General features: G+C 29.4%; 55 protein-coding genes and 1 pseudogene (2 of these 56 running past the window's edge). 19 read left to right on the top strand and 37 right to left on the bottom strand.

Translation table 11 applies throughout. From position 1 onward, the window contains the following. A protein-coding gene (locus ELQ09_RS00855) for an RND family transporter (RefSeq protein WP_134224870.1) crosses the window boundary here: on the top strand, nt 1–2,114 show its 3' portion. The gene continues 361 nt to the left of window position 1, outside the view; 2,114 of the gene's 2,475 nt are visible here — the last part of the coding sequence; its start codon lies off the left edge, out of view; the stop codon is at nt 2,112–2,114. A gap of 30 nt (nt 2,115–2,144) precedes the next feature. On the opposite strand, the gene rdgB is transcribed toward ELQ09_RS00855, so the two are convergent. Next, on the bottom strand, nt 2,145–2,747 hold the full coding sequence (rdgB, locus tag ELQ09_RS00850) for an RdgB/HAM1 family non-canonical purine NTP pyrophosphatase (RefSeq protein WP_002893956.1): 603 nt from the start codon (nt 2,745–2,747) through the stop codon (nt 2,145–2,147). Between the two features lie 165 nt (nt 2,748–2,912). Between rdgB and ELQ09_RS00845 the strand changes: the two genes are divergently transcribed. Continuing rightward, the gene (locus tag ELQ09_RS00845; RefSeq protein WP_134263698.1) at nt 2,913–4,214 is read left to right on the top strand and encodes an MFS transporter; all 1,302 of its coding nucleotides are present in this window, start codon (nt 2,913–2,915) and stop codon (nt 4,212–4,214) included. Between the two features lie 2 nt (nt 4,215–4,216). Here ELQ09_RS00845 and ELQ09_RS00840 read toward each other — a convergent pair whose 3' ends face one another. Then, nucleotides 4,217–5,890: a 4Fe-4S dicluster domain-containing protein gene (locus ELQ09_RS00840; RefSeq protein WP_070316845.1), complete on the bottom strand. Its 1,674-nt coding sequence runs from the start codon at nt 5,888–5,890 to the stop codon at nt 4,217–4,219. A gap of 77 nt (nt 5,891–5,967) precedes the next feature. Between ELQ09_RS00840 and selA the strand changes: the two genes are divergently transcribed. Genes selA through ELQ09_RS00820 form a run of 4 tightly spaced genes read left to right on the top strand, consistent with a single transcriptional unit; the run spans nt 5,968 to nt 10,387 of the window. Further along, nucleotides 5,968–7,290, top strand: coding sequence for an L-seryl-tRNA(Sec) selenium transferase (gene selA, locus ELQ09_RS00835; protein ID WP_070316844.1), 1,323 nt, complete (start codon nt 5,968–5,970; stop codon nt 7,288–7,290). Next, nucleotides 7,287–9,092 carry a selenocysteine-specific translation elongation factor gene (gene selB, locus ELQ09_RS00830; RefSeq protein ID WP_070316843.1) on the top strand — a complete coding sequence of 602 codons (1,806 nt, stop codon included), beginning with the start codon at nt 7,287–7,289 and terminating at the stop codon, nt 9,090–9,092. Before selA ends, selB begins: the two co-directional genes overlap by 4 nt. A gap of 48 nt (nt 9,093–9,140) precedes the next feature. Next, the gene (locus tag ELQ09_RS00825; protein ID WP_070316842.1) at nt 9,141–9,851 is read left to right on the top strand and encodes a DsbA family protein; all 711 of its coding nucleotides are present in this window, start codon (nt 9,141–9,143) and stop codon (nt 9,849–9,851) included. 5 nt (nt 9,852–9,856) lie between these two features. Then, on the top strand, nt 9,857–10,387 hold the full coding sequence (locus ELQ09_RS00820) for a hypothetical protein (RefSeq protein WP_070316841.1): 531 nt from the start codon (nt 9,857–9,859) through the stop codon (nt 10,385–10,387). Between the two features lie 44 nt (nt 10,388–10,431). Here the strand turns inward: ELQ09_RS00820 and fldA are convergent, their stop codons facing one another. From fldA to ELQ09_RS00805, 3 genes are read right to left on the bottom strand one after another with little or no spacing between them, the layout of a single operon-like run. Beyond that, nucleotides 10,432–10,923: a flavodoxin FldA gene (gene fldA / locus ELQ09_RS00815; RefSeq protein ID WP_002855629.1), complete on the bottom strand. Its 492-nt coding sequence runs from the start codon at nt 10,921–10,923 to the stop codon at nt 10,432–10,434. After that, nucleotides 10,923–11,618: a hypothetical protein gene (locus ELQ09_RS00810; RefSeq protein ID WP_070316840.1), complete on the bottom strand. Its 696-nt coding sequence runs from the start codon at nt 11,616–11,618 to the stop codon at nt 10,923–10,925. Before ELQ09_RS00810 ends, fldA begins: the two co-directional genes overlap by 1 nt. A 2-nt stretch (nt 11,619–11,620) precedes the next feature. After that, entirely contained in the window at nt 11,621–11,935 is a 315-nt protein-coding gene (locus tag ELQ09_RS00805; RefSeq protein WP_002855637.1) for a DUF2325 domain-containing protein, read from the bottom strand. 170 nt (nt 11,936–12,105) lie between these two features. On the opposite strand from ELQ09_RS00805, the gene ELQ09_RS00800 reads away from it, so the two are divergent. Then, nucleotides 12,106–13,530, top strand: coding sequence for a catalase (locus tag ELQ09_RS00800; RefSeq protein ID WP_002936345.1), 1,425 nt, complete (start codon nt 12,106–12,108; stop codon nt 13,528–13,530). 56 nt (nt 13,531–13,586) lie between these two features. Next, nucleotides 13,587–14,057 (top strand): Cj1386 family hemin-binding protein, encoded by a 471-nt coding sequence (locus ELQ09_RS00795; protein ID WP_002855628.1) that lies wholly within the window; start codon nt 13,587–13,589, stop codon nt 14,055–14,057. On the opposite strand, the gene ELQ09_RS00790 is transcribed toward ELQ09_RS00795, so the two are convergent. Beyond that, complete coding sequence (locus ELQ09_RS00790; RefSeq protein WP_052777901.1) at nt 14,058–14,714, bottom strand: transcriptional regulator; 657 nt, start codon at nt 14,712–14,714, stop codon at nt 14,058–14,060. A 167-nt stretch (nt 14,715–14,881) separates the two neighbouring features. On the opposite strand from ELQ09_RS00790, the gene ELQ09_RS00785 reads away from it, so the two are divergent. The 7 genes from ELQ09_RS00785 to feoB all read left to right on the top strand — a co-directional run bounded on the left by ELQ09_RS00785 (nt 14,882) and on the right by feoB (nt 22,733). Continuing rightward, a complete protein-coding gene (locus tag ELQ09_RS00785) occupies nt 14,882–15,244 on the top strand; it encodes a RidA family protein (RefSeq protein ID WP_002852401.1) in 363 nt (120 codons plus the stop codon). A 3-nt stretch (nt 15,245–15,247) separates the two neighbouring features. Continuing rightward, nucleotides 15,248–16,687, top strand: a complete 1,440-nt coding sequence (gene dcuC / locus ELQ09_RS00780; protein ID WP_002855464.1) for a C4-dicarboxylate transporter DcuC — start codon at nt 15,248–15,250, stop codon at nt 16,685–16,687. Between the two features lie 12 nt (nt 16,688–16,699). Then, nucleotides 16,700–17,863, top strand: coding sequence for a PLP-dependent aspartate aminotransferase family protein (locus tag ELQ09_RS00775; protein ID WP_052777902.1), 1,164 nt, complete (start codon nt 16,700–16,702; stop codon nt 17,861–17,863). A 9-nt stretch (nt 17,864–17,872) separates the two neighbouring features. Continuing rightward, a complete protein-coding gene (purB, locus tag ELQ09_RS00770; protein ID WP_134263697.1) occupies nt 17,873–19,240 on the top strand; it encodes an adenylosuccinate lyase in 1,368 nt (455 codons plus the stop codon). An 8-nt stretch (nt 19,241–19,248) separates the two neighbouring features. Next, nucleotides 19,249–20,589, top strand: coding sequence for an MmgE/PrpD family protein (locus ELQ09_RS00765; protein ID WP_038817384.1), 1,341 nt, complete (start codon nt 19,249–19,251; stop codon nt 20,587–20,589). A gap of 81 nt (nt 20,590–20,670) precedes the next feature. Further along, nucleotides 20,671–20,895: a ferrous iron transport protein A gene (locus ELQ09_RS00760; protein ID WP_002779147.1), complete on the top strand. Its 225-nt coding sequence runs from the start codon at nt 20,671–20,673 to the stop codon at nt 20,893–20,895. Then, complete coding sequence (feoB, locus tag ELQ09_RS00755) at nt 20,892–22,733, top strand: ferrous iron transport protein B (protein ID WP_038817383.1); 1,842 nt, start codon at nt 20,892–20,894, stop codon at nt 22,731–22,733. Before ELQ09_RS00760 ends, feoB begins: the two co-directional genes overlap by 4 nt. Here feoB and ELQ09_RS00750 read toward each other — a convergent pair. From ELQ09_RS00750 to gap, 5 genes are read right to left on the bottom strand one after another with little or no spacing between them, the layout of a single operon-like run. Then, nucleotides 22,730–24,223, bottom strand: coding sequence for a hydrogenase small subunit (locus ELQ09_RS00750; protein WP_038817382.1), 1,494 nt, complete (start codon nt 24,221–24,223; stop codon nt 22,730–22,732). The two genes, feoB and ELQ09_RS00750, sit on opposite strands and share 4 nt — an antisense overlap. Nucleotides 24,224–24,226: 3 nt before the next feature. Next, on the bottom strand, nt 24,227–25,051 hold the full coding sequence (gene fabI, locus ELQ09_RS00745; protein ID WP_134224867.1) for an enoyl-ACP reductase FabI: 825 nt from the start codon (nt 25,049–25,051) through the stop codon (nt 24,227–24,229). Nucleotides 25,052–25,054: 3 nt separating this feature from the next. Next, nucleotides 25,055–25,726: a triose-phosphate isomerase gene (locus ELQ09_RS00740; protein ID WP_038817381.1), complete on the bottom strand. Its 672-nt coding sequence runs from the start codon at nt 25,724–25,726 to the stop codon at nt 25,055–25,057. Then, entirely contained in the window at nt 25,723–26,925 is a 1,203-nt protein-coding gene (locus ELQ09_RS00735) for a phosphoglycerate kinase (RefSeq protein ID WP_002783833.1), read from the bottom strand. The genes ELQ09_RS00740 and ELQ09_RS00735 overlap by 4 nt, the downstream gene beginning before the upstream one ends. Before the next feature lie 2 nt (nt 26,926–26,927). Beyond that, nucleotides 26,928–27,926, bottom strand: a complete 999-nt coding sequence (gap, locus tag ELQ09_RS00730) for a type I glyceraldehyde-3-phosphate dehydrogenase (protein ID WP_002868484.1) — start codon at nt 27,924–27,926, stop codon at nt 26,928–26,930. A gap of 59 nt (nt 27,927–27,985) precedes the next feature. Here gap and nadD point away from each other — a divergent pair, with 59 nt between their 5' ends. Together nadD and rsfS are read left to right on the top strand one after the other, a co-directional pair. After that, entirely contained in the window at nt 27,986–28,531 is a 546-nt protein-coding gene (gene nadD / locus ELQ09_RS08285) for a nicotinate (nicotinamide) nucleotide adenylyltransferase (RefSeq protein WP_002862071.1), read from the top strand. Between the two features lie 27 nt (nt 28,532–28,558). Further along, entirely contained in the window at nt 28,559–28,885 is a 327-nt protein-coding gene (gene rsfS, locus ELQ09_RS08280; RefSeq protein ID WP_002855339.1) for a ribosome silencing factor, read from the top strand. 31 nt (nt 28,886–28,916) lie between these two features. Here rsfS and ELQ09_RS00720 read toward each other — a convergent pair whose 3' ends face one another. After that, nucleotides 28,917–29,294, bottom strand: a complete 378-nt coding sequence (locus tag ELQ09_RS00720) for a DUF1090 family protein (RefSeq protein WP_134224866.1) — start codon at nt 29,292–29,294, stop codon at nt 28,917–28,919. A gap of 47 nt (nt 29,295–29,341) precedes the next feature. Next, a pseudogene (gene pgmL / locus ELQ09_RS00715) lies at nt 29,342–30,731 on the bottom strand (phosphoglucosamine mutase PgmL). A 102-nt stretch (nt 30,732–30,833) separates the two neighbouring features. Between pgmL and fliL the strand changes: the two are divergent. After that, the gene (gene fliL, locus ELQ09_RS00710; protein WP_002855429.1) at nt 30,834–31,370 is read left to right on the top strand and encodes a flagellar basal body-associated protein FliL; all 537 of its coding nucleotides are present in this window, start codon (nt 30,834–30,836) and stop codon (nt 31,368–31,370) included. Next, the gene (gene acpS / locus ELQ09_RS00705; RefSeq protein ID WP_002825806.1) at nt 31,370–31,717 is read left to right on the top strand and encodes a holo-ACP synthase; all 348 of its coding nucleotides are present in this window, start codon (nt 31,370–31,372) and stop codon (nt 31,715–31,717) included. Before fliL ends, acpS begins: the two co-directional genes overlap by 1 nt. Here acpS and ELQ09_RS00700 read toward each other — a convergent pair whose 3' ends face one another. The 24 genes from ELQ09_RS00700 to ELQ09_RS00585 all read right to left on the bottom strand — a co-directional run. Continuing rightward, the gene (locus ELQ09_RS00700) at nt 31,718–32,137 is read right to left on the bottom strand and encodes a hypothetical protein (RefSeq protein ID WP_002862076.1); all 420 of its coding nucleotides are present in this window, start codon (nt 32,135–32,137) and stop codon (nt 31,718–31,720) included. It abuts the gene before it with no gap. Then, nucleotides 32,134–33,495: a cytochrome P450 gene (locus ELQ09_RS00695; protein ID WP_002887974.1), complete on the bottom strand. Its 1,362-nt coding sequence runs from the start codon at nt 33,493–33,495 to the stop codon at nt 32,134–32,136. The genes ELQ09_RS00700 and ELQ09_RS00695 overlap by 4 nt, the downstream gene beginning before the upstream one ends. Next, complete coding sequence (locus tag ELQ09_RS00690) at nt 33,492–34,613, bottom strand: DUF829 domain-containing protein (protein WP_096702845.1); 1,122 nt, start codon at nt 34,611–34,613, stop codon at nt 33,492–33,494. Before ELQ09_RS00690 ends, ELQ09_RS00695 begins: the two co-directional genes overlap by 4 nt. A 71-nt stretch (nt 34,614–34,684) precedes the next feature. After that, nucleotides 34,685–35,869: a capsule polysaccharide modification protein KpsS gene (gene kpsS / locus ELQ09_RS00685; protein WP_052777906.1), complete on the bottom strand. Its 1,185-nt coding sequence runs from the start codon at nt 35,867–35,869 to the stop codon at nt 34,685–34,687. Then, nucleotides 35,866–37,935: a capsular polysaccharide biosynthesis protein gene (locus tag ELQ09_RS00680; RefSeq protein WP_134263696.1), complete on the bottom strand. Its 2,070-nt coding sequence runs from the start codon at nt 37,933–37,935 to the stop codon at nt 35,866–35,868. Before ELQ09_RS00680 ends, kpsS begins: the two co-directional genes overlap by 4 nt. A 77-nt stretch (nt 37,936–38,012) precedes the next feature. Next, nucleotides 38,013–39,266, bottom strand: coding sequence for a cation:proton antiporter (locus ELQ09_RS00675; protein ID WP_134224864.1), 1,254 nt, complete (start codon nt 39,264–39,266; stop codon nt 38,013–38,015). Between the two features lie 9 nt (nt 39,267–39,275). After that, nucleotides 39,276–40,235 (bottom strand): pyruvate kinase, encoded by a 960-nt coding sequence (locus ELQ09_RS00670; protein WP_134224863.1) that lies wholly within the window; start codon nt 40,233–40,235, stop codon nt 39,276–39,278. A 10-nt stretch (nt 40,236–40,245) separates the two neighbouring features. Next, entirely contained in the window at nt 40,246–41,292 is a 1,047-nt protein-coding gene (locus ELQ09_RS00665; protein WP_134224862.1) for a sulfate adenylyltransferase, read from the bottom strand. Then, nucleotides 41,293–41,826, bottom strand: coding sequence for an adenylyl-sulfate kinase (locus ELQ09_RS00660; RefSeq protein WP_096702839.1), 534 nt, complete (start codon nt 41,824–41,826; stop codon nt 41,293–41,295). Beyond that, nucleotides 41,816–43,630, bottom strand: coding sequence for a DUF2972 domain-containing protein (locus tag ELQ09_RS00655; RefSeq protein WP_134263695.1), 1,815 nt, complete (start codon nt 43,628–43,630; stop codon nt 41,816–41,818). The genes ELQ09_RS00660 and ELQ09_RS00655 overlap by 11 nt, the downstream gene beginning before the upstream one ends. Nucleotides 43,631–43,642: 12 nt before the next feature. Next, entirely contained in the window at nt 43,643–44,317 is a 675-nt protein-coding gene (locus tag ELQ09_RS00650) for a nucleotidyltransferase family protein (protein WP_088303651.1), read from the bottom strand. Then, entirely contained in the window at nt 44,305–44,910 is a 606-nt protein-coding gene (gene gmhA2 / locus ELQ09_RS00645; RefSeq protein WP_022552405.1) for a D-sedoheptulose 7-phosphate isomerase, read from the bottom strand. Before gmhA2 ends, ELQ09_RS00650 begins: the two co-directional genes overlap by 13 nt. Continuing rightward, a complete protein-coding gene (locus ELQ09_RS00640; protein ID WP_134263694.1) occupies nt 44,898–45,920 on the bottom strand; it encodes a dehydrogenase in 1,023 nt (340 codons plus the stop codon). The genes gmhA2 and ELQ09_RS00640 overlap by 13 nt, the downstream gene beginning before the upstream one ends. 15 nt (nt 45,921–45,935) lie before the next feature. Next, nucleotides 45,936–46,967 (bottom strand): GDP-mannose 4,6-dehydratase, encoded by a 1,032-nt coding sequence (locus tag ELQ09_RS00635; protein WP_134263693.1) that lies wholly within the window; start codon nt 46,965–46,967, stop codon nt 45,936–45,938. An 8-nt stretch (nt 46,968–46,975) separates the two neighbouring features. Then, a complete protein-coding gene (locus tag ELQ09_RS00630) occupies nt 46,976–48,034 on the bottom strand; it encodes a GDP-L-fucose synthase (RefSeq protein WP_134263692.1) in 1,059 nt (352 codons plus the stop codon). Further along, nucleotides 48,034–48,579 (bottom strand): dTDP-4-dehydrorhamnose 3,5-epimerase family protein, encoded by a 546-nt coding sequence (locus ELQ09_RS00625; protein WP_070275991.1) that lies wholly within the window; start codon nt 48,577–48,579, stop codon nt 48,034–48,036. The genes ELQ09_RS00630 and ELQ09_RS00625 overlap by 1 nt, the downstream gene beginning before the upstream one ends. Beyond that, entirely contained in the window at nt 48,563–50,320 is a 1,758-nt protein-coding gene (locus tag ELQ09_RS00620) for a hypothetical protein (protein WP_126229297.1), read from the bottom strand. Before ELQ09_RS00620 ends, ELQ09_RS00625 begins: the two co-directional genes overlap by 17 nt. 27 nt (nt 50,321–50,347) lie before the next feature. Further along, the gene (locus tag ELQ09_RS00615) at nt 50,348–51,235 is read right to left on the bottom strand and encodes a DUF4422 domain-containing protein (RefSeq protein WP_070275993.1); all 888 of its coding nucleotides are present in this window, start codon (nt 51,233–51,235) and stop codon (nt 50,348–50,350) included. Next, nucleotides 51,232–52,350: a UDP-galactopyranose mutase gene (glf, locus tag ELQ09_RS00610; protein ID WP_134263691.1), complete on the bottom strand. Its 1,119-nt coding sequence runs from the start codon at nt 52,348–52,350 to the stop codon at nt 51,232–51,234. Before glf ends, ELQ09_RS00615 begins: the two co-directional genes overlap by 4 nt. A 1-nt stretch (nt 52,351) precedes the next feature. Next, a complete protein-coding gene (galE, locus tag ELQ09_RS00605) occupies nt 52,352–53,326 on the bottom strand; it encodes a UDP-glucose 4-epimerase GalE (RefSeq protein ID WP_126229301.1) in 975 nt (324 codons plus the stop codon). Then, a complete protein-coding gene (locus ELQ09_RS00600; protein WP_070275996.1) occupies nt 53,323–54,621 on the bottom strand; it encodes a UDP-glucose/GDP-mannose dehydrogenase family protein in 1,299 nt (432 codons plus the stop codon). Before ELQ09_RS00600 ends, galE begins: the two co-directional genes overlap by 4 nt. 5 nt (nt 54,622–54,626) lie before the next feature. Then, nucleotides 54,627–55,583 (bottom strand): UDP-glucuronic acid decarboxylase family protein, encoded by a 957-nt coding sequence (locus ELQ09_RS00595; RefSeq protein WP_126229303.1) that lies wholly within the window; start codon nt 55,581–55,583, stop codon nt 54,627–54,629. Between the two features lie 52 nt (nt 55,584–55,635). After that, the gene (locus tag ELQ09_RS00590) at nt 55,636–57,018 is read right to left on the bottom strand and encodes a glycosyltransferase family 2 protein (RefSeq protein ID WP_134263690.1); all 1,383 of its coding nucleotides are present in this window, start codon (nt 57,016–57,018) and stop codon (nt 55,636–55,638) included. A gap of 3 nt (nt 57,019–57,021) precedes the next feature. Further along, a protein-coding gene (locus ELQ09_RS00585; RefSeq protein ID WP_134263689.1) for a glycosyltransferase family 2 protein crosses the window boundary here: on the bottom strand, nt 57,022–57,671 show its 3' portion. It continues 394 nt past the right edge of the window; the window shows 650 of its 1,044 coding nt (coding positions 395–1,044); the start codon falls outside the window, past its right edge; its stop codon occupies nt 57,022–57,024.

The following is a 57,671-nucleotide window of genomic DNA, read 5'->3' as shown; positions in this document are numbered from 1 at the left end:
AAGAACTTTTAAAAAATATCCCAAATATAGAAAGCCAAGATATAAACCGCACAAAAGCCCAAAATGAAATTTTAAATAGTCCCTTTTATAAAAATAATATCATCTCAAAAGATGGAAAAGTAACAGGGCTTATTATTTACTTAAAGCCTGATACAGTTTATAATAATCTTATAGAAAAACGCGATCTTGCTACCGATGAAAAAGAAAAAGATCAAATTCGTCTTGCCATAAAAGAACATCAAGACAAGCAAAAAGTTATCACGAAACAAAGTCTAGATACTATTAAAAGCATAGTTCGAAATTATGAAAAAAATAAAGATACGCTCTACCTTGGTGGCGTAAGCATGATCGCTGATGATATGATAGCTTATATAAAATCTGATCTTGTGCTTTATGGTGTTTCTCTTGTATTTTTACTAGGACTTGCACTTTATTATTTTTTCCGCTCATGGCGCTTTGTTTTTTTACCTCTTTTTATTTGTTTTATAAGCTTAAGTGCGGCTAGTGGAGTTTTTGCGCTTTTAAATTTTCAAATCACGGTTATTTCATCAAATTACGTTGCTTTGGTTTTAATTATCACCTTAAGTGTAGTTGTTCATTTGATCACGCATTTTATCGAAAGCACCCAAAATCATCCCAAAGCTAAAGTTGAGCGCATAGTGCTTGAAACCTTACTAGCCAAAGCAAATCCTAGCCTTTATGCCATTGTTACAACGATGATAGGATTTTTTTCTTTAATCCTATCAAATATCGAACCTATCATAAAACTTGGCATTATGATGAGTATAGGCATAGGTTTAGCTCTTATCTTTAGTTATTTGTTTTTAGCAAGTATCTTGATTCTTTTAAAACCAAAAAATTATCATAAAAAAGAGTTTAAATTTAATCTTTTAGCCTTTTGTGCCAAAACCGCTCTTGATCCTAAAAAGCGTCGCATGATTTATGGAATTTCAGTTCTTGCTATAATAATCTTAGCTTTAATAGGCATTTCAAAACTCAGAGTTGAAAATTCTTTTGTCAATTATTTCAAAGATGGTAGTGAAATCAAAAAAGGACTTTTGGTTATTGATAAAAATCTAGGTGGAACCTTGCCTTTAGAAGTGATCATTCGTTTTCCAAATAATAAAAACGATCAAAATACAAGTGATACCCTTGATAGTTTTGAAAGTGAATTTGAAAATTTAGCCACACAAGAAACTTATTGGTTTGACTCTAAAAAAACACGTATTGCAAAAAAAGTTCATGAATTTTTAGAAAACAAAGAATTTGTAGGCTCGGTTTTAAGTCTTAATAGTCTTTTAACCCTAGGGAAAAATATCAACGATGGAAAAGAGTTAGATGATTTTGCCCTTGCGTTTTTAAATGAGAATTTACCTGCTAAATTTAAACAAGACTTGCTTTCACCTTTTGTAAGCATAGAAAATAACGAGTTAAGATTTAGTATGCGTATTATTGATTCTGATCCGAATTTAAGACGTAATGAGTTTTTAATAGATCTTAAAAAACAGCTCAACGAGCTTGTAAAAAACGATGGAGTAGAAGTTCAAATCACAGGCATAATGGTGCTTTATAATAATATGCTCCAAAGTCTTTTTTCATCGCAATTTGATACTCTTATATTTGTAATTTTAGCTATTTTCATACTTTTTATCATTGTTTTTAGAGATTTAAAATTTTCAGTTGCGGCTATATTGGTAAATGTTATTCCTTTAAGTGTGGTTTTTGCTCTTATGGGACTTTTAGGTATTCCTTTGGATATGATGAGTATTACTATAGCTGCTATTGCTATAGGCATAGGCGTTGATGATGCTATACATTATATTTATCGTTTTAGGGAAGAAATTAAAAACAAAAGCCTAGAAGAAGCCATTATGATTTCTCACCTTAGTATAGGTTCGGCACTTTATTATACCACAATTAGCATAGTTTTAGGCTTTAGCGTGATGATGAGTAGCAATTTTATTCCAACAATTTATTTTGGAATTTTAACCGTTTTTGTAATGATTTTGCTTTTAAGTGGAAGTTTGTTCTTGTTACCAAGCTTTTTAATCACTATTTATTCTAAGAAAACCAAGTTTCCAAACCAACATAAAGAGCATATATTAAAACAATAATAGCTATATATTTTAAAAAATTTTTCATTTTTATCCTTTATTTAAAATCTTTAAAATGATTTTTGCAAGCTCTAAAGCTTTAAAACGATGAGAGATATTATTCTTCTCATCCACGCTAAGTTGGGCTAAGGTTTTATCAAAACCCTTTGGAATAAAAAGGCTATCATAACCAAAACCATTTTCACCTTTTTCTGTATCTATTACTTTTCCATGCATGGTTCCATGCGTACTAAATTCCCCCATCAAACCTACCATAGCAATAGCAGCAACATAATATGCCTTACTTTGTTTAAAACCTTTTTTTACCATTTCATTGACAAGTTTATCACGGTTACTTTTATCATCACCTTGACCACTAAATCGAGCAGAATAAATTCCTGGATTTCCTTCTAAAACATCTACACAAATGCCACTATCATCACTTAAAGCGATAAAATCTTTTTTTTGCTTTTCATCCAAAGCATTAAAAACCGCTCTTGCTTTAATCAAGGCGTTTTCTTTAAAAGTTTTTCCATTTTCTTCAATCTCAAAAGGCATTAAAACTTCATCAAAGGCATGAATTTCAAAATCTTTCAAAATTTCTTTAAGTTCTAAAACCTTATGCTTATTGCTCGTAGCTAGGATAATCTTCATAACAAAAGCTCCAAAATAATATCAAAACAAAAATATGATTTTATAAAATTTATCCTTGTGCATAGCTTTTAAATATCAAATGATAAAACGATGTTAATCAATGCTTAATCCATTTCATAGTAAAATTATCCTAATTTAAATTTCAAATTTAATAGGAAATTGATAATGCTAAATAATGTCTTACCCTTATCTTTCATAGTTGGAACAAGATTTTTTGGGCTTTTTATAGTTTTGCCAGTTTTAAGTCTTTATGCTTTAAAACTTGAAGGTGCTAATGAATTTTTAGTCGGACTTTTAGTAGGTGTTTATGCCTTAACTCAAATGATTTTACAGATGCCTTTTGGAATTTTAAGTGATAAAATTGGTCGTAAAAAAACCATGCTCATTGGACTGATTATTTTTATAATAGGCTCTTTAATCTGCTCTTTTGCAGAAAATATTTACACCATGCTTTTAGGAAGAATGCTTCAAGGCGCAGGAGCTATTGGAGCAGTAGCTACGGCTATGATAAGCGATTTTATTACAGAAGAAAATCGCGGTAAAGCCATGGCGGTTATGGGCTCTTTTATAGGACTTAGTTTTGCAGCTTCTATGGTGATCTCTCCTTTAATGAGTGCAAAATGGGGTTTATCTAGCCTTTTTGATCTTAGTGCGGCTTTGTCTCTTTTATGTATAATTTTACTTTATACCGTTGTACCTAAAGAAAACAAAATCACTCATGAAAATGAAAAAACTCCTTTTTTTCATCTTATTAAACAAAAAAATTTAGCCCTTATGAATCTTACTAGTTTCATGCAAAAAATGCTTATGAGTATAGCATTTTTAAGCATTCCTATCATTCTAGTAAAACATTTAGGTTTTGCTTCTGATAAACTTTGGATTGTTTATAGCGCTTCTATGGTAGCAGGTTTTATCGCTATGGGCTTTGCTGGAAGTTTAGGCGAAAAAAGAGGTTTAGCTAAACAAATTTTACTCTTAGGAATTGTTTTTTTCATACTTTCTTATCTTTTTTTTGCTTTTAGTAATTCTATAGATTTTTTTATCATAGCAGTTGTGATTTTTTTTATAGGTTTTAATTTACACGAACCTATTATGCAAAGTTGTGCATCAAAATTTTGTAAAGTTCATGAAAAAGGTGCAGCATTAGGGTTGTTTAATGCTTTTGGATATGGTGGAAGTTTTATAGGTGGTATTATCGGAGGGATATTTTTACATCTAGATGCCTTAAATCTTTTGGCTATTATTTTAGTAATTTTAGCTCTAATTTGGCTTGTGGCATTATTTTTCTTAAAAAATCCAGCTGATTTTAAAAACCTTTATCTACCTTTAGAAACGCCTTTAAATTTCAGTACTTTTAGTGAAAATTTAGGGGTTGTAGATATTTATAAAAACTCTAAAAATCTTGTTGTTAAATTTGATAGCAAACTTACAAATAAAGAAGAATTAGAAGGCAAAATTAAGATCTAAATCTAATTTTGCCCCGCAAAACCCATTGCTTTTATCATCACTTTTGCCTTGCAATCTGCACAGCAATAAAGTGTTTTGATTTTATTCTCATCATTACCAAATTTAGGCTTCATTAAATTGGCTATTTTTTCTACAGCTTTTTTGGTGGCAAATTCTTTACCACATTCTATACAGGCAAAAAGCTCATCTTTTGCCATGGTTTGATATTCAAAATAAGAAGCTCTAAACTCCATTCCACTACGAAATAATTTTAAAGTATCTTTTTCGGCACAACTTAACTCACAATACCCACAAGTCGTACAAAGAGAAGCATTAAATTTCAAAGCATTTTCTTGTTTATCAGCGATTAAAGCTCCTACATTACAGGCACCCACGCAAGAAAGACAAAGCGTACAGGTGTTAGGATTGATTTTTACCTTACCATAACGCAACCATTCGCCACTTTCTATACTGCCAAAATCTTCATTTTTTATCATTTCTTGCATTCTTTTGGCAAAATTTTCTCTTGTAGTTAAGGTGTTATTATGAAAATCATATTTTAAATCTTGTATGAATTCTTGCTCTTTTAAAACATTTTGCAATTCTTTTTCATCTTTAGCAACAAAAATAGCTTTTTTTTGAAATTTTCTCTCAAAAAAAGTATTTAAAAGTACAATAGCCTCGTTACTACCACGAGATACAAAATCTGTATAAAAAACTAAATTTGCTCCACTATTTTGCAAAAGCGTTAAAAAATGCATAGAAGAAAGCCATTTTTCACCCTCTATCATAAAGGGTAAAACATCTTTTGGTAAAGCAAGATTTAAATTTTCTAAAGACATTTTTTTAGGAATGATTAAAATTTTTTTATCTTTATAAAACTCACAAAGGGTAAAAAAACTTTCTCTTGGCATAGGAGCATAATCAAGCGATCCACTAGGACACACACTAATACATCCTCCACAACCCAAACAATCCACTTGAGAAAATTCCAAATGTTTGTTTTCATCATCTTTTAAAATCGCCACAGTAGGACAAATTTCAGCACATTTTGCACAATGCTCACTGCGTCTTTCGTGGTATTGGCACACACTAGCATTATAGCTAATATAAGTTTTATAATGATATTTTGGACTTTTGCTTTGTAAAAACTCAAGCAATACTTCAAGATTTTCAAAATTTAAAAGATTATAACATCCACTTTGTCTTGTAAAATCTTTACGCACAACGCTTAAATCCTCAGCTTTAAAAAGTAAAAAATCAAAATCTATTTCCACTTCTTCGCCTTGATTTTTAACCACAGCACAAAGCTCCCCTACACTTCCAAAAACAGCTAAAATTTCTGCACTACTTAAAGCAATAACCTTAAATCCATGTTCTTTTAAAAACTCTACGGTTTGAGTATCGCTATCTACTAAAATCAAACGATTTTGCACTTCTTTGCTTTGTTCTAAATCAAGCCCCAAATCATAAACGCTAGCTCTTGCTTCATAAAGCGTTAAAACATTTTTACTTTGCTCTAAAATTTCATCTTGAGAATTTTTAAGATAAAAATTAATCTCAGGGGCATAAATTTGTGCTTTTTGATTTTTATCATTGCAAACTAATGCTTCTTTATCATTTGCCTGATCTAAAATTTCAATAGCATCGGGCAAAGGGATTAAAACATCATTTTTTATATAAACAAAATCTTGCATTGTCTTCCTTAATCTCTTTAAAACATCATTTTATAAATTCTATGTTAAAATAACCAAATATTTTCTTAAGGCTTAAGATGAACAAATTTAGAACTTTTCCACAAATTAACACTCTTATTGAAGATGAGAGTTTAATATCCTATCCTTTTTATATCAAAGCATTTTTTTGTAAAAAAGTTGTCGCAAAACTAAAAGAAAATTTTTCCCAAGATGAAATTTCTAAAGATAAACTACTTTTAGAAATCAAAAAAGAAATCAAAACTTTTTATCGCAAAGATTTACAAAGTGTGATTAATGCAAGCGGAGTGGTTATACACACAAACCTTGGCAGAAGTGTAATCCATGAAGAACTTTATGAAGCGTGTAAAGATATAATTTGTAATTATTCTAATGTAGAGTTTGATTTAGAAAATGGAAAAAGAGGCTCTCGCTATGCTTTGGTACTAGAAAAACTTAAAATGCTTTTTGAATGTGAAGATGCTTTAGTGGTCAATAACAACGCTGCAGCAGTTTTTTTAGTACTTAATTCTCTTTGTTATGATAAAGAAGTCATAAGCTCAAGAGGAGAACTTGTAGAAATTGGCGGAAGTTTTCGTGTGCCTGAAGTGATAAAAGCTGCAGGTGTAAAGCTTTGCGAAGTTGGAACTAGTAACAAAACACACTTAAAAGACTATGAACAAGCCATCAGTGAAAATACCGCTCTAATTTTAAAAACCCATAAGTCTAATTTCGCTCTTATGGGTTTTCACAGTGAAGTAAATATAAAAGATCTACATGAACTAGCAAAAGAAAAAGGGCTTTTGAGTTATTATGATCTAGGTTCTGGTTGGTGTGAAAATTTAAATGAAAAGCTGATTAAAAATGAACCTAAAATCAGAAAACTCGTGCAAGAATGCGATATTTTAAGTTTTAGCGGAGATAAACTTTTTGGCAGCGTACAAGCGGGCATTATACTTGGAAAAAAAGAACTCATAGAAAAACTTAAACAAAATCAACTTTTAAGAATGCTAAGAGTGGATAAATTAACCCTATCTTTTTTAAACGAAAGCTTAAAAGCTTATTTACAAAAAGATTATGAAAAAATTATTACCTTAAAACTTTTAAATGATGACTTATCCTTTATAGAGAAAAAAGCTTTAAGAGTGCAAAAAGAATTAAAATTTCAAACCCAACTTAAAAAAAGCAAAAGTTTAGTAGGAGGAGGTTCTATGCCTGATAAAAGTTTAGATACTTATATACTAACTTTTCAAGGAGATGCTTTAAAACTACAAACTCGATTTAGAAAAGAAAATATCATAGGACGCATTGAAAATGATGAATTTGTTCTTGATTTTAGAACTATACGAGAAAATGAACTTCAAAAACTTATTCTTACAATCAATCAAATGGAAAACTTATGAAATCTGTTATTATAGGAACCGCAGGACATATTGATCATGGAAAAACTTCACTCATTAAAGCTTTAAATGGTTTTGAAGGCGATAGTTTAAAAGAAGAACAAGAAAGACAAATCACCATTAATTTAAGTTTTTCAAATCTTAAATTAAAAGATAAAAACATTTCTTTTATCGATGTTCCAGGGCATAAAGATTTGGTTAAAACTATGGTAAGTGGAGCTTTTGGCTTTAGTGTTTGTTTATTTGTCGTAGATATTAACAAGGGTTTAAAAGAACAAAGTTTAGAACATTTAGAAATTTTAAAAATTCTTGATATTAAAAATATCATTTTAGTACTTAGCAAATGCGATCTTTGTGAAAATATAGAGCAAAAAAGTGTAGAAATTTTAGAAGAGTTAAAAAATTTAGATTATCCCATTTTAAAAGTATTTCACACCAGTATAAAAAATAATCAAGGCATAGAAGAATTAAAAAATTATCTTTATACCATAGAAAACAAAGAAAACGATGAAGAACTGATTTTTCATTATTATATCGATAGAGTTTTTTCTCTAAAAGGCATAGGAACTGTCGTTACAGGCAGTCTTAATGAAGGAAGCATCACTTTAAATGAAAAAATCATCTGTTTAGACACTCAAAAAGAACTCATTGTTAAAAATATACAAAACCACGATACTAATCTAGAACAAATCAAAGCTTGTAACCGTGTGGCTTTGAGTTTAAATTGTGATTATAAAGAGTTGAAAAAAGGTTATTTACTAAGTAAAAAAGGTTATTTTAAAGCCTTTAAAGAATGCGATGCTTTAGTTAGAGCAAAAAATTTACAAAATAGCAAAATGATTTTTTGTGTGGGTTCAAGACAAATAGAATGCAAAATAAATATATTAAAAAAACTAGAAAATGATGAATTTTTTGTACATTTTAGTTTTGATAAAAATGTATTTTTAAGTTTTGATGAGGCTTTTATTTTATTGCAAAACAATCGTGTTATAGGCGGTGGTAAGGTTTTAAATCCTTTAAGTGAACCTTTAAAAAAAGAACAAAAAAATAAATTTTTAATGTTTTTGAAAAATAAAGATTTTAAAGCGGCTTTTTCTTTCTTAAAAGACGCACATAAATATGGTTTTGGTTTGCTTTCAAGCTATCAAAGATTTAAACTCTCTCATCAAAAAGCATTGAAATTAGCAAAAAAATTAAATCAAGTATTTGTTGATGAAAAAAATCTTAATGTATATCATTTACAAAGTCTAGAAGAAATTAAAAATTTCATCAAATTCATACTTGAAAAAAATCCTTATGCCATGCTTTCAGCACATTCTTTAGCTTTAAGGATTACTTGGGCAAGTGAAAATTTTTGCGAACTCGGGCTTAAAGAGATGTCAAATTTATTGGATTTTCAAAATGGAATTTATTTTAAAAAAGGCATAGATTTTGAAAAACTTCAAGAAAAAAATAATAATCAATTATATGAAATTTTAAAAAAACAAGGTATTAAACCCGAAGCTCCTTATAATCTTTATGATTTTTTAGAACTTGACAGAAAAAGCGGAGATAATATACTCAAAAAACTTACCCAAAAAGGTTTGGTTGTAAGACTTTCACACAATCTTTTTATAGAAAAACAAGCTCTTGAAAAACTTATGCAAGAATGTTTAAATTTATTAAAAAATCAAAGTCTTGATGTGCAAAGTATGAAAGAATATTTTAATCTTTCAAGAAAATATGCTATTGCTTATTTAGAATACTTAGACAAATTTCCTCAAGTAAGCAAAGAAGCTGAAAAAAGATTTTTAACAAGCATTTAGAAAATCATTATAGAATTAAACATAATTTATTTAAAGGATTTATAAACTATGAAAAAATTAAGTTTAATTCTTGCCTGTTCAGCATCTTTGTTTGCTGCAAGTAATTCAGAAATTAGTGATTTTTATTCAAAAAGCATTAAAGCACAATTTCCAAATGCTACCGTTAGTGTATCAAATCGTCAAAAGGTTGGTAATACGGGTTTTGAAAGTGTTATTGTAAGCGTTGAATTAAATGGACAAAAACAAGAAAACATTCTTTTTACAAAAGATAGTCTTATTACCCCTGATCTTATCGACTTGAAAACGGGAATTTCTTATGCTCAAGAATATGAAATGAAAAAATTTCAAGAAGCAAGAGAAAATTTTACAAAAAATGCTAAAGCTGTAGCACAAAAAGAAACCATGGTAATAGCTTTGGGAGATAAAAATAAACCTGCAATTTATGTTTTTTCAGATCCTGAATGCCCTTATTGTAGAGAACTTTTAGCTCAAATTGATGATGAACTTAAAAACTATCAAGTTAATTATATTTTAACTCCGGTACATGGAAAATCTGCTTTTGAAAAATCCGCTCTAATCTACAAAGAAGCAAAAAAAGCAAAAAATGATAAAGAAAAAATCGCAATTTTAAACAAATACTATGATGCAAATATCAAAAATTATCCAAAAGTAAGTGATGCAGAATTAAAAGAAGTTTTTTCCTTATATGAAAAATATCGCTCATTAGGTCTTAGCGCTACTCCAACTATTATTAAATAAACCTAATGTCTAAATTTGCTTTAATTTTAAGCTTTTTTATAGCACTCTTTATGAGTGCTTGCACCGATGCAACTTTCATACAAAGCTTTATTCAAACAAGCAATGAAGGCATTTTTATCAGATCACAAAAACAACAAAGTTTTAAAATTTCCTTTCAAAATCCTAGTCAACTTCAAACTACTTTGGATAGAGATTTGGCTTTAAAACTTAAAAATTTAGGCTTAAAAGAAGTAAAAGAGAATGCAGATTATGAAATTTTAATCAATCTTGTAGATATGAAAAAGCATTCTTATGCTCAAAAAATCACAACTTCAGCAAGATTTTTTTATGATTTTGATCCTTTGGAAAGTGATGGAGAATGGATGGTAGAAAACTACTATACTATGCAAGTTAATTTACAAATCAACTCTAAAAATCACAATTCTCAAAAAACAAGTCTTCTTGCAAGAACAGCTTATCTTGGAAACAAAGAACGCTGTCAATTATCTTTAGAAAATAAAATTATAAATCAAATAGTGAGTTTTTTTTATTTTTAAGAAAAGACAATCAAGAGTATAAAAACTCTTGATTTTAAGAATTATTAAGCAAAATAAGGTTTGATTTGTTCTACCCAAGCATCAATTCTTGATTCAGTTTGATCTTCTTGATTATCATTGTCAAGAGCAAGTCCAACAAATTTACCATCTACAACCGCATCGCTTGCTTCAAATGTATAACCATCAGTTGAAACTTCTCCTACCAAATTTGCACCTGCATCTTTTAAATTTTGAGCTAATTTACCCATGCCACCACAAAAAGTGTCAGAATAACTTTCACTATCACCCATACCAAATACAGCTACAGTTTTTCCACCAAGACTAAGCCCTGAAAAATCAAAACCATCCCAATCATCTTGCAAATCACCACTTCCCCAAGTTGAAGTTCCACAAATTAATTTATCGTAAGAATTCATTTTAGCTGCATCAATATCTGAGATATTAAAAACATCGCTAATTCCAAGTTTTGAAGCAATTGTATTAGCCGCTCCTTCTGTATTTCCCATAGCACTACCATAGATTACTGCTACTGACATTATTTTCTCCTTATAATTTGATTTGATATTTTATACGGAACTAATTTTAACATAGTTTTGTTTAAATCATACAAAAAATGTTTTATTTCAATAAAATGTGTGAAATGTTTGTTACGCGGACAAACAATATAAAATTTTTCAAAATTGTTTTCTTTTATTAAATTCAATAATCCATGAATTTCATTTTTAATTTTTAAATTATGTGTATTAATCTCTTTGCAAAGTGGCAAAATTGCAAATTTCTTATCTATTATAATAAGATCACCATCTTGATCGATATTTTTTCCATTATTTTGAAAAGAAACCTTATCATAAACATAAGAGCTAAATAAAATTTGTGCATCAAAACAAATGCCATAAAGATAAATTCTTAAAAGTCTTAAAAGATCGATATTCTTAGATATTTTAGTATTAAAAATTAAGCTTTTTCTTTTTTGAAAGTAAAAAGCGTATGCATTAAGCTTGATATTTATATTTTGAATCTTACCAAATGAAACATGCATTATATCATGTAAAAAATTTCCAAATATCATTTTTAAACTCTTGGTATTTTTTGCATATAAAAGAGGAATTTTTAGAGCGCTATCAACGCTCGCATTATATTGAGTTAAAAAAGTCAACATAAGCTCTTGATTGTTTAAATAGCGATAAATTTGCGGTATAAATTCTTGCTTATCATCAAATCCAAATAACATCTTTAACCTTTATAGCAAGAAAATTCTTTATTAAGATTAAAAATTTTACAATATTCACAATACACACAACTTACACTTCTTTTTGCACAAACTAATGGAATTTTACGCTTTTTAGCTTCATTTTTGATTTTTTTCATAGTATTATGATTTAAAAAGCTTGTTAACATTACTATACATTCTGTATCACAAGGAATCGGCTTGCGATTAACTCTATTTTCATTACGCGCATCCCAGTGTTCTATTTTTTTAGCACCTAAATCATGTAAAACAGCTCTAATAGGAGTGATTTCATCTGCACCAATAACCAAAACTGACATAAATTCTCCTTTGTGATTTTTAAAATATATTTTGATAATTATTATTATAATATAAAAAAACTAAATTTATTTTGAAATTTATTATCAATAAAATGCAATTATTCAGTTAATTTTAATTTTTAATAGATATAATTTGCTAATTAATAAAATTTATTATTTAGGAGAAAACAATGAAAAAATTGACTAACGATTTTGGAAACATTATAGCCGATAACCAAAATTCATTAAGCGCAGGCGCAAAAGGACCTTTACTTATGCAAGATTATCTTTTGCTTGAAAAACTTGCTCATCAAAATAGAGAAAGAATTCCAGAAAGAACCGTTCATGCTAAGGGAAGTGGAGCTTATGGCGAAATAAAAATTACAGCAGACTTAAGTGCTTATACCAAAGCTAAAATTTTTCAAAAAGGCGAAGTTACTCCATTATTTTTACGCTTTTCAACAGTAGCAGGTGAAGCAGGTGCAGCAGATGCTGAACGCGATGTGAGAGGTTTTGCTATTAAATTTTACACCAAAGAAGGAAACTGGGATTTAGTAGGAAATAATACTCCAACTTTTTTTATCCGTGATGCTTATAAATTCCCTGATTTTATCCATACTCAAAAAAGAGATCCAAGAACACATTTAAGAAGCAATAATGCTGCTTGGGATTTTTGGAGTTTATGTCCTGAAAGCTTACATCAAGTAACCATTCTTATGAGTGATAGAGGAATTCCTGCAAGTTATCGTCATATGCATGGATTTGGAAGCCATACTTATAGTTTTATTAATGATAAAAATGAAAGATTTTGGGTGAAATTCCATTTTAAAACCCAACAAGGGATTAAAAATCTTACCAACCAAGAAGCTGCCGAGCTTATAGCAAAAGATAGAGAAAGTCATCAAAGAGATCTCTATAATGCTATAGAAAATAAAGATTTTCCAAAATGGAAAGTTCAAGTTCAAATTCTTGCTGAAAAAGATATAGAAAAACTTGGATTTAATCCTTTTGATTTAACAAAAATTTGGCCTCATAGTCTTGTGCCTTTGATGGATATAGGCGAAATGATTCTAAACAAAAATCCTCAAAATTATTTTAATGAAGTTGAACAAGCTGCCTTTAGTCCAAGCAATATCGTTCCTGGAATTGGCTTTAGCCCTGATAAAATGTTGCAAGCTAGAATTTTTTCATATCCTGATGCACAAAGATATAGAATAGGAACTAATTATCATCTTTTGCCCGTAAATCGTGCAAAAAGCGAAGTGAATACTTACAATGTCGCTGGTGCTATGAATTTTGATAGTTATAAAAATGATGCAGCTTATTATGAACCAAACAGCTATGATAATAGCCCAAAAGAAGACAAAAGCTATCTTGAACCTGATTTAGTCTTAGAAGGCGTAGCACAAAGATATGCTCCACTAGATAATGACTTTTATACTCAACCAAGAGCTTTATTTAATCTTATGAATGATGATCAAAAAACTCAACTTTTTCATAATATTGCCGCTTCTATGGAGGGAGTTGATGAAAAAATTATCACTAGAGCTTTAGAACATTTTGAAAAAATTTCACCTGATTATGCAAAAGGAATTAAAAAAGCTTTAGAAAAATAATTTTTACTTGCCACTTTTGGTGGCAAACTAAAGATTATAATAATTAAGGAAAAACAATGACAACTCTTAGTTTAGAAGAAGAAAAAAGATTTGAAGAGCTTTGTAAAATGGCTTTTAATTTTGCAAGAAATAATGAATATGAAAATCTTAAAATCATGATAGAAGCAGGTTTAAATGTAAATTTAAAAACTCATAAAGGCGATAGCTTGCTTATGCTTGCAGCTTATAATAATTCTTATGAAAGCGCTAAAATGCTTTTAGAAAAAGGTGCAAAAGTAGATGAAAAAAACGATCGTGGACAAACCCCATTAGCGGGAGTTTGTTTTAAAGGATACTTACCTATGTGTGAACTTTTAGTTAAATATGGAGCAAATATTGACGAAAACAATGGTTTAGGAATGACACCTTATACTTTTGCTATTATGTTTGGACGCAAAGATGTGGCAGAATTTTTACTCAAAAAATCTAAAAATAATTTTTTAAAGAAAATGAGCCTAAAAATACTAAAATTTATCAAAAAATTTTAGTTATTTTTTAAATTTCTTCAGATACCTATAAACACTAGGTTCTGAAATTTTTAAAAATTTTGCTACGATAGGAACCGCTCCTTTTATATTAAAAATACCTTTTTCATATAGCTTTTCAGCAATTTCTTCTTTTTGAGTAATACTTAATTGATAATCAGAATTTAAATAACTAGAATCTACACTTTGAACTAAAATATCCTCTATCGAGTGACTTAATGTTTCTATGCTTGAATCATTTTGAGAAAAACTAATATTTCCTAAAATATCACCCATATCTCCAATTTTTTCTAAATCAATCATCTTGCATATTAAATCTCTCATAATGCTAGTATCATGATTGATACACAAAATACCTACTAATTTATCATGATTTTTAATAAAAAAAGTAGATCCTCTAATTAATTTTGATTTTCCAACAAGAGCCTTATAATCACATAAAAAATCTTTTTCTAAATATTTTTTATTTTGTATAAGCTCACTTGCAAAAGCAGTCAAGGGAGAATCTAAACTTCTCCCACTAATGTGACTGTTAGCAATTGCTGCAATATAGGCCCCATCTTCAGTAATTACATGAAAAACTATCTCATATTGCTCACCTAAAACTTCTCCTAAAAAATATGTCAACTTTATAAATTGTTGTTTTTGTCCCTCATCCATAAAACTGCCTTCAATAAAAAATTAATACGATATTAAATTCTACTCTTTATACTTTAAAACATTTCTTAAAAATAAAATTTTATTATTATGATAATAAACTATTGACAAATTATTATTGTAGTGATAAAATGCATTCTGTTTAATCTATATTTAACAAAGGAGAATTCATGTCAAACTATCCAAAGGCCATTGGTCCATACTCAGCTTACAGAGAAGTAAATGGACTTTTATTTATATCAGGACAACTTCCTATCAACCCTGCTTCAGGAGAAATAGAAAGCTCTGATATCAAAGAACAAACCAAACAATCTTTAAAAAATATCGGTGCTATCTTGGAAGAAAATGGTATCAGTTATGATAAAGTGATTAAAACCACTTGCTTTTTAGCTGATATTAATGATTTTGTAGCATTTAATGAAATTTATGCTGAATTTTTTAAAGCTCCTTATCCAGCAAGAAGTGCTTTTGCAGTAAAAGATCTGCCAAAAAAAGCTAAAGTAGAGATAGAGATCATCGCTCAAAAAGGATAAAACATGCTAGGTATTGTTTTTTCTTTATTTAGTGTTTTTTTACTTGTTTTTATGCTTTATAAAAAAATCAATGCTCACATGGCATTGCTTTTAAGTGGTTTACTTTTACTTTCCTTAGCTGCTATTTTTGGACTTTCTCCACACATTGTCGCTAAAGGTTCTTTAAATTTAGGTTTTTTTGATATTTTTCAAGTTTTCAATCAAACCATGTCAAGTACATTAGCAGGGCTTGGACTTACACTTATGACTATAGCAGGTTTTTCTGCTTATATGGATCATGTAGGGGCTTCTTATGCACTTTTTAAAGTTTTTGAAAAACCTTTAAAAGCCGTAAAATCTCCTTATGTTTTACTCATAGTTGCTTATTTTATCGTGCAATTTTTAGTTCTTTTCATCCCTTCTCACGCAGGCTTGGCACTTTTACTTATGGTTACTATGTATCCTATACTTGTACGCTCTGGTGTTTCAAAACTTTCTGCCTTAAGTGTGATTGCGATTTGTCAATATATCGATCATGGACCTGGAAGTGGAAATGTGATCATGGCGTCAAAAGTAGCTGAAGTTGATCCTGCAATTTATTTTGTTCATTATCAACTCCCTACAACCTTGCCTATCATTATAGCTGTAGGTATTGCGATATATCTTTGCAATAAATTTTTTGATAAAAAAGATAATTTTGTCTTCAATGCACAAGAAATTGAAAAAGAACTAAATGAAAATGAAGGTAAAGAAAAAGAACTTAAAAAGCCTCCTAGAATTTATGCGATTTTACCTATAATTCCTTTGGTTTTAATCCTGGGATTTAGTTCCGTGCTTGATAGCATCTTAGTTTTAATGGGAATAAGTAGTGCTGAAGAAGTTAAAGCAGCTGCTAGCACTGCCATTAAAATGAATGTTCCAGTAGCAATGGTGATTTCAACTTTTGTGGCTATTATTTTTGAAATGATACGCTATAAAAGTATAGTAGAAACTCTTAATTCTATTATGATTTTCTTTAAAGGAATGGGACATTTATTTGTTATCACAGTTTCACTCATCGTTTGTGGTCAAGTATTTGCAAGCGGTCTTTTATCTGTAGGTTTTGTAGATACTTTAATAGAATTTTGCAAAAATGCAGGATTTGGAGTTTTGGCTATTATTATCGCCGTTTCAATCTTGCTTGCAGTTTGTGCTTTCTTAATGGGTTCAGGAAATGCGGCATTTTTTAGCTTTGCTCCACTTATCCCAAATATAGCAAAACACTTTGGAGTTGAAACTATCACCATGATAGCACCAATTCAAATTATGACAGGCTTTGGAAGATGTGTTAGTCCTATTGCACCAGCGATTTTAGCTATCTCAGCTATTGCAAAAGTAAGTCCTTTTGCCGTGGTTAAAAGAACAGCTATTCCTATGCTTGTAGCGGCTATTGTAAATGTTATTATGACTTATATCTATCTTTAAAAAGGAGAAAAAATGAACTCAAAAACTAAACTTATTCATTGTGGCAGAGGCGATCAAAGTGCTGAAGTAAGATCAGTTAATCCTACACTTATGCGTGCATCAACCATACTTTTTAAAGATCACGCAACTTGGCAAAAATACAGAGAATTAAGAAAAACAGATCGTGTTTTAAGCTATGGGGCTAGAGGAACAACAATCAATTTTGAACTTGAAAAACTTATTTGCACTCTAGAGGGTGGCTATAGAGCACAACTTTTCCCAACAGGACTTGCAGCATTAGCTATGGTACTTTTAAATTATGCAAGCAAAGATGCACATTTTTTAATCACCGATGCAATTTATGGGCCTGTAAGAACGATTTGCGAATTATTTTTAGACAAAATGGGAGTTGAAATTGATTTTTTAAAAGCTGATGCAAGTGATGTAGAAGAAAAAATCAAACCTAATACCAAGCTTATCCTATGTGAAAGTCCAGGTTCTATACTTTATGAAATCATAGATTTACCAAAACTTTGCAAAATTGCCCATGCGCATAATATCCCTGTAGCTATTGACAATACTTATTCTAGTGGATATTTTCTAAATCCTTTAGAACTTGGAGTGGATATTTCAGTTATCGCCGCTACAAAATATCTTAGCGGACACTCTGATGTAACCATGGGTATAGTAGTAATCAACGAAAAAGAATGGAAAAATTTTGACAAACTTCCAGAAGCTTTAGGCTTTACAACAAGTCCTGATGATGCTTACTTAGTACTTCGTGGTATGAGAACACTAGATGTAAGAATGAAAGCCCATGAAAAAAGTGCTGATGAAATTGTAGAGTTTTTACAAAGCAGAAAAGAAATTAAAACAATTTTCTATCCAAAACTCAAATCCCACCCAAATCATGAAATTTTCATGCGTGATCATAAAGGTGCAAATGGTATGATTACCATAGAATTTGCAAAAGGTTATAGCAAAGATGATGCTATTAAATTTGTAGATAAACTAGAATACTTTTCAATTGGCGCTAGCTGGGGTGGATATGAAAGCTTAGCCACCGTAACTACTCCACCTAGAACTGCAACAGATTGGAGTGCAAGAGGACCATTTGTAAGATTTCATATAGGTCTTGAAGATACTAAAGATTTAATTGCTGATTTAACACAAGCTTTTGATAGTATTAAAAAATAAGGAGATAAGATGACAGGAATTAGTGTATTTGATCATAGATTACTAGCAGACTCATGGAGCACGCAGGAAATGCGTGCTATTTTTTGCGAACAAAACCGCATACAAAAATGGCTCGATGTTGAAGCAGCTTTAGCAAAAGCACAAGCAAAACTTAAAATTATCCCTAAAAAAGCAGCTGATGAGATCGCAAAAAAAGCTCATTATAAATTTATGGATATGGACTTTATCTTTGCTGAATTTAAAAAGACCAAACACCCTTTAGTTCCTACTGTAAGAGGATTAGAAAAAGCTTGCGATAATAATTTAGGCGAATATGTACATTTTGGAGTAACCACTCAAGATATCATCGATACAGGACTGGTTTTGCAATTTAAAGAAGCAATGACTCTTATAAAAAGCGAATTAAAAGCTATCGCAAAAGCCTTAGCGAAACTAGCTAAAACCCATAAAAACACCGCTATGATGGGAAGAACTTTAGCACTTCAGGCTTTGCCTATTACTTTTGGACATAAAGTGGCTATTTGGTTAAGCGAACTTGAGCGTCATTTTGAAAGAATACTTGAGCTTGAAAAAAGACTTTATGTAGGTAGTATAGTAGGTGCTGTAGGAACCAAAGCGAGTTTAAGTGATGAGTGCAATGAGGTAGAAAAACTCACTTTAGAAAATTTAGGACTTGATGTGCCTAATATTTCTTGGCAACCTGCACGTGATCGCTTTATAGAGCTTGGTTTTGTGCTAGGTAATATCAACGCAACCTTTAACAAAATCGCTCATGAAATTTTAATCCTTTCGCATAATGAAATTGATGAAGTTGCTGAACCTTTTGGCAGAGGACAAGTAGGATCAAGCACTATGCCACACAAAAGAAATCCTGCAGTAAGCGAAAATGCAGTTACAGTAAGCAATGCCTTTAAAGCAAATTTAGCCATTTTAAGCGATATTGAAAGACATGAACATGAAAGAGATGGTCAAGTTTGGAAAATGGAATGGAAGCTTTTACCTGAAATGTTTTTAATGCTTTCTGTGGTTTTAGCAAATATGAAATTCGCTCTTAGCGATTTAGAAGTAAAAAAAGATAAAATGCTTAAAAATTTAAATACTCTTAATGGTTTTGTTTTAGCCGAGCGTGTTATGTTTGCATTAAGCGATCATTATGGAAAACAACATGCCCATGAAATTGTTTATGAAAATGCTATGCTAGGTATAGAAAAACAAAAAACTTTTAAAGAAGTTTTACTTGCAGATAAAAGAGTATCTAAGGTATTGAAAGAAAAAGAAATTGATGCTTTACTTGATGCAACAACCTATGTAGGATATGCACCAAAACTTGTAGATGAATTTTTAGCAAAAATCAAAAATAGCGCTATCTTAAAATAGGAAAAATCATGTTCTATAGTGAAATTTTAGCGGATTTTATTTTCAATCTTAAATATGAAAATATCCCTAATACAGTTGTTCAAAGGGCTAAAGAGCTTATGCTTGATAGCCTTGGAACAGCTATAGCAGCAAGCAAAGAAGAATGTGTTTTAAATGCTTTTAAAGCTTTTGAAAATTTAAGCACAGAAAAAAATACTCCTATTTGGGTAAATGATCAAAAATTAGATCCTATATATGCAGCTATGCTAGATGGCATTGCTTCTCATGCATTAGATTTTGATGATACGCATACAGAAGCGATTTTGCATGCAAGTGCGATTTTAACTCCACTTTGTTTAAGTTATGGTTTTCATGTTAGCAAAGATGCGAAAAAAATCATCAAAGCTTTTATAATAGGCTGGGAAATTGCAGCTAGAGTAGGCATTGCAAGCAAAGGCACTTTTCATAAGCGTGGTTTTCATACTACTGCTATTGCAGGAATTTTTGGAAGCGTGAGTGCAAGTGCAATCTTACTAGATCTTAACAAAGAACAAATCATCAATGCTTTAGGACTTGCAGGAAGTTTTGCAAGTGGGATTAATGAGTTTTTATCCAATGGATCTAATTCAAAAGTTTTACATATTGCCAATACTGTTAAAAACGGCATTATGGTAGCTCATTTTGCCAAAAACAATATGAGTGGGCCTTTGAGTATTTTTGAAGGTAGGGATAATATCTTTAAATGTTTTGGCATAGAAGAAGAATGCGATAAAACAGAACTTAGCAAAGCCTTGGGAGAAATTTGGCAAACTATGCAAGTTTCAATCAAGCCTTATCCAAGTTGTCATTTTGCTCATGGGCTTATTGATTGTGCTATTGCTTTAAAAAATGATGGTTTAAAAGCTGATGAAATTAAAAGTATTCATTGTTTTGTAGATGAAGTTCCTATTTCTTTTATCTGCGATCCTTTGGAAGCAAAATACACTCCAAATAGTGCTTATGAAGCTAAATTTTCCATGCCTTTTTTAATGGCTCTTGGATTCTTTGATGGTAAAATCACTCTTGAATCTTATAAAAATTTAAAGCGTGAAGAAGTACTAGAATTTGCTAAAAAAATCAGTTACGAAAAAAGGAAATCTCAAGGCTTTCCAAAATATTTTCCAGGGCATTTAGAAGCCAGTTTGCAAGATGGACGCATAATCCAAAAAGATGTTTTTATCAATAAAGGTAATTTTGATAATCCACTAAGTTTTGAAGAATTAAAAGCTAAATTTTTAGCCAATGCACAAATTTACCTTGATAATGCTAAAGCTAACAAAATTCTAGATCAAATCATCAATCTAGAAAATTTAAACCACTTTTCTTTTTAAATATTTATCCTTCTTTTTACAAGAAGGATAATTTCATTACACTTTTTTATTATAATATTTATTATTAATTTAGGAATTACAATGACTTTAAACGAGTTAAAAGATGGACAAAAGGCTATTATTGTCAATTTAAACGCTCACAAAGAACTCAAAAATAGACTTTTAAGCTTTGGATTTATTAAAAATAAAAACTTGAAAAAAATTCACTCCTCTTTAAAAAATGCCACCATAATGGTAGAACTTGATACAAGTTGTGTTATCCTAAGATCTGATGAAGCTAAAACCATAGAAGTGAATCTTATATGAAAAAAATCAAAATAGCCCTTGTAGGTCAGCCTAATGTAGGCAAAAGTCTTCTTATTAATGCGCTTTGCAAAGCCAATATGAAAGTAGGAAATTTTAGCGGAGTTACTATAGAAAAAGCAAGTGCAAAAACTTTTTACAAAAACTATGAATTTGAAGTCATTGATTTACCAGGAACTTATTCTTTAGATGGATATAGCGAAGAAGAAAAAATCACACGTCATTTTTTAAATCAAAATGACTATGATGTTATTGTTAATGTTTTAGATGCTACTAATTTAGAACGCAATCTTATCCTTAGTGCAGAACTTTTAAGCCTTAATAAAAAAATGCTTTTAGCTTTAAATATGTGCGATGAAGCCAAAAAAGAAGGTATAGAGCTTGACACTTCTATTTTAAGCCAAGAATTTCAAAGTCAAGTTGTTGAAATTTCAGCAAAAACAAAAGAAAATTTAGAACTTTTGCTGCAAAAAATTATTATTTTATTTGAAAGTAAATTTATTCCAAGATCTCAATTTTACACTCCGCTTTGCGAAAAAACTCCAGAAAAAGAAGATTTATTATATTTTATTAATGAACTTTCAAAAAAAATTATCACACATAAAAAAGAAGAGAGAAATTTAACCAAAAAAATCGATGCCTTACTTATCCATAAATTCTTTGGCTTACCTATATTTTTATTTTTAATGTGGCTTTTATTTCAACTCACCTTTAGCTTAGGACAAATTCCTATGGATTATATAGAATCAGGCTTTAATGCCTTAGGTGAATTTGTTAAAAACAATATTTCTAATACCTTCATCGCTTCAGCTTTGGCTGATGGGATTATCGCAGGTGTTGGTGCTGTGATACTTTTTTTGCCTAATATAATGATTTTATTTTTAGGCATAGCTCTTTTAGAAACCACAGGCTATATGTCAAGAGTAGCTTTTTTACTTGATGGGATTTTACATAAATTTGGTTTACATGGCAAAAGTTTTATTCCACTAATCACTGGTTTTGGTTGTTCAGTACCTGCTTTTATGGCTACACGCACTCTTAAGAACAAAAGAGATAGACTTTTAACTCTTTTTGTGATCAATTTTATGAGTTGCGGGGCAAGACTTCCTGTATATGTGCTTTTTATCGGCGCTTTTTTTCCAAGTGAAAAAGCAGGAAATTATCTTTTTGGAATTTATATTTTAGGTGCGATTTTAGGACTTTGTGCTGCAAAATTTTTAAGAATGACAGCATTTCGTGGACTTGATGAACCTTTTGTTATGGAAATGCCAAAATATCGTATGCCAAATTGGCATTTAGTTTGGTTTATGGTTTATAATAAAGCCAAAATGTATCTTAAAAAAGCAGGAACTTTCATACTTTTGGCCTCTTTGCTCATATGGTTTGCTAGTAATTTTCCAAAAAGTGAAGAAAATTTAAATGATTTTAATGCTCAAGAAAGAGCTATAGAACAAAGTTATTTAGGACAATTTGGCAAAGGCATAGAACCTATTTTTAAACCCCTTGAGTTAGATTGGAAATTAAGTGTATCTTTAATCAGTGGTTTGGCTGCTAAAGAAGTAATGATTTCAACTATGGGAGTACTTTATTCACTAGGAAAAGATGTAGATGAAACAAATAATGATTTAAAAGGAATTATCGCTAAAAACATACCTATACCAAGTGCAGTGGCTTTTATTTTATTTGTAATGATTTATAATCCCTGCTTTGCAGCAACTATAGTTTTTTCAAAAGAAAGTGGAAAGCTAAAATATACTCTCTTTCTCTTTCTTTTTACCTGCACAAGTGCTTATATAGTAGCTTTTATAGGACTTCATATTGCTAAAATTTTATTAAACTAACTTGCTTTTAATGATGAAATTTTAATAATATTATCTTCAAAAGCTTTTAAAATACTATAAGCAATACCTTCAAAATCAAGCCCACCGCAAAGATAGATTAAAGTCATACGAAAAGATTTACTCACATCAAGCTTTGGTTTTTCAGCGTTCATATTCAACTTAAAATCATAAGGACTTGCATGTTTAAAAGCGTAATTTTTTGCCGCAATTAAAAAATCATTCTTATCTTTTAAAAACTCGCCTTTAACCAAAATAAAGCTTATCTCAAGATATTTCCAAAAATCTTTTGAAGGCATAGGATTTTCATCAAAATTTTGTTCTATAAAAGCATAGTTTTTTTCAAAAGATTTTTTATAATTTTCTACAAGCAAAGCACCTAATTTATTTTTAGCTATATTTTGTAAAATAAGTTTTATATTGCTTTCAAATTCAAAATCTATTTGTTCTAAAATTTTAATTTGCTCTTCTAGAAAAAATTCTTGTTTTAACTCTTCATTACAAAGTTTAGCGTAAGAAAAAATATTTGCCATAGGCTTTTCATAATTCCCAAACTCATCCCAAAAATTTTTCTCACTACAGGCTATACAACCATGTCCTGCGGCCACTGGCCAAGAAGTTTTAGCATTGAATTTCACTTTAGGACAGTTGTTGTAAGTATAAGGTCCTTTACAACCTACCTTAAATAAACAAGCTCCATTCTTTGCAGCCTCATCGTCAAAATGTTCAGCAAAAATCCCACTTTCAAATTTTGCCTTTCTTTCACACATATCATGCAAACATTTACCATAAGCCCACACAGGACGATTTTGCTCATCAAGTTCAGGTAAAACTCCAAATAAAGCAAAAAAACTTAAAGTCGCAATGATATTTACATCACTTGGAGGACAACCTGGGATATTTACTACTTTTTGACTTAAGACTTCACTAATACCACAGGTTTTACTAGGATTTGGATAAGCAGCTTGAATACCACCATAACTTGAACAAGTACCCACTGCAAAGATAGCCTTGGCTTTAGCGGCTAGTTTTTCTAAAATTTCATAGCCACTCTCTCCTTGTGCTCCTATAGTAAGAAAAAAGGTATCAATGGCTGCAACACCACCTTCAACCGCTAAAATAAAATCTTCTTCTAAAACATGCTCTAAAAGCTCTTCAGCTTTAGTGCCATTTGCTGCCATTAAAGTTTCATGATATTCTAAAGAAAAAAAATCAAAAATAAGCTCATCAAAACTTGGCAACTCAGAACGCAACAAACTCTCACTACACCCTGTACATTCACAAAGATGAAGCCATACTAACTTTGTTTTAGGTGCGATTTGAAAAAATCTTTGAGCAAGAGCTGGAATTTCATTGCCTAAAGATAAATGCTTAGCAAGAATTTTTACACTTTCTTCATTGACAACCTTATCCTCTTTTAAAATGGAATTTTCAAGTTTTTTAATGCGACCTTCAAGTATATTTTTTAATTCTTCATTGCTAAGCTTTGTCATTTTTTATCCTTTTTGATTATCCCAACAAAGAACAGTTTGCCCTTCTTCATTTTTTTCAACATCACCCATACCCATGATGTTATATCCTGCATCGACATAATGTATTTCACCTGTAACACCATTTGCTAAATCGCTAAGTAAATACATAGCCGAATTTCCTACATCTTCTATACTAACATTGCGTTTTAAAGGAGAATTGATTTCATTGTATTTTAAAATCATTCTAAAATCCCCTATTCCACTTGCTGCTAAAGTTTTAATAGGACCTGCTGAAATAGCATTAACACGGATTCCTTTTACCCCTAAATCTCTTGCCAAATAACGCACAGAACTTTCAAGTGCAGCTTTTGCTACACCCATAACATTATAATGAGGCACATATTTAACCCCTCCAAGATAACTTAAAGTCAAAATCGAACCCTTATCTTTTAAAATAGGTAAAACCGCACGTGTTAAAGAAAGTAAAGAATACACAGAAGTTTGCATAGCTATATCAAAAGCTTCTTTTGAAGTTTCTAAAAAAGAATTTTCTAAAGCTTCTTTTGGAGCAAAAGCAACCGCATGCACTACAAAATCAATCTCACCTAAATCTTTTTTGATTTTTTCAGCGATAGAATCTAAATGCTCATTATTGTTTACATCAAGCTCATAAACAAAATTAGAATTAAACTCTTGTGCTATAGGTTCTACGCGTTTTTTTAAAGCATCATTTAAAAAAGTAAAAGCAAGCTCGGCTCCTTGAACAAAACATGCTTTTGCTATGCCATAAGCGATAGATTTATTATTTGCAACCCCTACAATAAGGCCTTTTTTACCCTTCATAATCATCTTTTATCCTTTGATTAATTTTATAAAATTTTCTACTTTTAAAGCTGCAGAGCCTATCAAAACTCCTCCACAATGTTTTACACTTAAAATTTCTTTGATATTATTTTCATTCACACTTCCACCATAAAGCAAAGGTACCCTAGTTAAACTCGCTAAAAATTCAAGCACTTTAGCAATATCTGTAGCTTGTGCGCTCACTCCCGTTCCTATAGAATAAATAGGCTCATAAGCAATGATGAGTTTTTCATAATTTAAATCAATAATTTCAAGTTGTTTTTTTAAAAACTCTAAAGTCTTGCCTAAATTTTTTGTATCTAAATTTTCACCTATACAAAAAACAATTTTATAGCCATGCTCTTTAGCAAAATCAAATTTAGCCTTAATAAGTGCTTCATCTCCTAAAGCTCTTCTTTCAGAATGCCCGATTAAAACACATTTGATCCCAAATTCGTCCAAATGTTCTTTTCCAAGCTCGCCTGTAAAAGCACCATTAACACAAGGATAAAAATTTTGCGCTCCTTGTATGAAGTTATTTTCATTTTCTAAAAATGCTACACTAGGTGGGAAAACGATAATATCATCGCATTTTGCCCCCATAGTTTTATTTAAAATTTCAGCATAAATTTTAAAGCTTGCCCTTGTGTGATTGCATTTTAAATTTGCAGCAAAGATCATTCATTTTCCTTAGATCTTAAAGCTTTTACACCTGGAAGTTCTTTACCCTCTATAAGTTCAAGAGAAGCACCACCTCCAGTGGAAATAAAAGTCATCTCATCTGCATCACCTGCACGCGCAACCACATCAGCCGTATCGCCACCGCCAACAACAGAAGTTGCATGTCCTTCGCTGATATAATGACTCATTTTAATACTACCTTTTGAAAATTTATCAATTTCAAAAACACCCATAGGTCCATTCCACCAAATCGTTTGCGCATCAGAAATCACCTCTTTAAAAAGTCTCACACTTGCAGGTCCTATATCTAAACCCATCCAACCATTTGGAATTTCTTGCGCTGGAACAAATTTCATCGGTGCATCTTGTGAACACGCAGGAGCGGCTACAACATCTACTGGAAGATAAATTTTTACTCCTAAATTTTTACCCTTGGTAAGAATTTTATTAGCTTCTTCTAAAAGCTCTTCTTCTAAAAGTGAATTTCCTATATCATAACCTAAGGCTTTTAAAAAAGTAAATGCCATACCTCCGCCTATGATTAATTTATCTACCTTTGGTAATAAATTTGTCAATGCTTGAAGTTTTCCGCTTACCTTTGAACCTCCAACAACAGCGACAAAAGGACGTGCTGGATGTTTGATAAGATTGCTTGCAAAATCAATTTCTTTTTGGAGTAAAAATCCTGCGCCTTTGTGTTTTTCATCAAAAAATTTAGTAATCGCCTCTACACTAGAATGTGCTCTATGGCATACTCCAAAAGCATCATTGATATAAACTTGAACCATAGAAGCAAGTTCTTTGGCTAAATTTTCATCATTTTTAGTTTCGCCTTTTTCAAAACGCAAATTTTCAAGAAGTAAAATTTCACCCGCTTTTAAATTCATAGCTTTGGTTTTTGCATCTTCGCCGATAACATCTTTTGCCATAATAATTTCTTTATCTAAAAGTCTAGCAAGACGCTTAGCCACAGGTTCTAAAGAATATTTAGAGCTAATTTCTTTTGGACGCCCTAAATGAGAGGCTAAAATCACACTACAACCATTATCCAAACAATATCTTATCGTAGGAATAGCTGATCTTATGCGTCTATCATCAGTGATATTTAAAAAATCATCTTGAGGAACATTAAAATCACATCTTATAAAAACTTTTTTCTTAGCTAAATCAATGTCTTTTATAGAAATAATATCACTCATGATTAAGCCTTATTTGCAATATATACTGCCATATCTACTAGACGACTTGAATAGCCCCATTCATTATCATACCAAGCAATTACCTTGATAAAATCATCCGCAATCACTTGAGTTAAATCACTTGCTACAATAGCTCCATAAGAACAAGTGATAAAATCGCTTGAAACTCTTTCATCATCATCTACCATTAAAATGCCTTTTAAATTTGTAGTTGCAGCTTTTCTAAAAGCTTCATTGATTTCATCTTTGCTGACTTTACGGCTTAGTTGTGCAGTTAAATCCACGCTTGATACATCAATCACTGGCACACGCATACTTTGTCCATGAAGCTTGCCATTAAGTTCAGGCATAACAAGTTTCATAGCTTTTGCTGCGCCTGTAGAAGTTGGAATGATATTTTGCGCTGCAGCACGAGAACGGCGTTTATCTTTAGCTTTAGCATCAATAATACTTTGTCCATTTGTATAAGCATGTATTGTTGTCATAAGTCCTTTTTCTATGCCAAAATTATCTTGTAAAACACGACAAACAGGACCTAAACAATTTGTTGTACAACTTGCATTAGAAATAATGCTTTCACCCTTGTAAAGTTCTGAATTTACCCCTAAAACATAAGTAGGAGTATCATCTTTTGCAGGAGCACTCATGATCACTTTTTGTACTCCCATATCTATAAATTCTTGACATTTTGCCATAGTTAAATGCGCTCCTGTACACTCTAAAACAATTTGTGCGCCGTGTTTTGCAAAGTCAAGATCTTTTACATTGCGACTTTTAAATACTTTGATTTTTTTACCATTTACCACTAAATCATCGCCTTCACTATCAACACTGCCTTTAAATTCACCATGTACTGTATCGTATTTAAAAAGGTATTTTGTAAGTTCAATATCCGTAGTATCATTTATCGCCACAAGCTCAATATCATTTCTTTCTAAGATGATTCTTGCAACACATCTGCCTATGCGTCCAAAACCATTTATAGCAACTTTTACAGCCATTTAATTTCCTTTTGCAAAATATAATGTTAATATTCTACAAAAAAAAGGTTAAAAATTTAATGAAGATAGCACTTTTTGGTGGCAGTTTTGATCCACCACATAATGGACACAATAGCGTTGTTTTAGAGGCTTTGGAAAAATTAGATATTGATAAGCTTATTATTATGCCTACTTATATCAACCCTTTTAAACAAAGTTTTAGTGCTGATGAAAAGCAAAGATTTTTATGGGTTAAAAAACTTTGGGGACATTTGCCAAAAGTTGAAATTTGTGATTTTGAAACCAAGCAAAAACGCCCTGTTCCTAGTATAGAAAGCGTTAAGTATCTTTATAAGCTTTATAATCCTAGTAAATTTTATCTTTTAATCGGCGCAGATCATTTAGAAAAACTTCATCTTTGGCATGATTTTGAAAAACTTAATTCTTTAGTAGAATTTGTTATTGCCAATCGCAATGATATAGAAATTCCTAAGAATTTTAAAGATTTAAAAACCGATAAAAAAATCGCTTCTTCTTTCATACGCAATACTTTAAATACAAATGAAGTTTGCGAAGAAATTAAAGATGAAGTAAAAAAATATTATGAAAAATTACAAAAAAATTGATACAATTTCAAAAATTAAAGGAAAATAATGCAAGAAAGAATAGATTTAATCGTTAAAATTTTAGATGAAAAAAAAGCTGAAGATATCAAAACCATTGACATGAGCGAGCAAGAATACTTTGTAAAATATGTCATTATCGCAGCTACTTTAGGAGAAAGACACGCTCTATCTTTGATCGATGAGCTTAAAACACAACTTAAAGCCAAAGGTGAGGAATTTTTAAACATAGATAGTAGTGAAGAATGGAGCGTGATTGATCTTGGTGATATTTTAATCCATCTTTTAACACCAGAACACAGAGGAATTTATAATATAGAAGAATTATTAGAAAATCTTAAAAAAGGTAGGGTTTAAAAAGGCTAAAATTTAATTAGCCTTTTAATTTTTAGAGATTATCGATATATTCTTTAATTTCTTTTTTGATCTTCTCTTTTTGTTCTTTTAAAGCTTCTTTTTTAGCTTTATACTCAGCCTTACTCATATAATCTTTTTGTTTTTTTAAAGCATCAAGTTCTTTTTCGATTTTTTCCACTTCTTGTTCTTTAAGTTTTTTAGCTTCTAACTTTTTATCATAAAACATAGGATCTTTAGCACAATCATTTTGTACTTGTTTTAAAGCAAGCTCTAAGCTTAAAGTTCTAGCTGTATCATTATGTGCTTTAGAAAAACTGATTTCTTTATTGATACGATCGATTTTTCTATCACATTCACTTGTACCAAAAGCAAAGGCGCACAACGAAAGTAGAACAAGTATTTTTTTCATTTTTAATTCCTTTTTAAAATAAATTTAAATCGCGAAATATTATCTCATCAATTCTTAGGCCTAGCTTTTATATCATCAAATAAAGCAAATACCATACTTTCAAGCTCTTTTGCTCTTTCTAAAGAAGTTGCTTCAAAGCGTGTGATAAGATAAGGGCTGGTGTTAGATGCACGAAGCAAAGCCCATCCATCGCCAAAATCTATCCTAGCTCCATCGATTTCACAAAGACTTTTAACACCTTTTAAAGCTCCTTTTTCAATCTCTTTTTGAAATTCTTCCACAAGTTTAAATTTTTCTTCTTCATTTACAGGAATTTTAATTTCAGGCGTAGTATAAAGTTTTGGTAAAGCTTTAATCATACTTTCTAAATCAAAACCTTTATAAACAAGTTCTAAGGCTCTTAAAAATGCGTAAATTCCATCATCATAACCAAAATATCTATGTTTAAAGAAAATATGCCCACTCACTTCAGCAGCTAAATCAATATCTTTTTCTTTCATCATTTTTTTGATATTAGAATGTCCTGTTTTTCCCATAAAAATAGTTCCAAATTTAGCCACTTCATCAAAAAGATTTTTAGAACATTTTACCTCGCCTAAAATGCGTGGACTAGGAATATTTTTAGCAAACAAATAACAAAGCTCATCCCCACAAAATACATGAGTTTTACTCAAAGCAACCATTCTATCAGCATCCCCATCAAAAGCAAAAGCTAAAGAATAATCTTGATTTTGATTTAAAAACTCTCTAATCGCACTTAAATTTTCTTCTTCTGTAGGATCTGGAGCATGGTTTGGAAACTGTCCATCAGGCTCTGCAAACATTACATGAGCTTTTAAATTTAAAGCTTTAATTAAAGGCTCTATCACCACTCCAGCCGCACCATTTGTGCAATCAACGCCAAATTTATAATTAAAATCCTTTAAAAAGCTAAATTGCTCGCACATAAATTTCACATAAAGGCTTAAAATATCGTATTTTTCTACTTCTAAATTTTCTTCAATATCATCATCTAAATGCTTATAAACTTCTTTTGAAAACTCTTTTAATTCCACGCCAAAAAAACTTTCTTTATTGATAGTGATTTTAAAACCATTATAATCTTTTGGGTTATGAGAGCCTGTTATCATAACATTTGCATCAAATTTCAAGCCCTCATAAAGACTAAAATATCCCAATGGAGTTGGTACAAGCCCTATATCATAGATTTTTATTCCCGCTTTGTTAAGTCCACTCACTAGATAATTAAAAAGTTCATTTGCACTATATCTTGCATCATAACCCACACTTACATTTTTACAGCCTTTATTTAGCATGGTTTGTCCTAAGCAAAAACCTATAGCCTTAACACTTTTTTCATTTAGTTCTTTACCATAAAGTCCTCTTATATCATATTCTCTAAAAATCACATCTAACATTTTTTTCCTTCAAATTCATCTCTTCTTTGACCTAAATTTATCGTTTTTCTAAAGCAAATTTGGATAGAAAAGAAATTTTTGCTACAATTTTACATTAATTTCACTAAATGAAGGAAAATTTATGGATGAAGAATTAGAAAACGAAGAAACGAAAAAGAAAAAAGGCGGTTCACTTGTAATTATTATTGTTATTTTACTTTTTGTTTTACTTCTTAGTATTATGGGAGTGATTGCTTGGCTTATTTCAAGCAGTTCAAGTGATGAAAGCGAAGTCAAAGAAGCTCCAAAAGAAGAAGCAAAAGCCGATAAACCTAAAGTTTCAGCTCCTACCCAGCGAGGTAGTGATTTTGCCAATATAGGTCCTATGTATCCACTTGATCCTTTTACCCTAAATTTACTTAGCGATAGCGGCTCAAGATATGTAAAATGCACTATAGAACTAGAACAAAATAGTGAACTTTTAAAACCTGAACTTGACAAAAAAGTTCCAGTGATCCGTGATATTATTATTCGTACATTAACAGCTAAAACTTTTGAAGAAGTAAGTACACAAAAAGGCAAAGAACGTTTAAAAGATGAGCTAGTTGGAAAAATCAATGAAATTTTAACCGATGGCTTTATTAAAAATGTTTATTTTACGGATTTTGTAGTTTCTTGATGCGTGTAGGCTGTGATATCATCGCCATTTCTAGGATAGAAAAAATTCATTCTAGACATGGCAAAAATTTTTTGGATAAATTTCTAAGCCCAAAAGAACAAATACTCATTAAAAATCCAGCAACTCTAGCAGGTCTTTGGGCTGCTAAAGAAGCCGCTAGCAAGGCTTTAGGTGTTGGAATTTGTGAATTATGCAGTTTTTTTGATATTGAAATATCAAAAGATGAAAAAAACGCGCCTAAATTAAAATATTCTCAAAAAATTACAAAAGATTTTAATATCACTCAAACTTCTCTAAGCATTTCTCATGATAATGGTTTTGCTATAGCCATAGTGGCTATAGTTTGATTATTTTCCTATAGTTTGCTTGTCTAAATTTCTTGAAAGTATGAAATCCACCACAGGTTGTTCTCTTTTATTTGCTCTTTTACAATGATCTTTTTGAAAAAAATCTGTGATTTTTATAACAATCCTTGCCCATTTTTTGCGATTTCTTTCACGCCACGCATGAGAAGAAACGCTCTCCCAAGCATAGCCATTAAACAAGCTTGCATTTACAAAATGATCTAAGGCTCTAACACCCTGTCTTGCTCGTGCAGTATTAAAAAAAGTTCCTATAATCACAATAAAAAGATATCCTAAAACTGCTAAAGGTACTATAGCGCAAAGCAGAATAGTCCCTGCTAATTTTTCTTTTAAGCTTCCTTTTAAGGTGCGTTTTACACGACGACGAAAATTGGCGCGAATTTTAGTTCTAACTCTTTTCATAGCTTTCTTTTGCTAAATTTTATCCTCATACCATTAGCCGAACGCACTGTTAAACGCCCTACTACATCAGGTACAAAACCTTCTTCAAGTTCTAATTTGTAAGTTTTTAAAATATTAGCCAAAATCAAAATCGCTTCTTGCATAGCAAAACCTTGTCCTATACAAATTCTTTCCCCTACCCCAAAAGGCAAATAAGCATCTTTTTTGTATTCTCCCTCAAAACGAGAAGGATTAAATCCATGTGGATTTGTCCAAAATTCTTCATGTCTGTGTATCAGCCAAGGAGCAATCACCACCCCAGAACCTTTTTTAATAAGCTTATCTCTAACTTGAGTATCTTTTTTTGCCTCTCTTGCAAAAAATCCAACAGGAGGATAAAGTCTTAAAGATTCTTTAAAAATATTTGTTAAGTATTTAAACTGTCTTAGATGCGAAATTTCAATGGCTCCACCCTGTAAAACCTGAGTAATCTCCTCATAAGCTTTTTCTTGCTCCTTAGGATAAAGACTAAGCAAATAAAGCGTCCATGTCAAAGAACTTGCTGTGGTTTCATGTCCTGCTAAAAAAAGCATAGCCACTTGATCTAAAATTTCCTCAAAAGAAAAACGCTTATTTGTATCCGCATCCACTACTAAAAGCAAAGATCCTAAAATATCTTCAAATTCTGCATTATCTGCCATATCATATCTTGGTTTTATGATGTCACTTAAAACCTGTCTGATCACATCTCCGGCCTTAGCACGCTTACGATCTCCTAAAACATAAGAAAGCCATTTTGGAAAACGAAACATACGACGCATGGCTGTATGCACACTTTGCTCTTGAAAAGTCACAAAGGCATTTAAGATTTTTTTACCTTTTTCCTCATCGAGTTTTGAAGACATAATGGTGCGAAAAATCACATCAGCGGTAATAAAAGTCATAGCCTCATCTACTTCGATAATAGCATGATTTGGATACTTACTAAAACGATCCATCATATCTGCTACAGCTTCACTCATAAGATTAAACACTTTATTGATACGAGTCATTTCAAAACTTGGACGCAAAAGCTCTCTTTGCTTTTTCCAAACTTCACCATTTGTAGTAAAAATGCTCTCTCCTAAAAGCGGACTTAAAAGCTCATGCAAAAATGCACTTTTAGGAAATTCTCTAACCTCATCAACCATCATTCTTTTAACTTCTTTAGTGTCATTTATGACATAAAGATCAAAATTTGGCATCTTCACATAGCCTGTTTGCATTTTATAACTACGCTCATAAAGCCCATCAAGCCAAGATCTACGTTTTAACAAAAAAGTTAAAAGTGTAGAAGCCTTATTTTTATAAGGTTTTGGAAAAAAGGGACATTCACTCATATTTTTACCTTTTCTTCTAAAAATTTAGGCATTATAATAAAAGAAAAAAAATCATAATCACCTTTAACACTAATACTATAAAGATATAAAAAGTGCGCTTTGTTTTTATCTCTTTTTATTTTTTTATACTCATGTTTTTCATATAAAGTGTGAAATTTAGCACTTAAAAATGGGGGTGTAAATTTAGCATTTACGGCACTTGTGCGGAAAAAATCCACTTGAGGAAAACATGCTCCATCAATAATCGATGTGTAATCATACCATTTTAAATCAAACCTTGAAACAAATTCAAGCTTCTTTCTAAATTCATCCGCTTTTTTTTGATAACTCACTAAAGGTATGCATTCTCCTAAAGTAAGAATTTTTAATTTACGAAGTAAAGATAAATCTAAATTTTGTCTTAAAATACACTCCAAAACTTCTATACAAACTATAGTTCCAACACTATGCGCTACTAAAATAAGCTCATAATCTTGTTTGCTTTCGTTTTGTTTTAGCTTATCTACTATAGTATTTGCAAAAAGCTTGATTCTTTCTTGCATAGTGCCTATTTTTTTATCTTGCCAAGTAGCACAAAAAGCACAAATTCTTGCTATCCAAAATACAGCTAATTTCTTACCTAATTTAAATAAAAAATGATTTAGCAAAAATCCTAAAAAACATCCTATGATGATAGCTAAAGAAAAATGCATATAATTTTGCAAAAAAACAAAACTTCCAAAAGCTAAAACCAAAGAAAATAGTAAAGAAAATAACACATAAAAAAAAGGATAATAACCTGTGATAAGTTGATAAATCGACTCTTTGCCAAATTTGATAAAAAGTCCTGTGATAGTATAAATTCTAAAAAAACTATAACAATCTGCTAAGGCATCTTTATAATTTTCTGACCAATTTTTCTTAACAATATCATTCCATGTTAAAAAATGATATTTAGTTTGCACTCCCTCGCAAGAAATTTTAAAAAAAGGAAATTGCTCATTTTTTTCAATTTTACTTAAATCAGTCTTAATGTTAAAAGCATGAGAATAATCTTTTAGGTTTTTTTTAAATAAATCATAATAAAATCTATAACTTTTAGGATCATATCCTGCTATATAAAATACTTCCCTATCCATACAATATTTCTTTTTACTTTTAATTATAACAACTTTGCTTTAAAAGCTCTCTTAATCAAAGCTTTTTAGTCTTATTTGTCTAAAAAGAAATTTTTATAAAAATTGCCGTTGAATTGATTAGTTTGTAAAAGATATTTCTTAAAATTACACACCAAAACAGGATTGGGTTTATAAGCATGAGCTTCACGCCAAAAAAATTGAAGTTTTTTTGGATAAGATAAGCCTTCAAAATCATAAAAAGCATTGCCACAAACCTTAGTCGGACAGCCTTCTAAAATAGCACTAAGACCTACTGTTGAATTTATAGTAATACAACCTAAAGCCTTTCTTAAAAGAACTGGCAAGTGGGTATCATGAACATATAAAACCCTTCCTTCTACATGATATTTTTGACTTAAATCATTTATGAGTTTAGAATAATTCTTATAACCCCTATCCATAGGATGGTGTTTAAAAACTAGATAAGATTTAGCTCTTGCATGGTTTGCAAAAGAAAGTATGGTTTCTTCTATAAAGTGCTCTATGCTTTTTTTGTAATGATATTTAATTTGCGTATCGCTATAAACTTGTAAAATCGCCAAAAAGTACTTTTTTTCTAAATTATAAATCTTTTCATTTAGTTTTTTTTCTGTAATCTTATAAAGATATTTTCTATATAAAGATCTAAACCAAAATAAAAATTCAAAAGGATATAAAGTGCGATGATGAAGTTTGTTGTTAAAAAATGGAGCCAAAATAAAAGCAAACAACCAATACAAAAAAGCATCAAAAGCCATAAATTTAAATCCACCTGGAATTTCTTTTATGCTTTCTTGGGTAAAAATATTTTGAGAAAGATAAAAATTTTTATCACGCGGTAAAGAAGAATTTGCATTCACCCCATCTTTTTCCAAAGTAATACAATAAGGTCTTAAATATCCTTCTTCAAAAATCCATATTTCAATTCCTAATTCTTTAGCCACTTTAATAGCCTTAGCATGTATAATACGACAATCATTATACATTAAAATAGCATCGATTTTTTTGCTTTGAAAAAAATCTCTATAGAAATTTTCAAGATCTTTTTCATCACATTTACACCTTGTTCCACTAGGATAGAAAAAAAAATCTCCACCGTTAAAATTGAGTTTAAAAACTTTGGTTTGGTTTTTTTTCATTTTCATTGCAAGATGATGAAAAAAATTTCCCACAGGCCCTTGCAAGAGTAAAACATTTTTACCGCTAAATTCTTTTTTAATTTTAGTGCTAAATCTCATTTCTTTGCTAAAAATTCATAAAATCTTCTTATTTTTCTAAGCATAAAAGTTTTAAAATCTATTGCCAATTTTATATGTTTTTTTGAAAAATAAGCTTTTTGTAAATTTAGCATTATATCTAAACAAACTTCAATTTCACATAAAGTTTTTGTTTTAGGATTTATATATCTTGGATATGCTATCAAAGCACCTGCTACAAGCTCTTCTAGGCTTAGTTTTTTTGTTCTTCTTTCGCATTTATATTTATCTTTTGTTAAACCCCAGCCCGCATAAAAAGGCATGCCGTAAGTAAAAACTTTTTTAGCTCTTAAAAGAGCATCAAAACCACTTGTAGAAGTAATAGTGTGAATTTCATCAGCAATTTTTATAGCACTATCAATACTGCAATCTTTTACAATCTCATCACAAAATTCCAAGATGCGTGTTTCATCTTTTAAACCCACACGGTTGCCACTTAACACATCAGGATGAGGCTTAAAGATGATATAAGCATCTTGATTTTTAGCACGCACCTCCTTAAGCAAATCAAGAGTAGATAAGCCAAAACCTCCTAAAATCATTGAAGCATCATCTTCAACTTGAGCAGGGATTAAAATAATCTTTTGTCCTATTTTGGCATTAATCTTTAAATTTTCATGCTTTAAGCCATTATATTTTGAAAAGCGGTTCTCAAGTAAGATTTTTATAATATTTTTTGCCCTATTTAGTATATTTTCATCAAAAATTTCATTTTGCAAAAGCTCTTCTAATTTACTTGCTTTATTTGGATCTATGTAAAGTCCTTTATCATCAACGATTAAAGAAAAAGGGCGCGTAAGATCAGAACCTAAAGAAATTGAGCGAATAAATCCATCTTCAACTAAAGAAATTTTAGGAGTAAAATTAGTTAAATTTTGCTCTTTTGCCTTTGTTAAAAGCAAATTTTTAAGAGTATTTTCATCATATTTTTTACCCCAAATGAAAAATTTATCATTTTCTTTAAGTTTATATCTAGCTAAAGATTTTAAAGAATTTAAAAAAATAATTTCATTATCTTTAGCATTAAAAAAAGGCTTGATAAAATGCCTTTTCCATAAAGTAAAACCTAGCATAAAAAGCCTGTTAGAATTTACCTTTTCTATATCTTTATATTTTGCTAAAGTTTGAATAGTATCAAAAATATTACTTTTTTGATTTAAATAAGGATTAAAATACTCGCTATAAAGTATATAAGCGGCATAGAAAACTTCTTCTAAACTTCTTTTTTGCATCCTTCTTTTACACTCTAATTTATCTTTTGTTAGACCCCAACCTGCATAAAAAGGCATACCATAACAAATACACTCACATTCTTGCATCAAAGCTTCAAAACCCATACCAGAAGTTTTGGTATAAACCTTATCAAAAAACTCAAGCAAGGCTATGGGATTAAAATTTTCAGTGATTAAAATACATTCTTTAGGTAAGGAATTTATATCTAAATCACTTTGTTTCTTACCGCTTAAAACATCAGGATGGATTTTTATATAAATTTTAGATTTAGGATTTTCTTTTATGGCATCTTTTATCATATCGACAGTTTTAAAATCTTTAGCAAGCCCAAATTCAAGCGAGGCATCATTGGCCGTTTGAGTGATGATTAAAACGCGTTTTTCATCTTTTTGAAAATAATCATCTGGGATATCAAGATTGTTATTATACTTGCTAATTTTATATTTTTTGATAAGCTCTATAGCTTTTTTAGCTTGCTTGATTTCTTCATCTTTAAATTCATAAGTATTTAAAAGATTTTCAAGCTTTGAAGGCATTGTTGCATCATAATAAATGCCTATATCATCTTTAACCATAGAAAAACTTGGGCTATTTTCAACCCCTAAGTTTAATGAGCGGATAAATCCATCTTCTAAAAGTATGAATTTAGCCTTATATTTTTTAGCTAAATTCATAGCTTTTAAACCTGATTTTTTGCGTCCCCAGCCAAAGAAAAGGTCATCTTTATTTATTTTTAAATTTTTCTTATACAAAGAAATGGTATAAAAATTTCTAACATTAGCAATAAGTTTTTTTGATGTTGAGTAATACTTCATAAATATTTCTTTTAAAAATATTTTTAAAAGAATTATAACAAATTTTTTATATCAAAAATTCAATTCTATAATTTTTATCAAAATTCAGAAAAAATATTTATATTTTTATTTTTTTGATATCTCAACCAATAACCCGCCATCATCGAAGAAATTAAAACAGTTAAAATAAGTGTTGTAAAAAAACTTACATTAATAATCTGATAATAATAGGCAACACTCGCTAAAACTATTCCTGGACCACCTCTAGCATTCATAGTAATTGCAAAATTAATTCTTGAAATATTAGAAATTTTAACAAAATTTAATCCTACATAACAACCTAAAAATTTCAATAAACACGCAAGAACTAGGAAGAATATAAACATACTAAAAGAAAATTCATGCATAATATTTAATTGAATACCGATTAAAGCAAAATAAATAGGAATAAAAAATGAAAAAACCATATCTGAAAGACCACCAACTTTTTCTCTTAATTCTTGATGATTATTTAAAATATTTTTTATTAAAAAACCTACAAGAAATGAAGTATACATAGGATTGATATGAATCATATTTAAAAAAGCTATAGATAAAAATAACACAACAAAGCTTAAAGTAAAAAAATCAATTGTATTCATGCGAAAAGAAATTTTTTCAAAGAAATGAGAAATTACCTTCACAGCTATAAATAAAAATAAAGTAAGAAAAGCAGTTTTAAGATTGCTCATTAAAGTTAAATCTTGATTTGTTGCAGCATTAATAGTAATATTTAGTAAAATCCATAAAAACAAATCTTGTATTGTTGAGGTGGTTAAAACTATGCTTGCAAATCTTGTTTTAATCACTCCTATATCAAAAAATATTTTTGATATTACAGGTATGGAAGTTACAGCAATGGCTATCAAAAAAACCAAATCAAAAGATAAATCATTCCCCTTTATTCCAATAAAACTCTCTTTAAAATAATCAATAAAAAAATATCCCACACCAGCAGATAAAAAAGTACCACCTAAAAATAAAGTAGAAATAATCTTAATGTTTTGTTTTTCAAAACTAATTTGTGTATTAAACCCTGCAATAAACATTAAAAATATCAAACCTAATTGATAAAAAATATTTAATATCTTGCCTTGCTCATTAAATCCATTAAAGATATCTGTAAGTAAATCAGGAGCAAAAATATACAAACCACTTACCCCCAAAACAAAACCACCAAAAATTTCACCAATTACTTTTGGGGCTTTAAATAAAGTAAATAATTTTCCAAAAACAAAAGAAGAAAATAATAAAACTCCTAAAGATAAAAATATAATACTAATATTCTCAGGACTTAAAGATTCAAATTTCATATTACCTTCCTAAAGAATGATTTTTTCATTATTGATTTCATCTTGTATTAAATTTAAAATCTTAACACATTCTTCTACATAGTGTCCTACAGCTGTTTCTTCAGAAAGTTGCACACCAAAAACTCCACTTTTTGCGATATTATATAAATCATCAATTTCTGCAATAGTAGGAATAGGCTTTTCTTCCATATTTTTTAAAATTTGCGTAGCTAAAAATACTTTAATTGCATTATGATGTGCCATTTCTACAATATAATTTTGAAAACGTGGAATTTTTTCTATGCCGATTTCTGTAGATAAATCTCCTCTATCGATCAAAATATATTCTACTTCCTGCAAAATACTGTATAAATTATTTACTGCTTCCAAAGTTTCAATTTTAGAAATAATCTTAGTATTTGAATGAAGCACTTGTTTTATTTCTTGTATATCATTTGCTTTTCTTACAAAAGAAGCTCCTACATAGGTTATATTAAACTCATTGCAAAGCTTTATAAGTTCCTTGTCTTTTTCAAACAAAAAAGGAATATTATTATGTAAGTTTCTTACATGCATACCCTTATTATTTAAAAGCAAACCAGTACTTTTAGATGTAAATATAATTTCTTTATTATTAACTTCTTTTACGATAAATAAAAATACACTGTCATTTGCATAAACTTCCATGCCTGGTTTAACAAGCTTATAAAAATCTTTATAGTTAAACTGATCAATTCTTAAAGAAAAATCTTTATCTTTTTCTACTTGAATAGCCTCGCTAATCCCTGAAGTTCTAATTTTATTTCCTGGTAAATCAATCAAAATATCAATATCAGCTTTTTGTTTTCTTAAATTAATAATAGTATTTTTAATACTCTCTATATCTCCATGAGCTCCATTGATTCTATAAATAAATTTATCTTGATGAATTTGATTAAGATTTATCTTTCCACCTAAACTAGGACCTATTGTTAAAATAAGTTTTTTCATTGTCAATCCTTTAATCAATAAAAATATTTTCTCTACCTAAAGCAAGTATACTAGCAGAAATTTCTGAACGCATCATAAGTTCACTAGGAATTTTACCTTCGCTTAAATCCTTTCTGATTTGTGTACCGCTAATTGCGATTCTATATTCTTTATAATGTGCACAATTTTTTTCACTCACAATCTTTTGGCATTTAGAACAATAATAAGGTTCTTTTAAAAGTAAAAAATCTATACCTAAATCATAACGTGCTGATAGATCTTTAGCCAACTTTTGTGCCTCGTAAATTCCGTAATAACCCCCCACTCCTGCATGATCTCTGCCAATGATAAAATGAGTACAACCCATATTTCTTCTAAGTAGAGCGTGAAAAATAGCTTCTTTAGGACCTGCATAACGCATAGCAGTTTGTAAACCTTGAATATAAACTCTATCTTTAGGATAAAACTCATCAAACATAGTTTTATAAGCATTCATTACTGCTGCTTCGGTAAAATCCCCTTGTTTTTTCCAGCCTGTTAGAGGATTAATAAACAAAGCATCACAAATTTCAAGTGCAATTCTTTGTAAATGTTCATGAGCTCTGTGGATAGGATTTCTTGTTTGAAAACCCACTATAGTCTTAATATTAGCATTAAAAACATCTTTTAAGATATTTTTATATAAAGAATCTTTATAAAATTCTTCTTTTAGTTCTATCTTGCCGCCAACACGCAAAGAAGAGCGTTTTTTTTCTTTAATAATACCAGGATGTTTTTCATCTTTGGTTTGAAAAATTTCATAAAGATCCTGATCTTGAACACAAAATTTATCTTCGATTTGAATATTTCCTATAAATTTGTCTTGATAATATAAATCTTGCTTTTGTCCTACATAAATATCTTTAAAATCATCCACTTCTAAAGTAATAGGCAAGGTCCATATTTCACCATTTAAAAGTTGCATTTCATAAATTACTTTTTTATATTCTTCATAATTCATAAAACCTTCTAAAGGATAGAACACACTGCTAGCAAAATATTTTAAATCTAGGAAATTTTCATAAGTAACTTGTAACATTTATTCGCACTTTGAATTATCTAAATTTTGAGAAAGTGCTGTTAAAATAAGGCAAACCTTATCATCAAGCGCTGTCATTTGAGTATTATCAATAACTAAATCAGCTTTTGGTTCATCATACGGAATGTCTACACCCACGACATTTGAAATTTCACCCTTTAAAGCTTGGGTATATAAATTCTTTTTATCGCGTCTTTTCAACTCTTCAAATTCACATTTTATATAAATTTCAAAATAATTTTTTAAATATTTGCGGTTATACTCATAAATTTCATTCCACATAGAAATCGCACTTACAATAACTATCATTCCCTGATTGCTTAAAAAACGAGCAAAATCAGATCGTTTAAAGGATACATCCATACGACCTTTTTTATCATAGGAAAAATATCCCAAAAGCTCTCTTAACTCATCTCCATCAAGATAGATAACATTGTCATATTTCTCTTTTAATTTTCTATACAATGCTTGCGCTATATAACTTTTACCACTTCCTGCCAAACCTGTAAGCCAAATAGTTAAATTATGTTTCATTACACATCTGCTCAAATTTTTGATAATATTTCCATTGTTTTAAATACTTTGGATAATTTATTTTTATAAAATTTAATTCTTCATCTAAAATATCTTTTAATTTTAATCGCAAATCTTTTCTCATTTGCAAATATTGCAAAATTTCTTCTTCTGTAATAAGATTGTTTTTAATCTTTATCTCATTCTCTTCAAACGCATCCATATAACCATTTAAATATTTTTTGCTATCTATAAAACATTTTTGATTATTCTTTAAAATATTATATTCTTTTTGTTTTATTAACAAAATAATATTATCAAACATTAACTTTCTTTCTTTAAAAATTTCAGAAGTAATGTCAATATAGTCTTCATTTGTCATCTTAGGCTCTAAAGAATTGAAATACATAAGATTTTTTGTAGTAATTACTATATTAATACAAATTTCACCTATAACAATAGAATATACAACTGGAAGCACAACCAAATCACCTTGATGGCGATTAATTCTTTTAGAAAAAAAAGAATAATCGCATTTTACATTAAAAAATTTATCAGCTATAAAATCAAATGTTTTTCGAGCATTTAAACCAGAGATTTCATTAAGTTCAAAACACAATACATCTTTTTTTAAAATTTTAATTCTTTGATATGATTTAAAGTAAAGTTCATAATTATCTAAAACTTTTATCAAGCTACTCAATTCAGGTTTACTTGAATTAGAATACCAGTAAAGTATTTCTGGAAAAAGCTCTTTAAAATTTGAATTTAAAGTTATCTGTTTCATCATTGGTTTTATTTTGCTATTTTGGTCACCTATATGATTTATTGCATGCCTGATAATTGATATTGGATCTCTACATATATATAATAAAGGAACATTGCTAGTAAATAAATAATAAATTTTATCATTATTTTCAAACACTCTTGGAGCTATTGCTACATGTGTTTTTTTGCTTAATATATACGTATAATTATCGATATAAACTTTTTTTTCATCTTCCCAACCATTTGCATTAATAGTTGAAATATCTGAATAATTAAAAAATGTATAAATAGCCATTGTTCCACTGCATGCAGCCCATAACCATATTAATTTATAATTTTCAGGCAATGGTAAATTCATTTTCCAAGCTAATTCGCCTGAAATATTATGATAATTTATTTTTTCTGCTTGATCATTAAGTTTTTTAGGGTCAAGTAAAGAAGGATAAGGATGATTTACATCTTGAAATCTTTGCTTAAAATCACTTGACAATAACCATTCTTGTATCATTTCCAAATGATTTAGCGTATAATTAAAATTTTGAAAAATAACTTTTAATGCTGGTATATAATTTTTATGCAAGTCTAAAATAATTTTCAAATTATCCAAATTACACATGAATAAATTTTTATTTTCAGCAAGTATAATATAAATATTTTCTTCAAACTTTTTAGAAAGATCTAAAATTTCTTTTATTATTTTATAATCTTTTTTGGTTTGTTCTATATTTTTAAAAAGAAAAAAATACCCATCTTTAAACTTATTCACATCAGCTTTGATTAAAACTTCTCCCAGCATATAAGATAAATGAAATTTATATCTTAGGGATTCACTATAATCAGGACATGTTTCCAAACTTGGATATTTAAGTTGAGGAAAGATTTGTATGGTTTGTTGATAAATTTGTTGTTCTTTTTTATGTTGTCTTTTTATTTGATAAAGTTTTTTAAATAATGCTATATACCCCCCCCCATTATGTCTATGTTCTATCACAGTTTGACCTAGTTTATAAGCTAAATGATTTTTTATTCTTTCTATAGCTGAGTTTGGGTTATACATAGGGTTTCTTCTTTAAAAATGGCTTTGGTTGGTTATAAAATTATAATAATCCTCAGGCACGCCAATATCTATAAAATAATCATCAAAAATACAAGCTCTAGCCTTTAGTTTTTTATAATTTTCTTGCAAAAATTCTTCAAAAGAAAATTTTTTCTCTAAATCAAATTCATTAAAAATATCTTTAGTTAAAAGATAAATTCCACCATTGATTAAACCCTGTGTTTTAAATATTTTTTCCTCAAAGGAAATCACAAATCCCTGCTTATCAACATTTACTGTACCATATCTATCAAAATCATTCATTTGCTTTAAAGCAAGGTAAATTTTACCTCCATTTAACTTTAATTTGTTTAAATCTATGTCAAAAAAAGTATCGCCATTTAAAACACAAGCTTCATTTTTTATAAATTTTAAAGCTTCTTTTATAGCTCCACCTGTTCCTAAAGGCTCTTTTTCGATGCTGTATTTTATTTTTATGCCTAAAAACTCATCTTTAAAATACTCTTTTATCACTTCATATTTGTATGATACCGCTAAAATTACTTCTTTTATACCTTGCCTTTTAAGATACTCAAAAATAAATTCTAAAAAAGGTTTATTATTTATCGGTGCCATAGGCTTTGGAATGTCTTTTATAACGCTTTTAAGCCTTGTTCCTAAGCCACCACAAAGTATTATTGCTTGCAAGAAAAACCTTTACCGAAAAGCTCTTCTTCGACAATAGCACAAATAATATGCCCTATCAAAATATGTGCTTCTTGAATTCTTGGTGTGCAAGTTGAAGGTACTTTTATACAATAATCACAAAGTTCATTCATAGCCCCACCATTAGCTCCGCTTAAGCCTATACTTATGATTTCTTTTTGCTTACAAAGTTCTAGAGCCTTTAGGATATTTTTACTATTTCCGCTTGTAGAAATTCCTATAAAAACATCTCCCTTAACACCTTGAGCTTGCACTTGTCTAGCAAACAAATTTTCATAACCATAATCATTGCCAATAGCTGTTAAAATACTTGTATCTGTAGTAAGTGCAATACTTGCGATCCCTGGTCTATCAAAATAAAATCTACTTACAAATTCCCCTGCGATGTGCTGTGCATCTGCTGCACTACCACCGTTTCCTGCAAGCAAGGTTTTATTGCCATTTTTGTAAGCTTTTATGACTTCTAATGAAGCATTTTTAATAAGAGTTATCAAATTCTCATCTTTTAAAATTTGCTCTTTTACTAAAATAGAATCTGTAAAATGTCCTTTTATATAGGAATTTAAATTCTCCATGATTTAACCCCCTCTTTTGTAAATGAAAAATCTTGCACCCAGCCTTGTTCTTTGCTTAAAGCTTTAATTAAATTGTATTTTTTAGTAGGATCCACAAAGAAAAACATAAATCCACCAGCTCCTGCTCCACTGGTTTTACCACTGTAAGCTCCATTATCTATAGCAAGTTTATAAATTCTTTCAAGCTCATCGTTGCTAACGATTTCTGAAATGATTTTTTTTGACTGCCAAGACTTACCTAAAATTTTCGCCAAAGTATCAAAATCCGCCTTAAATAAAGCTTCTTTCATCTTTATAGCATCTTGCTTTATGGCATGCATGGCCTCAAGGGATTTTTCATCTCCAAGTTTTCCTTTTTTATGCTCTTCTATATCTTTTGCTTCTCTTGTAATATTTGTAAAATAAAGCACCATTCTAGCTTCAAGCTCACTAACTATCCAATTTCTAATGCGTAAAGGATTAACTATGACTTTTTTTTGATCATAAAATTCCATAAAATTAAAGCCGCCAAAAGTTGCGGCGTATTGATCTTGTGCTCCTCCTACTATGCCCATATCTTCACGTTCTATTTCATATGCAAGTTTTGCTACTTCATAATCCCCTAAAGGCAAATTAAGCCATTCTGCAAAAGCTTTTATAATGCCTACAACTAAAGTTGAGCTTCCGCCTAAACCGCTTCCACTTGGCACATCAGAATAAGTATGAAGAGAAAAACTTAAAGGTTTTTTAATAAAATCTTTCACTAGGCGATTATAAATAGCCTTAAAAATATCTAAATTTCCATCATTGTCTAATTTCTCTTTACTTTCATATTCTGCATAAGCATTAGTGTCAGGGGAATCAAAAATAATTTTTTTATCATCTCTTTCTATAAGAGTGCAATGTATATAAAGAGAAATCGTAGCATTTAAAACATAACCTATATATTTATCACAATATAAATTTATATCAGTTCCACCCCCTGCAAGACCTAATCTTAGAGGGGTTTGAGATCGAATAATTTTTTTCATAATTTTCCTTTATTGCTAACGATTTAAAGGGATTCTTCCTCTTTTAATCTCATCTCTCCAATGATTTAATAAATCTTCAAACATCTGTCTAGCAGGAATTAAAGGTTTCCAGTTAATAAAACTTTTGATTTTTGTATTATCAAACATTTGATAATCTGCATCAATAGGACGCAGTCTTTCTTCATCTTGCTCTACTTTGATATCTTTTCTTGTGGAAAATCCTAAAAGAATTTCTATAACCTCAGGAAGTTTAAAAGCCTCTTCTCCTGCTATATTAAAAGCTTCCCCACAAGGAACTTTTCCTTTTTCACTTTCAAGAGAAAGTAGATAATAAGCCCTTATAGCATCACGACAATCTTGAAAAGTTCTTACACTTGAAAGATTTCCAACCTTAACAACAGGCTCTTGATAACCCGCTTCAATGAGTGCAATTTGCTTTGCCACCGTGCTTTCAAAAAACACATCACTTCGTCTTGGGCCACTATGTGTTCCCATTCTTGTAACAAAAGTGCGAATATTATAAGCTTCGCCATAAAATCTTCCTAAATAATCAGTGCCGATTTTGCTTATACTATAAGGACTTGCTCCATGAAAAGCAGTTTCTTCATTAAGCTTAATACCTGCTTTTGCCTTGCCATAAACTTCGCTTGAAGAGCAAACATGCACTACGGGATCATAGTCATCTTTCACCTTTAAAATTCTAATGTTTTCCAAAATATTTGCTGTGCCTATGATATTTGTTTGTAATGTTTCTATAGGTATATCAAAAGAAGTTTTAGGATAAGATTGAGCTGCTAGATGAAAAATAAAATCAGGGTGCCTGCTTTCAAAAAGTTTTTGAATACTAGAATAGTCATTTAAATCTGCATAAAAAATGGAAATTCTATCTTTTTTATTAATTCTATCACTTAAATGATAGATATTGTCCATAGGTTCTTGCCAACGCATCATACCTATAACATCATAATCTGTATTTGCCAGTAAAAAATCTGCCATTTGAGAACCAACTTGCCCTGTAAAACCTGTGATTAAAACTGTTTTTCTCATGATTTTTCCTATTGTCTTATATTTTGCTCTTTTAAATACCACTCATACATCATTTTAATGCCATCTTCAAGCTTAATTTTTGCTTTCCAGCCTAATTTTCTAATTCTTTCAGTATTGGTTGTCTTTAACATTGTTCCATCAAGCTTGGAAGAGTCAAAAATGATATCCCCTTTATATCCTATAATGTCTTTTATCAAAAAAGCAACTTCTTTAATTGAGCAATCCTTGCCATCAGCTAGATTCAAGTGAGTATTATGAAAATTTTCATCATATTTTTTCAACATAGAAGCATCAATTTTATCCATTGTAAAAATACATGCATCTGCAACATCATCCACGTAAATAAATTCTCTTCTAGGGTTACCACTTCCAAGCAATGTAACCTTATTCTCATCAATATCAAATTGACTTAAATATTTTAAAACATCTTGTATATTATCCAATCTCAAGCTATTAAACAACTCTTGATGCTTTTGCTCATTTAGCAATTTTCCTAAATAAATTTTTGCAAATATTGCAGGAAAAACATGAGCTGTGGCTAAATTAAAATTATCCCCAGGTCCATAAATACTTGTTGGAACTAAAGTAATAAAATTTGTGCCAAATTGCTGGTTATAAAACTCGCACATTTTATTACCTGTAATTTTAGCAACCGCATAAGGCTCATTAATAAATTGCAATTTTCCCTCAAGCATACTTGTTTCCTTTATCGGCAGTGATGCATCCTGCGGGTAAATACAAAGAGAACTTAAGTAAAGTAATTTTTTACAATCATTCTTATAAGCTTCATGTAGTACAAAAGTTTGCATTATTAAATTTAAATACAAAAAATCAGCTCTTCTCTCTAGCTGTTCCATCATGCCACCCATTTTAGCAGCACAGAAAAAGACATATTCTGGTTTTTCTTTTTTAAAAAAATCGGTTACAGCTTGCTGATTTGTCAAATCAAGTTCAGAATGAGTTCTAAAAATTAAATTTTCATAGCCATCATTTTGTAATTTTTTTAAAATTGAAGAACCGACTAAACCTGTATGTCCTGCTATATAAATTTTAGAATCTTTATTCATTATTTATCCTTATTCATTGCAAGAATATCACGCTCTGAAAGAATAGGAGATTTTGTTGGCCAATCTATAGCGATTCTTTCATCATTCCAAGCATAAGTAAATTGATCAGGAGCATCTAAATATTCGCCCTCATAAGCAAGCTTATAGTAATACACGGCTTCTTTTGAACTTACATAATGAGAATTTCCCATATTTGGCGGCAATAAAATAAGCTGTTGATTTCTAGGGCTTATAATAAATTTCTCCCATTTTAGATAAGTTGGCGAATTTTTTCTGCAATCAACCACAACTTGATGCACTTCTCCATAGACACAAGTTACAAGCTTATAAGTTTTTACATCACCATGAATTCCACGTAAAACATTAAAATGAGAATTTATAAATTTATCATGCTTAAACTTAATTCCATTTGGCACTAAATTACTCAAATATTCATCTGTAAATGCTGTCCATATATCACCCCTTAAATCACTAAATTTATTTGGAGTTATTATATATACCCCGTTCAAAATTTTAGATTCTTCTATGTTAAATTTTATTTCCATTTTTTTCCCTTCTAAATTTGGCATTAAAATTATAAATTCTAAAAATAAAACTAAACGGATGCTTTATAAAAAGTTCTCCCAACCTATAAGAATAATAGTTTTTTATAGCAAATCCTTCTTCTTTATCACTATATGAATCTAAACTTGGTAGTTTATATTTTGAATCAAATTTACAAATCATTCCATATTTAATTTTTATTATTTTATGAAAAATTAAAGTTTGAAATATCTTGAAAAACATTTTAAAGACATTTTTTTTATTATCAATTAAAATCCTACCTAACTTATACGCTAAATGGTTTTTTACTCTTTCTTTAGCACCAATTAATATCGTATCACTTGTGTTATAACTTACAAGAAAAAAATGATATAAAGAATTATACATATCATTATATTCAACACGCTCTTTTGAATTTTTAAAAATATTTTCTAAATAGGAATTATCTATTTTTTTTCCTTTAAACATTTCTCTTAGAAATAGTCCTATATAAGGATATAATATTAGATCTTTAATTTTAAGCAACTTAACAAAAATAAAAGAATATAAAAATTTATTATTATATGCATTAATAAAGAACAAACTATCCTCTAAAAATAAATATGAATATCTTTCCTTGAAAAGTAAATTCAATTCTTTTAGTTTATTCATATCCAATAATAAATTAATATACAATATACTATAAGTTTTACAATTGGGATAAAAAGACATTGCATTAATGAGATGTTTACGTTGAGTAAAATAACTCATCGACAATTTATTAGATAAAAGATATAAATAAAAATATGAAAAAGACTGATACTCTTTTTTAAGACCTTGAAGAGACTTTACACGACTACATATAATCGAATATTGTTCATTTATAGTAAATAAATCATAAATAGAAACTATTGAATTACAATTTCTGCTTATTCTGTAAGCTAGTTGTGAAAAACCAGAAGAACCTGAAGCATAAATACCATTTGAATTAGACATTAAAATCACATCTGAAAAATTCTTATCAAAACCACTTATATGAATATTAATACACTCCGAAGGTAATAAAACAAATCTATTGTTCAAATTGTTAGATTTTGTTTTTATAAGCCTAATTAATTCTAAATCATCGCCAAATATTACTATATTTTTATCTTTTAATGTTTTATTAATTACTTCCAATATGAGACAAAGCTCACTTGCTTTTTTCCTTCCAAAAAAAATATCTTTTCCATCATTATTTAATAATATATCTCCAATTCTAATATGAATAGCATAAAAATTAAAATTAATAGATTTTTCAACTAAAGCTATCAAATTAATAACTTTATTTGAAAATCCTATTTCATTCCAAAAAATTTTCTTTAATAAATTTAAATATTCAATTTTATCTACATCTATACATAAATCCGATAAATCATATTGGGTGCTAATATAGCCATATTCACAAGATTGTTCATATTCATGAATTGTTTTTAAAACATACTTTTTATTTTTCAAAAAAATACCAATCCCATCTTTTGCTATGAAATTAACTTTATCTGTTAGTGAATATTTATGAATAAAATCTTCATTAAAAATATCTTTTTCACTTGGAAAGTCATCAAATGGATTGATCACTTTATCAACATTAAATTTTACTCTTGGCACATTCCAAATATAACCGAATTTTAAATTTACTTTTTTACTTATATATATAGCATTTAACAATGCCAATATTCTCTCACCAAAAGCATCTCCTCTGCATGCAATAATCAATTTATTCATTTTATCTCCAAATAACTTTGCTAGTAGCTATTGAAAAATAGCAACATATTTATTCCTAAATTTGCAATTTTCCTTTATATTTTTTTGAATAAAAATAGAAGTTAAATACTCAGCACAAAAACCTAATTCTCTTTTCTCATGGGTATTTCTTACTTCTAAATCTTCCTTCATTATATCATAAACTAAAAAAATTAGCTCAAATATAAAAGAACAATAGGAAAAAAATAACTCTTTTTTCATTATAAACATATTACAAGGATAATAACTTGTTCCGGAAATGAAATTTTCTACTTCATTTTTATATTTTTCATTATTTTTCAGCAAATAAATTAATAGTTTATATCCAATTGTTAATCTTACATTTTGTTTATGATAAACAATACCAGGATACCAATCTTCAATACATTTATATTTATAAAAATTTAAATTTAACGGAGAATCTAAATAAAATTTTTCCGGAATAATTAGATCAATGTCTTTAATTATATCATATAAGGCATCGTACCTATAATTATAAATATTTTTTATACTCTCTATAAATGGCCATCCATTTTCGTGCAATACTAAATCAGAAATATTATCACTTATAATAAAATGTCTTCTATAATGAGCATAACCTATATAATCAGGATTACCTAATTTATCATAATTTTTCCAAGCCCAATAAATTCCAGTTAATTCATTTAAGTAGCGATTTAAATGTGATATATTATCTCCTGTATCATCTCCTATCATATTTTCACACATCCACTGAAAATCTTCCTTAGACATTTCTCCGTCTTTAGAAGCTTCAGTTGCTAAAGCTCTTCCTAGGTGAATAGGGGTTAAAATATCATCTTTAAGCAACTCAGCTGGTTTATGGTAGCCCACAAGTATTTTGATGCTTGGATTTTGATTTTCTTTTTTTTCTTTCATTGTGACAACTCCTTTATAAATTTTAACACTCTCTCTACAGCCTTATCCATATCATAATATTTATAATCGCCAAGCCTACCTAAAAAATATACATTGTTAAGCTTAGCAGATTCTTTTAAATATTTTTCATATAGCTTTTGATTTTCATCATTAGGTATAGGATAGTATCTTTCGTTCCTACCTTCTTCGTATTCACAAGGAAATTCATAAGAAAGTATGGTTTTAGTAGATTTTTCATCAAGATAATATTTATACTCAACACTTCTTGTAAAATCATAATTTTCAGGGTAGTTTATCTGAGGGCCTGATTGCATATACTCTTTATCAAAAGCTTCAAATACTATATTTAAACTTCTATAAGGTAATTTTCCAAATTTATAATCAAAAAATTCATCAATCGCTCCTGTATAAAATAATCTTTCATATTCTATATCTTTTTTTATATCTTTAAAATCAGTGTTTAACTGCACTTTTATCAAAGAATGATTTATAATATTTTCAATCATTTTCGTATAACCATCTTTTGGTATAGCTTGATAAGTATCTACGAAGTACCTATCATCACGACTTATATATACAGGAACTCTTGCACTAACTGAAAAATCAAGTTCTTCAGGTTTTACACCCCATTGTTTTACTGTATATCCCAAAAAAACTTTTTTATAAATATACTCGGCTAAAAATTCTAAATCTTTATCGTTTGCATTTTTTAATTCTAAAATAGGAATTTTGGAATTAAAAGTAAATTTACTTACTAATTTTTGTTCAAGCTCTTTAGCTAAATGCTCTGAAAAAACCTTATGTAAAGTATCAAGATTAAATGGGATATTTACTTCTTTACCATCTATAAAAGCTTTTACTCTATACATAAAATAATGCCATTTTGTAAAACGACTTAGATAATCCCATACTTCTTTTATACTAGTGTGAAAAACATGAGGTCCATATTTATGCACAGTTATATTACTCTCTTGATCTTTATAATCATAAATATTTCCGCCAATATGCTCTCTTTTATCTATGATTAAAACCTCTTGTCCTTTACTAGCTAAACGCTCAGCTAAAATCGCCCCACTAAGCCCACAACCTACAATTAAATTTTTTACTTTTTTCATCTTAATACTTTCTATTATTTTCCCAATCCCAAGCACTTTTAATTATATCTTTAATATCAGTATATTTTGCCTCCCAAGATAAGATTTCTTTTGCTTTTTTATTATCTGCGTATAATCTTGCAGGATCCCCTTCTCTTCTTGGTGCATAATTTATAGGGCACTTTTTGCCACTTACAATTTCAGCTGCGCTAATGATTTCTTTTACACTTGTACCTATTCCTGTGCCAAGATTTATACAACCGCTAAATTTATGTAAATTTTCTAAGGCTAAGCGATGAGCTAATGCTAAATCTTCTACATGAATATAATCTCTTATACAAGTTCCATCTTCGGTATCATAATCATTTCCAAAAATATTTATAGCAGGAATTTCTCCTTTTATAGCCTTTAAAACTAAAGGAATTAAATGAGTTTCAGGTTCATGACTTTCTCCGATAAGTCCATCATTGCTTGCACCTGCAGCATTAAAATATCTTAAAGAAATATGCCTTAAACCATAAGCTTTTTCATAGTCAGCAAAAACTTGTTCTATCATAAGCTTAGTTCTTCCGTAAGCATTAATAGGATTTTGAGGGTGTTTTTCATCAATTGGAGTATATTGTGGTTCTCCGTAAGTTGCACAAGTACTTGAAAATACTATATCCTTAATATTATTTTCAAGCATTGCATTTAAAAGATTTATAGTTCCTACTACATTATTTTGATAATATTTTGCAGGATTTACAACACTTTCTCCTACATAAGCAAAAGCTGCAAAATGCACCACTGCGTCTATTTTTTCTTGCTTGAAAACATTGGTTAAAGAAAAGGTATCTAGTAAATCTGCATGGATAAATTTAGCTCTTTTGTCTATAGCTTGTTTGTGTCCATAGATAAGATTATCCATGACAATACAATTATAATTATTATCTAGTAAATGTTTTAAGGTATGTGAACCTATATATCCTGCACCACCTACAACTAAAATATTCTTCATCTACCTACACCTTGATACTCAAAACCTAACTTTATAGCTTCATTTTTATCAAGTAAATTTCTTAAATCAATAATTTTTTTATGATTTAACAAATCATAAGCCTTTTTTAAATCAAGACTTGAAAATTCTTTCCATTCTGTTAGTATAGCAATCGCATCAGCATCTTTTATAGCTTCATACATGGAATTAGCATAATCAATCCTATCTCCTAAAATTTGCTTAGCTAAATCCATAGCCTTTGGATCATAAGCGCAAATTTGAACTTTTTGTTCCAAAAGCTTAAAAACAATATCTACAGCGGGACTTTCTCTACAATCATCAGTGCCATCTTTAAAAGCAAGGCCAAGTACGGCTATTTTTGGATTTTTGATATCTTTAATACTATTTAAAATTCTTTCACTCATGTGATTTTTACGCTCTTCATTGCCTTTAATAGCTGCATTGATTAAAGTTAAATCGATATCATTTTGCTTACCCATAAAAGCCATAGCTAAAGTATCTTTTGGAAAACATGAACCTCCATATCCAGGTCCAGGATTTAAAAAGCGATTTCCTATCCTAGTATCAAGTCCCATACCTCTAGCCACTTCTAAAATATCAGCTCCAGCTTTTTCACAAAAATTTGCCATTTCATTAATATAATGAATTTTAATAGCCAAAAATGCATTTGAGGCGTATTTAATAGTTTCTGAAGAACGGCGATTTACAAAAAGCAACTCACTTTTTCCTTTAAAAGGCTCATAAAGCTTTTCTATCACTGCTTTTGCTCTTTGTGAATTTGTTCCTACTATAATTCTGTCTGGATTGAAAAAATCATATACTGCAAAACCTTCTCTTAAAAATTCAGGCAAAGAAAGAACATCAAACTCTGCATTTGGATTTTTCTTGCTAATTAAACTTTCTATATCATCGCCTGTGCCAACAGGAACAGTGGATTTTGTAGCAATTACTGTATAACCTGTTAAATAATCCGCTAACTCAGTCGCAGCTGCATGAATATACTTCATATCTGCTTCTTTTGTAACTGGGTGCGGTGGAGTTCCTACTGCTATGATCACTAAATCTGCATCTTTAATACCTTCTTTCATAGAAGTTGTAAATTTTAAACGACCTTCTTTTACATTTTTATGAAAAAGATCTTCAAGATTATCCTCATAAATTGTTAAAATTCCATTATTTAAGGTATCAATTTTTGATTTTTCTCTATCTATACAAATAACATCATTTCCAAGTTCTGCTAGACCAACACCTGTTGGAAGTCCAACATAACCTGTTCCTATAATTCCTATTTTCATATATTTTATCCTTTAAATTCTGTAATTTTTTCTTTAAAATACTTTATAGTTTTTTCTAAACCTTCATCTAAATTTATCTTTGGCTCCCAATTAAATTTAGCTTTAGCTAAAGAAATATCAGGTCTTCTTTGAGTTGGATCATCTAATGGCAAATCTTTATAAATAATCTTTGATTTAGAACCTGTTTTTTCTATGACCTTTTGTGCTAATTCTTTTATAGTAAATTCACCAGGATTGCCAGTATTTATAGGCCCTTGAAAATCTTTTGAAGAATTCATCACTTTAATAATAATATCAATTAAATCATCAACATAACAAAAAGAACGCGTTTGCGAACCATCTCCATAAATTGTGATATCTTTTCCGCTTAAAGCTTGACATATAAAATTACTTACAACCCTGCCATCATTTGGATCCATATTTTCTCCATAGGTATTAAAAATTCTTATTATTTTAATATCAACGCCTTCATGTCTATGATAATCAAAAAACAAACTTTCAGCACATCTTTTCCCTTCATCATAGCAAGCGCGAATTCCTATAGAATTTACATTACCTCTATATTCTTCATTTTGTGGATGAACGAGTGGATCTCCATAAACTTCTGAAGTTGAAGCTTGTAAAATCGTTGCATTATGCTCTTTTGCAAGTTCGAGCATATTGATAGCACCATATACACTTGTTTTTGTTGTTTTTATGGCGTGTTTTCCTTGATAAGCAGGCGGAGAAGCTGGACAAGCAAAATTATAAATTTGATCAAGTTTTTGTGTGATTTTTAGTGGCTCACAAATATCATGCTCTATAAAAGTAAAATTCTCATTTTCTAAAAGTTCTTTGATGTTTTCCATTCTACCTGTATAGTTATTATCTACACAAATAATTTTATTGCCTTCACTAAGCAATCTTTTACATAAATTAGAACCTAGAAATCCCGTTCCCCCGGTGATTAAAATAACTCTCATTATAAATACTTTCTTAATTTCAATAAAAGTTATTATTATAATTCAAACTAGCTTATATTAAAATAATTTTTAAAAATTGCCCTAAACGATAAGAATAATGTTTTTTGATTTTTCTACTTTCTAGATCTTCACCAGAAGAAGAAAAAACAATAAAAGGGTAATTTTTGATTGTTTCTTGAAACAACTCTTGTTCTTTTTGAATATTTAATATCATTTTTTTAGCATTTAAAACAATTTTTATTAAACCTCTTAAACTTCTATAGTTAGATAAAACAAATTGCCCTAAACGATAAGACAATTGATATTTAAGACATTCTGCTCCACTTAAATGAAATTTTTCAAAATAATCTTTTAATTCTTGCAGTTTATTTTTAAGTAACAACGGATCTTTATCTATAAAAAAAATAATCAAAGTTCTATCAAGCAAAGTAGGCAAAAATGTTTGTTCGACGAGGATTGATATTTCATTATTTGAATTATATTTTAAAACTTTTATCAATTCCAAACAAGTAAAAATCCAATTCATAGACATTTGGTACCTTTTCAATTCATAGGTATTTTTATCAAATTCTATATATAAAGCATACAAATAAGAGTTAGTATTTATGCTATATTGTTTTTGATTGCTTATACTGCTTTCTCTAAAACGATATATATACTTTTTCTCAGGATATATGTATATATTATCAGTCATAGAAAAAAGTGCTATACCAAAATGATGATCTTCATGGATGATCTGATTGATAAATTTAATATTAATTTTTTGCAAAAAAGTAAAGTCAATCATTCCTTGCCAAGCATACCAAAATAAATAATTACCTATTTCTCTAGTCCTTTTTAACCATTGCAAAGGAGTAATGATTTGTTCTTTTGCGTAATTATAAATTTCCATTTGAGTTGCTTTATTTTTATTTAAAAACTTATAATCAAACCAAAGAACATCAACCCCATTCATTCTTTTTGCACACTCTTCTATGCAATCAAGTTCCCAATAATCATCAGAATCTAAAAAGATAATATAATCTATACTAGGATAAATAAAATCAGCTAAATCTTTAGTAGCATGAAAAGCTTTATAACTTTTATACACTGTATAAATTTCATAGGGATTATTACCTTCTATATTAAATTCGATTAAAGAATTTTTTTCTAAAATTTGAGTTTTATTTTTAAGTATATATTCTCCACTAAAATACTCTATGCCGACATTTTTAGCAGAACTATGACCACCATTTTTTTTATCAAAAAGTATAAATCTTTCATCTTTTAAAGTATATTCTTTAGCTATATTAAATGAGTTTTCATCTGTGCTACCATCATTTACAAGTATAACTTGTAAATTTTTATAAGTTTGATTAATAACACTATCTAAACATTCTTTTAGGTACTTTTCTACATTATAGATTGGGATAACTACACCTACTGTTTTATTCATCTTTTACCTAAAATATTTTCTTTTTATTCTAAAAATCTTTTTTTTTATACTATAAAAAACACTATTATATTTTTTATAGTATTTGCTAGGATCTTGAACAATGCAAGAAATTTCAGATATTTCACTAGCTTTAAACACTGTTTTATCTAACTTATCATAAATAAGTGAAAAATCTTGCGAAAATTTATATAAAAATTCTAACTTATACTTATCATCAATACGCCTTAAATTCCATGAATATATTTTAAATTTAAAACAATAAAAAACATCTTGCAATCTACTTTTAAGCTCTAAATTCTTATCAAGAAACTTATCTAAAAACTCAAACTCATCACAAACGCAATATATTTTATCTTTACTCTTAACTGAAGCATGTTCATTATCTTGTCTATAAAAATAAAACCCTTCTTTATAGAAATAAATACTTGAAGCCAAACTTAAAATTTGAAACCATAATCCTATATCTTGATAAGAAGCTCCTTGTGTTTCATTTGCTCTTATATCATGTTTTTTTATAAAATCCATTTTATAAAGACTAGATTGATTCATATTCCAAGAATTTATAATAATACTTGGATTTAAATACGAATTAGTTTTTTTATTATACAAAGTTTGATCATAACATATAGAGAGGTTTTTAAAAACTCTTTGGC

Source organism: Campylobacter sp. CH186, from assembly GCF_004378925.1.
GTDB lineage: Bacteria > Campylobacterota > Campylobacteria > Campylobacterales > Campylobacteraceae > Campylobacter_D > Campylobacter_D jejuni.
This window is presented reverse-complemented; position numbering and strand designations above follow the sequence as displayed.

What these genes read in the sequence shown, in the direction of transcription:
- gap (WP_002868484.1), bottom strand. Translation starts at nt 27,926, where the DNA reads ATGGCTGTAAAAGTTGCTATAAATGGTTTTGGACGCATAGGCAGATGT.
- galE (WP_126229301.1), bottom strand. Translation starts at nt 53,326, where the DNA reads ATGAAGAATATTTTAGTTGTAGGTGGTGCAGGATATATAGGTTCACAT.
- ELQ09_RS00825 (WP_070316842.1), top strand. Translation starts at nt 9,141, where the DNA reads ATGAAAAAATTAAGTTTAATTCTTGCCTGTTCAGCATCTTTGTTTGCT.
- rdgB (WP_002893956.1), bottom strand. Translation starts at nt 2,747, where the DNA reads ATGAAGATTATCCTAGCTACGAGCAATAAGCATAAGGTTTTAGAACTT.
- dcuC (WP_002855464.1), top strand. Translation starts at nt 15,248, where the DNA reads ATGCTAGGTATTGTTTTTTCTTTATTTAGTGTTTTTTTACTTGTTTTT.
- ELQ09_RS00630 (WP_134263692.1), bottom strand. Translation starts at nt 48,034, where the DNA reads ATGAATAAAGATTCTAAAATTTATATAGCAGGACATACAGGTTTAGTC.
- fldA (WP_002855629.1), bottom strand. Translation starts at nt 10,923, where the DNA reads ATGTCAGTAGCAGTAATCTATGGTAGTGCTATGGGAAATACAGAAGGA.
- ELQ09_RS00840 (WP_070316845.1), bottom strand. Translation starts at nt 5,890, where the DNA reads ATGCAAGATTTTGTTTATATAAAAAATGATGTTTTAATCCCTTTGCCC.
- ELQ09_RS00640 (WP_134263694.1), bottom strand. Translation starts at nt 45,920, where the DNA reads ATGAAAAAAATTATTCGATCTCAAACCCCTCTAAGATTAGGTCTTGCA.
- ELQ09_RS00620 (WP_126229297.1), bottom strand. Translation starts at nt 50,320, where the DNA reads ATGAATAAATTGATTATTGCATGCAGAGGAGATGCTTTTGGTGAGAGA.
- ELQ09_RS00765 (WP_038817384.1), top strand. Translation starts at nt 19,249, where the DNA reads ATGTTCTATAGTGAAATTTTAGCGGATTTTATTTTCAATCTTAAATAT.
- ELQ09_RS00695 (WP_002887974.1), bottom strand. Translation starts at nt 33,495, where the DNA reads ATGAGTGAATGTCCCTTTTTTCCAAAACCTTATAAAAATAAGGCTTCT.
- ELQ09_RS00590 (WP_134263690.1), bottom strand. Translation starts at nt 57,018, where the DNA reads ATGAATAAAACAGTAGGTGTAGTTATCCCAATCTATAATGTAGAAAAG.
- ELQ09_RS00760 (WP_002779147.1), top strand. Translation starts at nt 20,671, where the DNA reads ATGACTTTAAACGAGTTAAAAGATGGACAAAAGGCTATTATTGTCAAT.
- ELQ09_RS00675 (WP_134224864.1), bottom strand. Translation starts at nt 39,266, where the DNA reads ATGAAATTTGAATCTTTAAGTCCTGAGAATATTAGTATTATATTTTTA.
- kpsS (WP_052777906.1), bottom strand. Translation starts at nt 35,869, where the DNA reads ATGAGATTTAGCACTAAAATTAAAAAAGAATTTAGCGGTAAAAATGTT.
- ELQ09_RS00750 (WP_038817382.1), bottom strand. Translation starts at nt 24,223, where the DNA reads ATGACAAAGCTTAGCAATGAAGAATTAAAAAATATACTTGAAGGTCGC.
- ELQ09_RS00660 (WP_096702839.1), bottom strand. Translation starts at nt 41,826, where the DNA reads ATGAAACATAATTTAACTATTTGGCTTACAGGTTTGGCAGGAAGTGGT.
- ELQ09_RS00680 (WP_134263696.1), bottom strand. Translation starts at nt 37,935, where the DNA reads ATGAAGTATTACTCAACATCAAAAAAACTTATTGCTAATGTTAGAAAT.
- ELQ09_RS00820 (WP_070316841.1), top strand. Translation starts at nt 9,857, where the DNA reads ATGTCTAAATTTGCTTTAATTTTAAGCTTTTTTATAGCACTCTTTATG.
- ELQ09_RS00615 (WP_070275993.1), bottom strand. Translation starts at nt 51,235, where the DNA reads ATGAAAGAAAAAAAAGAAAATCAAAATCCAAGCATCAAAATACTTGTG.
- feoB (WP_038817383.1), top strand. Translation starts at nt 20,892, where the DNA reads ATGAAAAAAATCAAAATAGCCCTTGTAGGTCAGCCTAATGTAGGCAAA.
- ELQ09_RS00720 (WP_134224866.1), bottom strand. Translation starts at nt 29,294, where the DNA reads ATGAAAAAAATACTTGTTCTACTTTCGTTGTGCGCCTTTGCTTTTGGT.
- ELQ09_RS00700 (WP_002862076.1), bottom strand. Translation starts at nt 32,137, where the DNA reads ATGAAAAGAGTTAGAACTAAAATTCGCGCCAATTTTCGTCGTCGTGTA.
- ELQ09_RS00845 (WP_134263698.1), top strand. Translation starts at nt 2,913, where the DNA reads ATGCTAAATAATGTCTTACCCTTATCTTTCATAGTTGGAACAAGATTT.
- glf (WP_134263691.1), bottom strand. Translation starts at nt 52,350, where the DNA reads ATGAAAAAAGTAAAAAATTTAATTGTAGGTTGTGGGCTTAGTGGGGCG.
- ELQ09_RS00775 (WP_052777902.1), top strand. Translation starts at nt 16,700, where the DNA reads ATGAACTCAAAAACTAAACTTATTCATTGTGGCAGAGGCGATCAAAGT.
- ELQ09_RS00735 (WP_002783833.1), bottom strand. Translation starts at nt 26,925, where the DNA reads ATGAGTGATATTATTTCTATAAAAGACATTGATTTAGCTAAGAAAAAA.
- ELQ09_RS00665 (WP_134224862.1), bottom strand. Translation starts at nt 41,292, where the DNA reads ATGTTACAAGTTACTTATGAAAATTTCCTAGATTTAAAATATTTTGCT.
- acpS (WP_002825806.1), top strand. Translation starts at nt 31,370, where the DNA reads ATGCGTGTAGGCTGTGATATCATCGCCATTTCTAGGATAGAAAAAATT.
- ELQ09_RS00810 (WP_070316840.1), bottom strand. Translation starts at nt 11,618, where the DNA reads ATGTTATTTGGATTTGATGATAAGCAAGAATTTATACCGCAAATTTAT.
- rsfS (WP_002855339.1), top strand. Translation starts at nt 28,559, where the DNA reads ATGCAAGAAAGAATAGATTTAATCGTTAAAATTTTAGATGAAAAAAAA.
- ELQ09_RS00690 (WP_096702845.1), bottom strand. Translation starts at nt 34,613, where the DNA reads ATGGATAGGGAAGTATTTTATATAGCAGGATATGATCCTAAAAGTTAT.
- purB (WP_134263697.1), top strand. Translation starts at nt 17,873, where the DNA reads ATGACAGGAATTAGTGTATTTGATCATAGATTACTAGCAGACTCATGG.
- ELQ09_RS00795 (WP_002855628.1), top strand. Translation starts at nt 13,587, where the DNA reads ATGACAACTCTTAGTTTAGAAGAAGAAAAAAGATTTGAAGAGCTTTGT.
- fabI (WP_134224867.1), bottom strand. Translation starts at nt 25,051, where the DNA reads ATGATTATGAAGGGTAAAAAAGGCCTTATTGTAGGGGTTGCAAATAAT.
- ELQ09_RS00785 (WP_002852401.1), top strand. Translation starts at nt 14,882, where the DNA reads ATGTCAAACTATCCAAAGGCCATTGGTCCATACTCAGCTTACAGAGAA.
- selB (WP_070316843.1), top strand. Translation starts at nt 7,287, where the DNA reads ATGAAATCTGTTATTATAGGAACCGCAGGACATATTGATCATGGAAAA.
- ELQ09_RS00600 (WP_070275996.1), bottom strand. Translation starts at nt 54,621, where the DNA reads ATGAAAATAGGAATTATAGGAACAGGTTATGTTGGACTTCCAACAGGT.
- selA (WP_070316844.1), top strand. Translation starts at nt 5,968, where the DNA reads ATGAACAAATTTAGAACTTTTCCACAAATTAACACTCTTATTGAAGAT.
- ELQ09_RS00805 (WP_002855637.1), bottom strand. Translation starts at nt 11,935, where the DNA reads ATGTCAGTTTTGGTTATTGGTGCAGATGAAATCACTCCTATTAGAGCT.
- gmhA2 (WP_022552405.1), bottom strand. Translation starts at nt 44,910, where the DNA reads ATGGAGAATTTAAATTCCTATATAAAAGGACATTTTACAGATTCTATT.
- ELQ09_RS00800 (WP_002936345.1), top strand. Translation starts at nt 12,106, where the DNA reads ATGAAAAAATTGACTAACGATTTTGGAAACATTATAGCCGATAACCAA.
- nadD (WP_002862071.1), top strand. Translation starts at nt 27,986, where the DNA reads ATGAAGATAGCACTTTTTGGTGGCAGTTTTGATCCACCACATAATGGA.
- ELQ09_RS00740 (WP_038817381.1), bottom strand. Translation starts at nt 25,726, where the DNA reads ATGATCTTTGCTGCAAATTTAAAATGCAATCACACAAGGGCAAGCTTT.
- ELQ09_RS00655 (WP_134263695.1), bottom strand. Translation starts at nt 43,630, where the DNA reads ATGTATAACCCAAACTCAGCTATAGAAAGAATAAAAAATCATTTAGCT.
- ELQ09_RS00625 (WP_070275991.1), bottom strand. Translation starts at nt 48,579, where the DNA reads ATGGAAATAAAATTTAACATAGAAGAATCTAAAATTTTGAACGGGGTA.
- fliL (WP_002855429.1), top strand. Translation starts at nt 30,834, where the DNA reads ATGGATGAAGAATTAGAAAACGAAGAAACGAAAAAGAAAAAAGGCGGT.
- ELQ09_RS00790 (WP_052777901.1), bottom strand. Translation starts at nt 14,714, where the DNA reads ATGGATGAGGGACAAAAACAACAATTTATAAAGTTGACATATTTTTTA.
- ELQ09_RS00595 (WP_126229303.1), bottom strand. Translation starts at nt 55,583, where the DNA reads ATGAGAGTTATTTTAATCACCGGGGGAACGGGATTTCTAGGTTCTAAT.
- ELQ09_RS00635 (WP_134263693.1), bottom strand. Translation starts at nt 46,967, where the DNA reads ATGAGAAAAACAGTTTTAATCACAGGTTTTACAGGGCAAGTTGGTTCT.
- ELQ09_RS00670 (WP_134224863.1), bottom strand. Translation starts at nt 40,235, where the DNA reads ATGAAAAAACTTATTTTAACAATAGGTCCTAGTTTAGGTGGAAAGATA.